We start from the raw sequence: 57,671 nt of genomic DNA, 5'->3' as shown, positions 1-57,671 counted from the left end.
ATGAGAAGCTGACCACGTGGTTCGCCCGCAGCGGTTGGTCCAAGGGCGAGTTGGCTCGCCAGGTCAACCGCAAGGCCCGGCAGATCGGCGCCCACCACGTGTCCACCGACACCTCCCGGGTGCGCCGCTGGCTCGACGGTGAACAGCCCCGCGAGCCGATCCCCAAGATCATGTCGGAACTCTTCTCCGAACGGTTCGGCTCGGTGGTCTCGATCGAGGACCTCGGCCTGCGTGCCGCGATCCCGGTCTCGACCGTGGGCGGCGGCGTCGACCTGCCGTGGAGCGGCCCGCAGACTGTCCAGCTGATCAGCGACTACTCCCGCAGCGACCTCATGCTCAACCGCCGGGGGTTCCTCGGCACCTCGCTGGCGCTGACCGCGGGCGCCGCGCTGATCGAGCCGATGCAGCGCTGGCTCACCCCCGGCCCGACCGGCGTCCCCACCCCGATCCTCACCGCGGCCAACGGCGGCGAGGCGTTCACCGGCCGGCTCTCCGAACCCGAGCTGGAACTGCTGGAGCAGACCACGGTCATGTTCCGGCAGTGGGACGCGCAGAACGGCGGCGGGCTGCGCCGCAAGGCCGTCGTCGGCCAGCTGCACGAGGTCACCGACCTGCTCCAGGAGACGTACAGCGAGGACACCACCAAGCGGCTGTTCCGGCTCACCGCCGAACTCGCCCACCTGGCCGGGTGGATGTCGTACGACGTCGGGATGCATCCGAGCGCGCAGAAGTACTACGTGCTCGCCCTGCACGCCGCCAAGGAGGCGGGAGACCGCCCGTTCGGCGCGCTGATCCTCACCGACATGAGCCGCCAGATGATCCACCTCAACCGGGGCGAGGACGCCCTGGAGCTGATCCACCTGGCCCAGTACGGCAGCCGGGACACCGCCACCGCGCGCCAGCAGTCCCTGCTCTACGCGATGGAGGCCCGCGCCTACGCCACCATCGGCGAGGTCAACCGCTGCGCCAGGGCGGTCCGGCTGTCCGAGGACACCTTCACCGACATCCGGGAGGGCGACGGCGATCCGGACTGGCTGAAGTTCTTCTCACCGGCCGAGCTGAACGCCGAGAACGCGCACTCCTTCCGCGACCTCGCGTACCACTCGGACAACGCCGAGCTCTACGCCTCGATGTCGGCGCCGGTGATGGAGCGCGCGGTCGACCTCTTCCGCCAGGACGGCGACCACGTGCGCTCGTACGCCTTCAACCTGATCGGCATGGCCAGCGTGCACCTGTTGCAGAAGGAGGCCGAGCAGGCGGCGGTGATGGCCGAGCAGGCGGTGGACATCGCCACCAAGGTGCGCTCCGAGCGGCTGAACTCCCGGGTGCGCAAGACCACGGAGGCCGCGGCGGCCCGCTTCAAGGGCGTGGACGCGGTGAGCCGGCTCAAGGAGCGGGTGGTCCAGGACATCCCGGAGTTCGTCTCGGTGGTCTGACGGGCCCCGCCTGACGGGTCCCGCCCTGGGGCTCCATCTGGGGGCGCCACCGGAAAAGCTCCACCGACCGTGACGGCCGCCGCCGTCACGGTCGGTGGTATGTCCGGCGCCGGTGCTGCCGCCGGCCGAGTGGCGGGGCCGCGGTTCACGCAGCCGTAACCCGCGCGTCGTACACGTCACTGCGGTGAAACAACCGGCCGCACCAGCCGAAACCAGCCTTCGGCACGCTCCTCTCCAACGCCGACACCCCGGGTGGCACCACGGGACGGGTCCCCGGGTGCGGATCGGCACTGGACACAGAGGAGACGCCGATGCCGGACGGCTTCAGCGCGGGCGACACCGCCTTCGTACTCATCAGTGCGGCCCTGGTCATGCTGATGACCCCAGGGCTGGCCTTCTTCTACGGGGGCATGGTCAGGGCCAAGAGCACGCTGAACATGCTGGCGATGAGCTTCCTCTCGCTGGGCATCGTCAGCGTGCTGTGGGTCCTCTACGGCTACTCGCTCAGCTTCGGGTCCGACTCCTTCGCCGGCCTGATCGGCAACCTGGACCACCTCGGGATGCGCGGGATCGGCCTCGACGAGCTGACCGGGTCCATCCCGGTGACCGCGTTCGCCCTCTTCCAGCTGATGTTCGCGGTCATCACCCCGGCGCTGATCAGCGGCGCCGTCGCGGACCGGGCGAGATTCGCCGCCTGGGGCCTGTTCATCGCGCTCTGGGTGACGATCGTCTACTTCCCGGTCGCGCACTGGGTGTTCTTCTTCGACGGCGGCGACGGCGGCTGGCTGGGCGACCGCAACGGCGTGATCGACTTCGCCGGCGGGACCGCCGTGCACATCAACGCGGGCGCCGCCGGCCTCGCGCTCTGCCTGGTCCTGGGCAAGCGGATCGGCTTCAAGCGGGACCCGATGCGCCCGCACAGCCTGCCGCTGGTGATGCTCGGCTCCGGACTGCTCTGGTTCGGCTGGTTCGGCTTCAACGCGGGCTCGGCACTGGCCGCCAACGGCGTCGCCGCGATGGCGATGGTCAACACCCAGGTCGCCACCGGCGCGGCGCTGGTCGGCTGGCTGGTCTGCGAGCGGTTCAGGCACGGCGCCTGCACCACGCTGGGCGCCGCCTCCGGCGCGGTGGCCGGGCTGGTCGCGATCACCCCGGCCTGCGGCTCGGTCAGCCCGCTCGGCGCGGTGGCGATCGGGCTGGTCGCGGGCGCGGTCTGCTGCGCCGCCGTGTCGCTGAAGTACCGCTGGGGCTTCGACGACTCGCTCGACGTGGTCGGCGTGCACGCGGTCGGCGGGGCGATGGGCTCGCTGCTGGTCGGCCTGTTCGCCACCGGCGGGGTCGGCCAGGGCGCCAGGGGCCTGTTCTACGGGGGCGGGATCGGGCAGCTGGGCAAGCAGGCGATGGGCGTGGCGGTGGTCGCGGTGTACTCCTTCGTGCTGTCCTGGCTGCTGGCCAGGGCGGTCGATCGGCTGGTCGGCTTCCGGGTCTCCGGGGAGGTCGAGATGGCCGGCATCGACCAGGCCGAACACGCCGAGTCCGCCTACGATTTCAGCGCCGTGGGGGCGGGCCTGGCCCGGGCCGCGTCCGGCCTGACCGGTGCCGCTGTCGGGACGGCCGCGGCCGAGCAGCCCGCCGCCGGGACGGCCGCAGCAGAGAAGCCCGCTGTGAAGCCTGTCGAGAAGCCCGCCGAGAAGACCGAGGTCGACGCCCGATGAAGCTCATCACCGCCGTGATCAAGCCCTTTCGCCTGGACGAGGTGAAGGCCGCCCTGCAGGCCTTCGGAGTCCACGGCCTGACCGTCACCGAGGCCAGCGGCTACGGCCGCCAGCGCGGCCACACCGAGGTCTACCGGGGCGCCGAGTACACCGTCGACCTCGTCCCGAAGGTCCGGATCGAGGTCCTGGTCGAGGACGACGACGCCGACGACCTGATCGAGGTCCTGGTCAAGGCAGCCCGGACCGGCAAGATCGGCGACGGCAAGGTGTGGAGCGTCCCGGTCGACACCGCAGTCCGGGTCCGCACCGGCGAACGCGGCCCGGACGCCCTGTAGACGCCGAAGCCCGGGCGGGCCCGTCACCCCTCCGGGGGAGCGGGCCCGCCGATGGCGTCTCCCCTCGCACGACGGACGGGACCCACGCGCATGACCACTCCCAGCAGTCCTGGCCCCCAAGCCCACCCTGGCCTCCCCGGCCTTCCCGACCTCCCAGACCCCCACGACCACCCCGCCGCCCGGGCCGCGCTGCTCGCCGCCCCCGGCCTCGTCGGTCGCCCCCGCCGCCGGGCGCTCGCCCGGCTCACCGACGACTGGCTGGCCGGACTGTTCGCGGCGGCCGGTGCCCCGTCCGGCGTCGCGCTGGTCGCGGTCGGCGGCTACGGGCGCGGCGAGCTCTCCCCGCGCAGCGACCTGGACGTCCTGCTGCTGCACGAAGGACGTGTCTCCGGGGAACTGCCCGAGCGGATCTGGTACCCGGTCTGGGATTCGGGCGCCAGGCTCGACCACGCGGTGCGCACCGTCGCCCAGGCCCGCGCGGTCGCCGCCGCCGACCTCAGGGCCCAGCTCGGCCTGCTGGACGCCCGCCACCTCGCCGGGGACCGGGCGCTCACCGACGCGCTGCGCTCCGGGGTGCTCACCGACTGGCGCGCGAGTGCCCCCGCGCGCCTGCCCGAGCTGCGCGAGCTGGCCCGCGCGCGGGCCGAACGGCAGGGTGAGCTGTCCTTCCTGCTGGAGCCCGACCTGAAGGAGGCGCGCGGCGGCCTGCGGGATGTCGTGGTGCTGGACGCGATCGCCGCCACCTGGCTGGCCGACGCACCCAGGGAGGGCCTGGACGCCGCCGCCGAGCGGCTGGCCGACGTGCGCGACGCCCTGCACCTGGTCACCGGCCGGGCCACCGAGCGGCTCGGCCTCCAGGACCAGGACCAGGTCGCCGAGCGGCTCGGGGTGCTGGACGCCGACACCCTGCTGCGCCGGGTCTACGAAGCCGCCCGCACCATCGCGTACGCGGGCGACGTCACCTGGCGGGCGGTGGACCGGGTGCTCGCGGCCCGCGGCGGCCGGGGTCGGCGGGTGCGCCGGCCGGGCATCCCGTTCACCGGCCTCGGGCGCGGCGCCGGCGCGGCGGCCCGGGGCCCGGCCGAGCGGCGCCCGCTCGCCGAGGGCGTGGTGGAGCAGGACGGCGAGGCGGTGCTCGCCCTGGGCGCCCGCCCGGCCACCGACCCGGTGCTGCCGCTGCGCGCCGCTGCCGCCGCCGCGCAGAACGGGCTGCCCGTCGGGTACGCCACGGTGCGCCGGCTGGCCGCCGAGTGCCGCCCGCTGCCGGTGCCCTGGCCGGACGAGGCGCGCGAGCAGCTGGTCACCCTGCTGGGCGCGGGGGAGACGGCCGTCCCGGTGTGGGAGGCGCTGGAGGCGGAGGGGCTGGTCGGCCGGCTGCTGCCGGACTGGGAGCGGGTGCGCTGCCGGCCCCAGCGCAACGCGGTGCACCGCTGGACGGTGGACCGGCACCTGGTGGAGACGGCGGTGCGGGCCGCCGCGATGACCCGCCGGGTGGCCAGGCCGGACCTGCTGCTGGTCGCCGCGCTGCTGCACGACATCGGCAAGGGCTGGCCGGGGGACCACAGCGAGTCCGGCGAGGTGATCGTCCGCGACCTCGCCGCCCGGATGGGCTTCGGCGCCGAGGACACCGGGACCCTGGCGGTGCTGGTCCGCCACCACCTGACCCTGGTGGACACCGCGACCCGGCGCGACCCGGACGACCCGGCCACCGTCGAGGCGATCACCAAGGTGGTCACCACCCTGCCGGAGCTGGAGCTGCTGCACGCGCTCACCGAGGCGGACGCGCTGGCCACGGGTCCGGCCGCGTGGAGCGACTGGCGGGCCTCGCTGGTGGACGGACTGGTGGCCAGGGTGGCGGACCGGCTGGCCGGGGCGGGCGCCGCGCCGGTGGAGGCGGCGCCGACCGCCGAGCAGGAGCGGCTCGCCGTCGAGGCCGCCAGGACCGGTGAGCCGGCGCTGTCGCTGCGGGCCGGGTCCGAGGGGTTCGCGGGGTGCGAGGGGTTCGAGGGGTTCGAGGGGTTCGAGGGGGCGGCTCCGGGCGCCGAGCCGATGGGCGCCGAGCTGAACCTGGCCGTCCCGGACCGTCCCGGGCTGCTCGGCACCGCCGCCGGGGTGCTCGCGCTGCACCGGCTGGCCGTCCGCTCGGCCGGGCTGCGCGAACTGGACCCGGTGGGCGCGGGACCGGTGCTGCTGCTGTCCTGGCGGGTGGCGGCCGAGTACGGCGGGCTGCCGGAGGCCGCCCGGCTGCGGGCCGATCTGCGCCGGGCGCTGGACGGCTCGCTGGACGTCACCCGCCGCCTCGCCGAGCGGGACGCCGCCGCCCCGCGCCGCCGGGGCATCCCCACTCCTCCGCCGCTGGTCGCGGTGGCGCCCGCGGTGGCCTCGGCGACCGCGACCGTGCTGGAGGTCCGCGCGCACGACGCCCCCGGGCTGCTGCACCGGATCGGCCGGGCGCTGGACGGGGCGGGCGTCCGGGTGCGCACCGCGCACGTCTCCACGCTGGGCGCGGAGGCCGTCGACTCGTTCTACCTGACCGACCCGCTGGGCCGTCCGCTGACCGCCCGCCGGGCGGGGGAGGTGGCGGCGGCGGTCCGGGCCGCGCTGGGCTGAGCGCCGGTTCCGGCTCGGGTCGCGTGCGGCCCGCGTGCGGCCCGCGTGCGGTCTGTGTCCGGCCCGCGTCGGGCCCGCGTCCGGTTCCGGGGAGGAGTTCCGACCGGGGGTGGAGACCGTACCCGGGGCGGCCGGATACCCTGGGGGACGACGACCGTACCGATACCGATGCCGTAGAGGACCCGCGACGACGTGTTCGACACCCTTTCCGATCGCCTCGCAGCGACGTTCAAGAACCTCCGGGGCAAGGGCCGCCTGAGCGAGGCGGACATCGACGCCACCGCCCGCGAGATCCGCATCGCGCTGCTGGAGGCGGACGTCGCGCTGCCGGTCGTCCGGGCCTTCATCAAGCAGGTCAAGGAGCGGGCGCTCGGTGTCGAGGTCTCCGGTGCGCTGAACCCGGCGCAGCAGATCATCAAGATCGTCAACGAGGAGCTCATCGCGATCCTCGGCGGCGAGACCCGCCGGGTGCGGTTCGCCAAGAGCGGTCCGACGGTGATCATGCTGGCCGGCCTCCAGGGCGCCGGCAAGACCACCCTCGCGGGCAAGCTCGGCCACTGGCTGAAGAGCCAGAAGCACACCCCGCTGCTGGTCGCCTGCGACCTCCAGCGCCCCAACGCGGTCAACCAGCTCCAGGTGGTCGCCGAGCGCGCCGGCGTGGCCTTCTACGGCCCGCAGCCGGGCAACGGCGTCGGCGACCCGGTGCAGGTGGCCAAGGACTCGATCGAGTACGCCAAGCAGAAGCAGTACGACGTCGTCGTCGTCGACACCGCCGGCCGCCTGGGCATCGACGCCGAGCTGATGCAGCAGGCCGCCGACATCCGCGCCGCGGTGAACCCGGACGAGGTCCTGTTCGTCGTCGACGCGATGATCGGCCAGGACGCGGTCACCACCGCCCAGGCCTTCCTCGACGGCGTCGACTTCACCGGTGTCGTGCTCTCCAAGCTCGACGGCGACGCCCGCGGCGGTGCCGCCCTGTCGGTCGCGCACGTCACCGGCCGCCAGATCATGTTCGCCTCCAACGGCGAGAAGGTCGACGACTTCGACGCCTTCCACCCGGACCGGATGGCCTCGCGCATCCTCGGCATGGGTGACGTCCTCTCGCTGATCGAGAAGGCCGAGCAGACCTTCTCGCAGGCCGAGGCGGAGAAGATCGCCGCCAAGCTGCGCGGCGGCCCGAAGCAGTTCACCCTGGACGACTTCCTGTCCCAGTTGGAGCAGGTCCAGAAGATGGGCTCGATCTCCAAGCTGCTCGGCATGCTGCCGGGCATGGGCCAGATCCGGGACCAGATCAACAACATCGACGACAAGGACGTCAACCGGGTCGGCGCGATCATCAAGTCGATGACCCCGGTCGAGCGTGCCGAGCCGGAGCTGATCAACGGCTCCCGCCGGGCCCGCATCGCCAAGGGCTCCGGCGTCCAGGTCGGCGAGGTGAAGAACCTGGTCGAGCGGTTCTTCGAGGCCCGCAAGATGATGTCCGCGATGGCCTCCGGCAAGGGCGTGCCCGGCATGCCGGGGATCCCCGGCATGGGCGGCGGCGCGAAGAAGTCCGGCAAGAAGGCCCCGCAGGCCAAGGGGAAGCGCAAGAGCGGCAACCCGCTGAAGCGCGCGCAGGAGGAGGCCGCGGCCGCCGAGCGCCGCGCGCTCGGCCCGGGCGCGGGCCAGTCCCCGGCGGACGGCGGCGCGTTCGGCCTCGGCGCGGGCAAGGGCCCCGCCGACTTCGAGCTGCCCAAGGAGTTCAAGGACCTGCTGTAGTCCTTGAGCGGCCCTGATCGCTCCCCGGTCGTTCCACGACAGACCGGGGCCGGTCCTGATCGGCTCCGATCGGCCCGTCGTCCGGTATTTCCGGGCGACGGGCCGATCGCGTGTCCGATGATGGGGGCATGCGAGTGATGATCAGGGCCCCGAGGGCCGAGGACGCGGTTGCGTACGCCGAAGCGGTCCGGCGGTCCGCCGAGCAGATCGGGAAGTGGAACCCGGTGGAGCCGGACGGGCTGCCCGACCTGCTGGAGCGCCAGGGGCCCGGGCTGCGCACCTTCCTGATCCTCGACCGGGAGACCGGTGGGCTGGTCGGCAAGGTGAACGTCGCCAACATCGTGATGAGCCGGTTCTGCAACGCCTCGCTGGGCTACGACTCGTACGTCCCGTTCAGCGGCACCGGGCGGATGACCGAGGGCATGCGACTGGTCCTGGACCGCTGCTTCGCGTCGCAGTCGGCCGACGGGCTGGGCCTGCACCGGCTGGAGATCAACGTGCAGCCGGAGAACGACCGCTCGATCGCGATGGCCAAGCGGCTGGGCTTCCGGCACGAGGGTTTCACTCCGAGGATGCTGTTCCTCCAGGGAGACTGGCGCGACCACGAGCGGTTCGCGCTGACCGCCGAGGAGTGGCCGGGAGCGGCGGCATAGCCGCTGGTGGGAGGGGTCGGAGCGGCCGTACGGCGGTCCGGGCGCGGCGTTGCGATTGGCTCGCCCGAGCACCTGTCCGTATTGTCCGATGGGTGACCGAACCCGTGCCGCCGCGTCAGACCCCCGACCAGCCCTGGCGCTCGGAGGGCGCCCCGCCCCCGCCCCCGCCCAAGCGCCGGATGCCCGGCGGCTGGGTGGGCCTCGCCCTCACCGCCCTCGTGGTGTTCCTGATCTCGGACCTGCTGCTGTCCCTCTTCGGCCCCGCCGGGGCCACCACGATCTCGTACACCGAGTTCAACAACCAGCTGAACAAGGGCAACATCACCAAGATCTACGCCAAGGGCGACTCGATCGAGGGCAAGCTCAAGACCGCCCAGTCCAAACCGGACGGCGGCAAGGGCGACTACACCGAGTTCGACACCCAGCGGCCCTCCTTCGCGGGCGACAACCTCTGGAGCACCTTGCAGCAGCAGGGCGTGGAGGTCACCGCCACCTCGCCGGTCCAGCAGCGCAGTTTCCTCACCAACCTGCTGCTCTCGCTCGCCCCGATGCTGCTGCTGGTCTTCATCTGGGTGCTGCTCGCCCGCCGGATGGCCGGCGGGCTCGGCGGCGGGCCGCTCGGCCGCAAGGCCCCGCCCAAGCCGGTGACCGCCGAGGAGGGCAAGCGCACCACCTTCGCCGACGTGGCCGGCATCGACGAGGTCGAGGCCGAACTCACCGAGGTGGTCGACTACTTGAAGAACCCCGATCGGTACCGCAAGCTCGGCGCCAAGATGCCGCGCGGCGTGCTGCTGAGCGGTCCGCCCGGAACCGGCAAGACCCTGCTGGCCCGGGCCGTCGCCGGCGAGGCGGACGTGCCGTTCTTCTCCGCCTCCGCCTCCGAGTTCATCGAGATGATCGTCGGCGTCGGCGCCAGCCGGGTCCGCGAGCTGTTCGCCGAGGCCCGCAAGGTCGCCCCGGCGATCATCTTCATCGACGAGATCGACACCATCGGACGCCAGCGCGGCGCGGGCGGCGGCATGGGCGGGCACGACGAGCGCGAGCAGACCCTCAACCAGATCCTCACCGAGATGGACGGTTTCAGCGGCTCCGAGGGCGTCATCGTGATCGCCGCGACCAACCGGGCGGACGTGCTCGACCCGGCGCTGCTGCGCCCCGGCCGCTTCGACCGCAGGATCACCGTCAGCCCGCCCGACCGGGAGGGCCGCGCGGCGATCCTGCGCATCCACAGCCGCAGCGTTCCGCTGGCCGGCGACGCCGACCTCACCCAGCTGGCCAAGGTCACGCCGGGGATGACCGGCGCCGAACTCGCCAACCTGGTCAACGAGGCGGCACTGCTGGCGGTCAAGCGCCGGCAGGACGCGGTCAACGAGCGGGACCTCTCGGACGCCCTGGAGAAGGTCCAACTCGGCGCGGTCCGGCCGCTGGTGATGCCGCAGGAGGAGCGCGAGCGGACGGCGTACCACGAGAGCGGGCACGCCCTGCTGGGCATGCTCCAGCCCGGCGCGGACCCGGTCCGCAAGATCACCATCGTGCCGCGCGGCCGGGCGCTCGGCGTCACCCTCTCCACCCCGGAGAACGACCGCTACTCGTACACCGAGCCCTACCTGCGCGGGCGGATCATCGGCGCGCTCGGCGGCATGGCGGCCGAGCAGGTGGTCTACGGGGTGATCACCACCGGCGCGGAGAGCGACCTGGAGCAGGTCACCAACATCGCCCGCGGGATGGCGGGGCGCTGGGGGATGAGCGAGCGGGTCGGCCGGCTCACCGCGGTGCCCTCCGACCCGCAGGGCGCGTACGGGCTCTCCGCCGCCCCGACCACCCTGGACGCGGTGGACGAGGAGGCCCGGCGGATCGTCTCCGAGTGCTACGACGACGCGGTGCGGATCCTGACCGAGCAGCGGCACCGGCTGGACGCGCTGTCGGCGGCGCTGCTGGAGGCGGAGACGCTGGACGAGGCGGCGGCGTACCGGGCGGCGGGGGTGCCGCGGGAGGCATCCTCCGAGGACTCAGCGGAGCCTGCGGGGGCTGCGGGGTCCACGGGGTCTGCGGGGGCTGCTGGACCCGAGGAGTCCGGTGCGGCCGGGGAGCCCGGCGGGGCCGGCGGGAAGTCGATCGACCAGGCGTGAAGCCGGAAGCCGGGGGCGCTCGCCGTGGTGGCGGGCGCCCCCGGTTTCGTGCTTCCTAGCGCGGCCGCTCGGCGATCAGGTACCGGAACAGGTTCTCCATCCGGACCGAGCCGTCCGCCCGCAGGTACGGCTGGAGCGTCTCCTCCAGCTCCTTGGCCACCAGCGAGGCGCCGGAGAACTCCTCGGCCGGCTCGAACAGCCCGGTGGAGAGCAGGCCGCGCACCGCGCTGTCGAGGTCGGCGTAGGCGAACGGGCAGCTCACCCGGCCGCTGCCGGCCGGACGCAGGCCGGCCGGGGCGAGCAGGTCCTCCAGCGCGCCGGGCGCGCTCAGCTCGAACGGGTCGCGCGCGGTGGTCCGGCCCGCCATCCGCCGGGCCACGTCCAGCACCGGGGCGCTCTCGCAGCGCTCCGGCGGGCCCCAGGCGGCCAGCACCACGTGCCCGCCCGGGAGGACGAGCCGGGCGGCCTCGGCGACCACCGGGCCGGCCTCGGCGGCGCCGGGCGGCTGCTCGAAAACCGTCACCAGCGAATGGGCCGGGCGGGGGACGGCCGCGGCCGTCCGGGCCCCGGCGCACACCCGCAGCCGACGGCCGTGAGCCAGCTCGCGCAGCTCGTCCCGCGGTTCCCGCCCGGCGACCTGGGCACCCCGGCCGGCCGCGAGCAGCAGGGCCAGTCCGGACCGGCAGCCCAGGCCCAGCACGCTGCTCGCCGGGCCGACCTCCATCCGGTCGTGGACCGCCTCGTAGAGCGGTACCAGCATGCGTTCCTGGATCTCCGCCCAGTCGCGCGCCCGTGCGGGCCGGGCGGTCCCGGGCTGCGGGTGGTGCGGGCGTGCGCCCGTCGGTCGTGCGGTGGTGCCGGTCGTCCGAGCTGAAGCCATCGCGGCCTCCCATCCGGTCCTTCGGTGTGCTGCTACGGCTCCCCCAAAGTCCCGCCCCACACCAGCGAACAGCGGGTCGGGCCCGGCGTCCAGAGGGGTGCAGGGTGGTGCGCGCGTGTCGCGGTGGTGCGCCCCCTGCGGACGCCCCCCGGGCGGCGTCCGGGGCGTCGGCGGAGGGCCCCGGGCGTGATACCGATTCGAAGTCGGGGGGTCGCTCCCCGTACCATTCGCCCCATGGCTAAGGCACCCGTTCTCACCCCTCAGGCGGAAGACTTCCCGCGCTGGTACCAGGACCTCATCAACAAGGCCGAGCTGGCCGACAACGGTCCGGTGCGCGGCACCATGGTCATCCGACCGTACGGCTACGGCCTGTGGGAGCGGATGCAGCAGGAGATGGACGCGCGGATCAAGAAGGCCGGCGCGCAGAACGCCTACTTCCCGATGTTCATCCCGCAGTCCTACCTGACCAAGGAGGCCGAGCACGTCGAGGGCTTCGCCCCCGAGCTCGCGGTGGTCACCCACGGCGGCGGCAAGCAGCTGGACGAGCCGATCGTCGTCCGGCCGACCTCCGAGACGATCATCAACGAGTACTTCTCGAAGTGGGTGCAGAGCCACCGCGACCTGCCCCTGCTGATCAACCAGTGGGCCAACGTGGTCCGTTGGGAGCTGCGCCCGCGCGTCTTCCTGCGTACCACCGAGTTCCTCTGGCAGGAGGGCCACACCGCCCACGCCACCTACGAGGACGCCCGCGACTACGCGTCGATGATCCACACCCAGGTCTACGGCGACTTCATGACCAACGTGCTCGGCATCGACGTCGTGCTCGGCCGCAAGACCGCCAAGGAGCGCTTCGCCGGCGCCATCAACACCCTCACCCTCGAGGGCATGATGTGCGACGGCAAGGCGCTCCAGATGGGCACCAGCCACGAGCTGGGCCAGAACTTCGCCAAGGCGTTCAACACCACCTACCAGCTCCAGGGCGCCGAGCGCGAGTACGTCTGGCAGACCTCCTGGGGCGTCTCGACCCGCATGGTCGGCGGCCTGATCATGTCCCACGGCGACGACAGCGGCCTGCGGGTGCCCCCGCGCCTGGCCGCCGTCCAGGCCGTCGTGCTCGCGATCAAGGGTGACGACGCGGTCATCGCCAAGGTCCGCGAGATCGGCGCCCAGCTGGAGGCCGCCGGCATCCGGGTCGTGGTCGACGACCGCACCGACACCCCGTTCGGCCGCCGCGCCGTCGACTGGGAGCTCAAGGGCGTCCCGCTGCGGATCGAGGTCGGCCCGCGCGACCTCGAGAACGGCACCGCGATGCTGGCCCGCCGCATTCCGGGCGGCAAGGAGCCGGTCTCCATCGACGCCTTGGCCGCGCTGCTCCCGGGTGTCCTGGAGGAGGACCAGGCGCTGCTGCTGCGCCAGTCCCGCGAGCGCCGCGAGTCCCGCACGGTCGACGTCAAGACCATCGACGAGGCCGTCGAGGCCGCCGCGACCGGCTGGGGCCGGATCTCCTGGGTCGACCTCGGCGCGGAGGGCGAGGCCAAGCTGGCCGAGCAGGGCGTCTCGGTGCGCTGCATCGTCGCGGCGGACGGTTCGGTGCCGCAGACGGACGACCAGGAAGGCAATGTCGCGCTCGTCGCCCGGGCGTACTGACATCCGTCCGGTGTTCGGTGGATGTCCCGCGGATGTCCACCGGACGTCGGTCATCCGCGGGTAATGACCGTAGGCGGCGACATTTGCCCGGAATGCGGATGAGTAGGAATCCGGTAACGGTTCCGGCGGGGCCCCGGCGGCAACATCCCTACTGGCCGGTCAACTCCCGGTATTAACGGAATAGCGGTACGGTGTACGGCCCGTGGCCCTGTCAATCCGGCAGGCTCACGGGCCGTACGTCCTGGGTGGCGACAGCCCGCCCCCCGGACGGAATTCATCAGGCCCACGGCGTCGCTACGGGCCGAAACCGGCAGGGGGTTGGTCTTGCGTCAGATCCGGAACGCGCAATTCGCGCGCGGCCTCGCATTCCTGGGAGTTCCCTGTGAATTCCCCGGGAACGAGAACATGCGGAACATCGGCTCGCACTCCATCGTTGGTCTAGCGTGAGCACGACACAGCCCCTCGTTCTCGCGGCCGAACTGGCCGCCGCCTGGAGCGACATCCAGGCCTTCCATCAGGACCTTCCCGACCTCGCCTCGCCCGAGGCGCTGATCGGTGAGTCCTCCTCAGCCTGCGGGACCCGCCTCGGTTTCGAGCGGCTCCTCCACGAGGCTGCCCACGGTCTGGCCGCGGCCCGGGACATCCGGGACACCTCGCGGGCGGGCCGCTACCACAACCGGCGCTTCCTGATGCTCGCTTCCGAGCTCGGCCTGGCGCACCCGGTCGAGCCGCACGCGAGCAGCGGCTTCTCCCAGGTGACCATGCTCAAGGAGACGCAGGAGCGGTACACCGAGACCATCGAACGCCTGGACCGTGCCCTCGGGGCGCACCAGGAGGCGGTGGCCGGCGACGGTGCTACGCGCGCCTTCCGCGGCCCGGCCGCCCGGCACGGCTCCTCCGGGGGCGGTGTGCGGGTCAAGGCGGTCTGCGGGTGCGGACGCAACGTCCGGGTCGTTCCCTCGGTGCTCGCGCAGGCGTCCATCGTCTGCGGCGCGTGCCAGCAGCCGTTCAAGATCGCTTAGTCGGTCGACGTCCAGGCGGGGCTGCTGTGCGGGCAGTGGTCCGGTCGGAGTGAACGGGAGTGAGCCGGGGCGGGCCGGAGCGAAGCGGCCCGGCCGGACCACGAGGTACGGCAGGTGCACGAGGCAGGTACGCGGGTACACGAGCGGTGCGCGCCGCGCGGCGGGACGGCCGTGCGGCAGGACGCGTACCGCGGAACGGCGGTGAGTCTTTGGGTCGGACCGGGAGCGGGGGCTCCCGGTCGGCCCTCGACGGAACCGCCGGCGTCCACGGGGTTCGGCTTCCGGGGTCAGGGAAGCCGCGTGACCGTGTGGTCAGCCGGCCGGCCGGTCGCGTGGCCGGCCACCCGGTCGGTCGCTTGGCGGGCCGCCTGGTCAAGGGCTCGCGTGCAGGCGGTTCCCGGCCATGTGGCAGAATGGACAGCCGAGTACTCGGCAGCCGAGCAGGACCCCTCTCTCCTACGGCTGGCGTGTCCCTTGAGTGGTCAGCCCCGCAACCCCACGCGGTGGCCAGCCCGCTCACCCACGTCAACACCAGGAGAATCCACTCCCGTGGCAGTCAAGATCAAGCTCAAGCGTCTCGGCAAGATTCGCGCCCCGCACTACCGCATCGTCGTCGCCGACGCCCGCACCAAGCGTGACGGTCGCGCGATCGAGGAGATCGGCATCTACCAGCCGACCTACAACCCCTCGAAGATCGAGGTCGACGGCGACCGCGCCCAGTACTGGCTGTCCGTCGGCGCCCAGCCGACCGAGCCGGTGCTCGCCATCCTCAAGCTGACCGGCGACTGGCAGAAGTTCAAGGGCCTGCCGGCCCCGGAGCCGCTGAAGGTCGCGGAGCCCAAGGTCGAGGACTTCTCGCACCTGTTCGCGAAGGCCGTCGCCGGCTTCGAGGACGCCACCACCGGCGTCGCCATCACCCCGAAGGCCAAGAAGTCGGACAAGGCCGAGGCTGAGGCCGACGCCGCCGCCGAGGCCTGATCGTGATCGAGGACGCCCTCGACCACCTGGTGAAGGGCATCGTCGAGCACCCCGACGACGTGCAGGTGCGCTCGCGCAACCTGCGTCGGGGTAACACCATCGAGGTGCGAGTGCACCCCGATGACCTCGGCAAGGTGATCGGCCGGGGTGGCCGTACGGCGCGCGCTCTGCGCACCGTGGTCGGCGCCCTCGGCGGTCGCAACGTCCGGGTCGACCTGGTCGACGTGGACAACATTCGCTGACGCTGCTGCTCGTTCAGCCGTCAGGGCTTGTGAGGCCGACCGGGACGCATGTCGTCCCGGTCGGCCTTTTCGCATTTCCATCCGTATTTCCGTCGCATCATCGCTTCGCAGCCCGTCGCTTTTCGTTTCGGCTCAGGAACTCCAGGAGAACGATCACCGTGCAGCTCGTCGTCGGCAGGATCGGCCGTGCCCACGGCATCAGGGGGGACGTCAGTGTCGAGGTCCGCACCGACGAGCCGGAACTCCGGCTCGGCCCGGGTGCCGTCGTGCTCACCGACCCCGCGTCGGCAGGGCCGTTGACCGTCGAGTCCGGCCGGGTGCACAGCGGCCGGCTGCTGCTGCGCTTCGCCGGTGTCAAGGACCGCAACGCGGCCGAGGCCCTCCGGGGCACCGTGCTCATCTCCGAGGTCGACCCGGAGGAGAGCCCCGAGGATCCGGAGGAGTACTACGACCACCAGCTGATCGGCCTGGACGTGGTGCTGCTCGACGGCACCCCGGTCGGCGAGCTGACCGAGGTCGTCCACCTGCCCTACCAGGACCTGCTCACGGTCAGGACGGCCGACGGGACGGACGTGCTGGTGCCCTTCGTCACCCAGATCGTGCCGACCATCGACCTGGAGAACCAGCGCGCCGTGATCACCCCGCCGCCCGGGCTGATCGACCTGGAGCAGGCCGAGGTCGCCGGGACGTCCTCGGCCGAGGGCGCCGATGGTTCGGAGGAGTCGGAGTGACCGCCGAGGTGGCTGTCGGAGCGGGCGTCGAGGCGAGTGCCGGTGGGCCCGTCGAGGCGGGTGCCGGTGGGTCCGTCGAGGTGACTGCCGAGGAGAGCGTCGAGGTGGCCGCCGAGGCGGTCGGTGACGCTGTGCCGCGTGGCGTGCAGATCGGCATGCGGATCGACGTCGTCACGATCTTCCCCGAGTACCTGGAGCCGCTGGACATCTCGCTGGTCGGCAAGGCCCGCGCCCGCGGCCAGCTGGACGTGCACGTCCACGACCTGCGCGGGTGGACCCACGACGTGCACCGCACCGTGGACGACAGCCCGTACGGCGGCGGCCCCGGCATGGTGATGAAGCCCGAGCCGTGGGGCGAGGCGCTGGACGCGGTGGTCGCCGGCGGGCCCGAGGGCGAGGTGCCCACCCTGGTCGTGCCGACCCCGAGCGGGCGCCCGTTCACCCAGGAACTCGCCCAGGAGCTGGCCGGACGCCCCTGGCTGGCCTTCACCCCCGCGCGGTACGAGGGCATCGACCGGCGGGTGATCGAGGAGGCGGCCACCCGGATGCCGGTGGTCGAGGTCTCGATCGGCGACTACGTGCTGGCCGGCGGCGAGGTCGCCGTGCTGGTGATGGTCGAGGCGATCGCCCGGCTGCTGCCCGGGGTGCTCGGCAACGCCGAGTCCCACCGCGACGACTCCTTCGCACCGGGAGCCATGGCCGACCTGTTGGAGGGCCCGGTCTACACCAAGCCCGCCGAGTGGCGCGGCCGGGTGGTGCCGGACGTGCTGCTCAGCGGCAACCACGGCAAGATCGCCCGCTGGCGGCGGGAGCAGGCCTTCGCCCGGACCCTGGCGAACCGGCCCGACCTGGTCGAACGCTGGCAGTACGGCGCCTTCGACAAGAAGGAGCGGGAGGCGCTGAGCATCCTCGGCCTGGCCTGGGACGAGCAGCTCGGCCGATTTCGGTCCGTGGCCGGTGGTGTGGAAGAATAGGCCGCTGTTGTCTGTCGCTGGTTCCCTTCCGTAGGGGGCACGTGGACCGGCGCCCTCGCCACGGGGGGATCGTCGTCAGCCGATGCGGCCCGCAACAGACCCCATCGTGACTATTTTCCGTGGGCGGCCCGTGGCGCCTGCGATGGAGAGCAACATGAGCAACAAGCTCGCTGCTGTCGACGCGGCCTCGCTGCGTAGCGACATTCCGGCCTTCCGCGCCGGTGACACCCTGAAGGTTCACGTCCGGGTCATCGAGGGCAACCGCTCCCGTGTCCAGGTCTTCCAGGGCGTCGTCATCCGCCGCCACGGCGCCGGCGTCGGTGAGACCTTCACCGTTCGCAAGGTCAGCTTCAACGTCGGCGTGGAGCGCACCTTCCCGGTGCACACCCCGGTCGTCGAGAAGATCGAGGTCGTGACCCGCGGTGCGGTTCGCCGCGCCAAGCTGTACTACCTGCGTGACCTCCGCGGCAAGGCCGCGAAGATCAAGGAGAAGCGCGACCGCTGATCCACCGGCTCCCGGCCTCGCCGGGGGATCGGAACGCTCTGAGGGGGCCGAACGGCCGCAAGGTATGCTCACCCCCCGATGAGCACGCACGAACCACCCGCGGACCGCGACGGCAGTCCCGCACCCACCGGTGCGGACTCGCTGTCGCGGTCCGCGGTCGTTTCCGGGGGCGGGTCCGGTGTTGTCTCCCGGGCCGGTGCCGGTGAGGCCGTCGGAGACACCGCGGCGGGGGCCGCCGGCTCGGACCGCGACGGCGTGGACCGTCGTGATGGCGGCGATACCGGTGACGGTGACGATCGCGGTGACGGTGACGGCGATGGCGGTGACGACCGGGACGACCGGGACGGGGCCGAGGACCAGCACGGGGATCAGGACGAGCGGGAGGCTCAGGAGGAGCAGGACGAGGAGCCAGGGCCCTCGCGCTCTCGGGACCTGCTGCTGTTGGTCGGAATCTGCCTGACGGCCCTGCTGCTGGTGAACGCCTTCGTCGCGCGCCCGTTCGCGGTGCCCTCCGGGTCGATGGAGGAGACCCTGCGTCCGGGCGACCGGCTGATCGCGAACCAGCTCGCCTACGCCTTCGGCGGCCACCCCCAGCGGGGTGACGTCGTGGTCTTCGACGGGACGGGCTCCTTCCTCCCGGAGCCGGCGAAGCCGTCGAGCTTCCTGGACGGTCTGCGCTCGTTCGCCCAGGATCTCGGACTGGCCCCGGCAGGGGACACCGTCTACGTCAAGCGGGTGATCGGCGTCGGCGGGGACCGGGTGACCAGCACCGGACCGGGCGCGCCGATCACCGTCAACGGTGTGCCGATCGACGAGACCTCCTACCTGGCCCCGGGCGACGACCCGTCGAGCGTGGCCTTCGACGTGGTCGTGCCGACCGGCGAGCTGTGGGTGATGGGCGATCACCGCGGAGCCTCCCGGGACTCCCGCGACCACCTCGGTGAGCCCGGCGGCGGCTTCGTGCCGGAGAAGAAGGTGATCGGCCGGGCGGACTGGGTGGTCTACCCGTTCTCGCGCTGGACCGGCCTGGACCGGCCCGCGGCCTTCGCCGGGACCGCGAGGACGGGTGGGCATGGGGACCAGGGGTAGGGGACGGCTCGCCGACCGGCCGAGCGCGGACCGGCCGACGGCGGACCGCCCGGATGCGGATCGGCCGGATGGGGGCCGTCCGGCCGCCGACGGATCTGTTGCCGACGGACCTTTTGCCAGTGGACTGGCCGGCGGCGGACCGGCTGCCGACGGACCGGCCGGGGGCCCGCCGGTGCGCGGCCGGGCCGAGCGCCGGCGCAGTGCCCGCAGGGCGGCCCGTCGGCGCAAGCGCTCGCTGGTGCGCGAGGTACCGATGATCATCCTGGTGGCCCTGCTGGTGGCGCTGGTGATGAAGACCTTCCTGCTCCAGGTGTTCGTGATCCCCTCGGGCTCGATGGAGCAGACCATCCGGATCGGGGACCGGGTACTGGTGGACAAACTGACCCCCTGGTTCGGCAGTGAGCCGCAGCGCGGCGATGTCGTGGTGTTCAAGGATCCGGGCGGCTGGCTGGAGCACGATCGCAAGCCCTCCGACGACGGCCCGGTGCTGGGCGCGGCCAAGCAGGTGCTGACCTTCGTCGGGATGCTGCCCTCCGACGACGAACAGGACCTGATCAAGCGGGTGGTCGGCGTCGGCGGGGACACCGTCGAGTGCTGCGACGCGCAGGGGCGCCTCAGCGTCAACGGCCGTCCGGTGGACGAGTCCTACGTGGCGCCCGGCAACCCGCCGTCCCGGCAGACCTTCAAGGTGGAGGTGCCGCAGGGGCGGCTGTGGGTCATGGGGGACCACCGGGACGTCTCCGCCGACTCCCGTTTCCACATGGGCAACCCGGGAGAGGGGACGATCCCGCTGAGCGGCGTGGTCGGTCGCGCGTTCGTGATCGTCTGGCCGCTGGACCGGTTCCATCAACTCGATGCGCCGAGTTCACTCTCCTCTCTCGCCCGGACGCCGCAGGCCGGCGGAACTGCCGCGGGATCGGTGGGCGTTGGGCCGGTTCCTGTGGAACCTCCGCTCGTTATGGGTGTGTTGGGCATCCTTCCGCTCGTCGTTCGCCGGTCGGGGCGGCCTCCGGAGTGAGCCTCGCAGGCCGCCGACCGGCCTGGCCTCGCGTGTGAGACCGCGAGCCGGATGTCTTGGAGTGATAGAGAAGTGCAGGTGCGGCCTGGAGCGGTTCCGGCCGCGGGCCGAGGCTGTGCTGGTGTCAGGAGCGTCCGCGATGGGCAGCCCTGAGGCGTTCATGGTCGTGGTGAGCGTGGTGCCCGCTGTGCGGCACTCTGAACGCGGGCGCGCGGGCGTCCGCACAGCAGGGAGGAGACGTTGTGGGGGATTTGGTGATCGGCGCCCGTTCGGGCGCCGGGGAGCCCGAGGGCTCAGGCCATCGGGCGGACCGGTCCGCCGAGTCCGCATCGCCCTCGGCCTCGGCCGAGGAGACGGCGGCCCAGAGCACTGACGGGCAGGGCGGCACCGGACCGGAGGACTCCCCGGACTCCCCGCACGCGGAGGCCGAGCCCGCGGACGGGGCGGAATCGGAGGCCTCTCCCAAGCCGCGCAAGCAGCGCTCGTTCTGGAAGGAACTGCCGATCCTGGTCGGCATCGCGCTGATCCTCGCCCTGGTGATCAAGACCTTCTTCGTCCAGGCGTTCTCCATTCCGTCGGAGTCGATGCAGAACACGTTGCAGGTCGGCGACCGCGTCCTGGTGGACAAGCTGACCCCGTGGTTCGGGGCCGAGCCCGAGCGCGGCGAGGTCGTGGTGTTCCACGACCCGGGCGGCTGGCTGAACGACGAGCCGACCCAGCAGAGCAGCAACGCCTTCGTCCGCGGCGTGCAGGACGTGCTCAGCTTCGTCGGTCTGATGCCCTCCGCCAACGAGAAGGACCTGATCAAGCGGGTCATCGCGGTCGGCGGGGACACCGTCGAGTGCGAGGGCGACGGCCCGGTCAAGGTCAATGGCGTCGCGCTCAACGAGCCGTACGTCTACCAGGGCAACACCCCCTGCGGTGACCACCCCTTCGGACCGGTCAAGGTGCCCAAGGACCGGATCTGGGTGATGGGCGACCACCGAGCCAACTCGCTGGACTCCCGCTTCCACATGGACCAGCCCGGCGGCGGCACCGTCCCGGTGGACAACGTGATCGGGCGCGCCTTCGTGGTGGCCTGGCCGATCGGCAACTGGTCGACGCTGCCGGTGCCGGACACCTTCGACCAGAAGGGCCTGGCGGCGGCCGCGCCGATGGCGCCGCCCGTGGCCGGTGCGGTGGGGGCCGTCGCCCTGCTTCCACTGGTGCGCCGGGTGCGGGTCCGGGTGGAGCGCCGGAAGGAGTCCTGAGTTCCACCGGACAGGGTTCCACCGGGTTGGCTCCGGCTCTTGCGCGGGCCGTGGTACCGACGAGTAATCTGCTCGGACGTGCCACGGCCCGTCGGCTTCTCCGCCCGTGCCTCCGGCGTGCCAGTGGTGTTCTCCGGTCGGCCAGAGGTGGACGGTGTCGATGAGCAGTGTCGTGGAACAGACGGCCGACCACCCGAGCGTGCCCGCCCCGGCGGGCCGCCGGCCCGCCGCGGTGGTGCAGGGCGTCGCGCTGGCGCTCGGGCTGGTGCTGATGATCGGCGGCTTCGCCCTCATCGCCATCGACTACCGGCCGTACAAGATCCCCACCGCCTCGATGCACCCGACGCTGCGCACCGGGGACACCGTGCTCGCCCGCAAGGCCGGCGGCGGCGACATCGGGCGGGGTGACGTGGTCGTCTTCCGGGACCAGGCCTGGGGCGGTGAGCTGATGGTCAAGCGGGTGGTCGCGGTCGGCGGGGACACCGTCGCCACCACCACGGGGAACGAGCACCGGCTGACGGTCAACGGGCAGCCGGTGGACGAGCCCTACCTCGCGACGCGGGGCCGCCAGGGCGAGTCGTTCAGCGTGACGGTGCCGCAGGGCCGGCTGTTCCTGCTGGGTGACAACCGGGTGGGCTCGCTCGACTCCCGCACCCACCTGGAGGTCGACGGCGGGACCGTCCCGGCCGACGCCGTCGAGGCCAGGGTCGAGGCCACCCTGCTGCCCCTCGGCCGGACGGGCCTGCTCGACCGGGTCACGGACTTCGACGGCTTCGCGGGCCCGAAGGCCTCGCGGCCCGGTCCGCTGGAGCCGGCCGCCTACGCCACCGTGGCGGGCGCGGCGTTGATCGTGGTGACCTCGGCGGCGGGCGGGGTGGCGGGCCTGGCCCGCCGGCTCCGGGGGCGCAGCTCCTGAGCGGGACCGCCGCCGGGAGGGCCGCTCTGCCGAACATCGCCCCGGGCGACCACGTCGGGTGGCAGGATCGGTAGCGCCACCGATGCGAACGGAAGGAGCGTGGAGCGCCGCCATGACAGCACGGCGTCGCAGGGCGGCGCGGATCCTGCTGCTGGACGGGCTGGACCGCATCCTCCTCTTCTTGGGGGCCGACCCGGCCACCCCGGGGGAGACGTGGTGGTTCACGCCAGGGGGCGGCTTGGAGGCGGGGGAGGGTGTGCGCGAGGCCGCGGAGCGGGAACTCGCCGAGGAGACCGGCTTGCGGGGAGTGGACCTGGGGCCCTTGGTGGCGTACGGCACGGTGTCGTTCTCCTTCCAGGGACAGCGCTACGAGCAGGAGCAGTGGTTCCACCTGGCCCGGACCACGGAGACGGGGCTGGACCACTGGGGAACGGGCGCGGACGAGCACGCCCAGCTGCTCGCGGCGCGCTGGTGGACGGTCGAGGAACTGAGGGGGACGGCCGAGACGGTCTACCCGGCCGGTTTGGCGGACTTCCTGGAACGGCTGCTGGTCGAGGGCCCGCCGGTGCATCCGGTGCGGCTCTGACCGTGGGTGCGGTGGTCCACAATGGGTGGACTGACAAATTGAGGGGACGCCTGGATGAGTGCCGAAGATCTCGAGAAGTACGAGACCGAGATGGAGCTCAAGCTCTACCGGGAGTACCGGGACGTCGTCGGCCTGTTCAAGTACGTGATCGAGACCGAACGACGGTTCTACCTCACCAACGACTACGAGTTGCAGGTGCACTCGGTCCAGGGCGAGGTGTTCTTCGAGGTGTCGATGGCGGATGCGTGGGTCTGGGACATGTACCGGCCGGCCCGGTTCGTCCGCAAGGTCCGGGTGCTGACCTTCAAGGACGTGAACATCGAGGAACTCGCGAAGAGCGACCTGGAGCTGCCCTCGGACGAGTCCGGCTTCGGGAGCTGACGTTGGACGATGTTGTCCCGCGTTGTCCAGCCGAATTTCGCGGGACGGGGGCTTCTCACTCCTGCGGGTGACAAAAGTTATCCACAGGTCCGAGTTATCCACAGGGGATGAGAATTCCCGGGCCTCCTCGTGCGTGTTGGTGCAGCCTCCTCGGCGGAGGTGGTCACCATGCAGCACACCATCGTGCAGGACCAGGCCGTACCGGACACGGTCGACGCAGGCAAGGCTCCGCGGGCGGTCGCGGAGCGCAGCACCAGGAACGGCCTCGGCCGCTACGGGGAGCGGGTCGCCGCCCGCCGTCTCGCGGAGGCCGGGCTCCGCATCCTGGACCGCAACTGGCGCTGCGTCGAGGGCGAGCTGGACATCGTCGCCCTCGACGGCGACACCGTGGCGGTCTGCGAGGTGAAGACCCGCTCCGAGCGGGGGTTCCAGCAGCCCACCGAGGCCATCGACCGGGCCAAGGCCGCCAGGCTGCAACGCCTCGCCGAGCGCTGGATGGCCGAGCGCTGGCCCGGTCACTTCGCCGAGTTGGCCGGGCCGGACTACGACCCCGGGCCCACCGATCCGCACTGGCCTCCCGCCCCACCGGGCGGGGTCCGAATCGACCTGGTCGCGGTGGTCAACCGGGCGCGGGGTGCGGCCCTGGTCGACCACCTGCGGGGGGTGGTCTGAGATGGCCTTCGCCCGTACCTGTTCCGTCGCGCTGGTCGGCGTGGACGGAGTGATCGTCGAGGTCCAGGCCGATCTGGAGCCCGGAGTGGCCGCGTTCACCCTGGTCGGCCTGCCCGACAAGGCGCTCACCGAAGCCCGTGACCGGGTCCGTGCCGCGGTCGTCAACAGCGGCGAGGCCTGGCCGCAGCGCAAGCTGACGGTCGGCCTCAGCCCCGCCTCGGTGCCCAAGAGCGGCAGTGGCTTCGACCTCGCGGTGGCCTGCGCCGTGCTGGCCGCCGCCGAGCGGCTCGACCCCTCCGCCATCGCCGACCTGCTGATCATCGGCGAGCTGGGGCTGGACGGCCGGGTGCGGCCGGTCCGAGGGGTGCTGCCGTCGGTGCTGGCCGCCGCCGACGCCGGGTACGAGCGGGTCGTGGTCGCCGAGCAGACGGCGCCCGAGGCCTCGCTCGTTCCCGGGACGACGGTGATCGGTGTCCGCAGCCTGCGCCAACTCGTCGCCATCCTGACCGGGGCGACGGCACCGGAGGAGCCGCCCGATCCGATCGCGGGCCGGCCCGATCCGCTGATGGCCGGGCTGATGCTGCCCAGCGCTAGCGTGCGGGGCCTGTCCGACGACAAGGCGGGTCGACTGGACATGGCCGACGTGGCCGGCCAGTACGAGGCCCGGCGAGCCCTGGAGATCGCCGCCGCCGGCGGACACCACCTCTATCTGAAGGGGCCTCCGGGCGCGGGCAAGACGATGCTGGCGGAGCGCCTGCCCTCGCTGCTCCCGCCGCTGACCCAGCAGGAGGCGCTGGAGGTCACCGCCGTCCACTCGGTGGCGGGCCTGCTCCCGGTCGGGCGTCCGCTGATCGACACCGCGCCCTACTGCGCCCCGCACCACTCTACGACGATGCCCGCGATCGTCGGCGGCGGCAGCGGTCTGCCGAGACCGGGGGCGGTCTCGCTGGCCCACCGGGGCGTGCTGTTCCTGGACGAGGCGCCCGAGTTCCCCGTCCGGGTGCTCGACGCACTGCGCCAGCCGTTGGAGTCGGGTGAGGTGGTGATCGCCCGCTCGGCCGGATCGATGCGACTCCCGGCCCGCTTCCTGCTCTGCCTGGCGGCCAATCCCTGTCCGTGCGGCCGGTACTCGCGGCGGGGCGAGGGCTGCGAGTGCACCCCGGCCATGGTCAGCCGCTACCAGGGGCGGCTGTCCGGGCCGTTGCTGGACCGGGTCGACCTCCAGGTCCAGGTGGCTCCGGTGACCAGGGCCGAGCTCATGGAGCGGGACGCCTCGGCGGAGACCACCGAGACCGTCGCGGCCCGGGTGCTGGCCGCACGGGAACGGGCGGCGGCCCGCCTGGCGAGCACTCCGTGGCGGACCAACGCGGAGGTGCCGGGCCACGAACTGCGCACCCGCTGGCACCTCGCGTCCGGCGCACTCAACGACGCCGCACGGCAGTTGGAGCGAGGGCTGCTGACCGCCCGCGGCCTGGACCGGGTGCTCCGGGTCGCCTGGACGGTCGCCGACCTCGCCGGACGCGACCGGCCGGACCAGCGGGACGTGCGTACCGCCCTGGTCCTGCGCACGGGTGTGGAGCACGGACTGCCGCTGGCCGAACGGGTCTTCGGCCGGCTCGGCGGAATCCCGGCGCAGCGCGGCAGTCCGGGCGGTGGTCGGTCCGGGAAGCGCGAGCCGCGTGAGGAGCATCCGGAGAACAAGGAGGGTGAGGCATGAACCAGCTGCTGAGGCACGCTCGAATTTCCGGCCCGGCCGAGGCCGTCCCCGGTTCCGGAGTCGGAGCCGGAGCCGGGCCCGATCCCGAGCGCCTCGCCCGGGTGCTGCTCGGCAGGCTCAGCGAACCGGGGGACGCGGTGGTCGGCCGGTGGCTCGGCCAACTCCCCGCCGTCGACGTGGTCCAGGCGATCCGGGACGGAACCGTGCCCGACCACCCCGGACTGGACGCCATGCGACTGGCCGGGTACCAGGCGCGGCTCCCGGGGCTGGACCCGCAGATGGACCTGAAACGGGTACAGGACGTCGGTGGACGGTTCATCATTCCGGGGGACACGGAGTGGCCCAGCCAACTCGACGACCTGGGCGACGGACGTCCGATCGGGCTCTGGGTGACGGGCACCGGATCGCTGCGGCTGCTCGCGCTCCGCTCGGTCGCGATGGTGGGCTCCCGTGCCTGCACTGCCTACGGCGCCCACGTCGCCGGCGAACTGGCGGCCCAGCTGGCCGAGCGCGGTTGGGTGGTGATCTCCGGTGCCGCCTACGGGATCGACGCGGCCGCGCACCGTGGAGCACTCGCCGTCGGCGGGATGACCGCGGCCGTGCTCGCCTGCGGGGTCGACGTGGCCTATCCCAAGGGCAACGCCGAACTGATCCGCCGGATCGGCGTCCAGGGCCTGCTGATCAGTGAACTCCCGCCGGGGGAGCACCCGAACCGCTTCCGCTTCGTGCTCCGCAACCGGGTCATCGCGGCGCTCACCCGGGGCACGGTGGTGGTCGAGGCGGCGGTGCGCAGCGGCGCCCTGAGCACGGCCAGACGCGCGCGGGACCTCAATCGCCACACCATGGGAGTCGCGGGCCCGGTGACCTCGGCACTCTCCGCCGGAGTGCACGCCCTGATCCGCAGCGGCGGCGCCGTCCTGGTCACCGACGCGGCCGAGATCACCGAGCTGATCGGGGCCATCGGGGACGATCTGGCGCCTCAGCGCAGCGGTCCGGTACTCCCGCGCGACCTGCTGGAGCCGGCAGTGGCCCGGGTGCTGGAGGCCGTACCGGCGACGGCGGAGGGTGCCCCGGTCGAACGGTTGGCCCGCCAGTCCGGTCTCCCGCCGGACGAGGTCCTGCAACGGCTCTACGAGCTGGGTTCGCTCGGCTACGTGGAGCGGCACGGTGCGCACTGGCGCATGGTGCGGAGGAGGTGAGCGCCGGACCGGAGGACACCTTCGCGCCGAGGGAGCGTATGCCGGAGCCGCCCGGCCGACCTGCCGGTCCGGCTCCCCTGTTCGCTCCTCGATCCGATGTACGAACGCCACCGGATCGAGGGACGACCGGGTGGCGGTAGCGCTTTGCAGTGAGTCGGTCACGCTACGCTCCACATGCCTTCCCTATCAGCACATGACTCGGCAGAACGGCGCAGACCAACGCATGCCCACACACATTCCCGGACACAGAGTGACCGGTGGCGCTCGGTCCTCGGGAGGGCCGCGGACAGAGCGGCGCTCCGCGCCCGACGTCCCGTCCAAGTCGGCGGGGACGATGGGAGGCCTGTCTCGCCAGGGCGGCCGGCCGACGGTGGTGCCAGGCCAGCCCGCGGATGCGGTCCGAGGCGGTGAGCCGGTTGGCGGTGCCGGCACGGCAGGTGCCGCCGGCCCGCCCGCCGGCGCATCCCCCGGCGTGGTGGCCGCCGGCGCGCCCCGGCAGCCAGGCAGCGCGCAGGCCCGGAGCGCCGCCTCCCCGCCTTTCGCCTCGCCGCTGTCCCCGCCCCGCCGGCAGGGGGTGGCGGGCGGCGATCGGCGACAGGACACCCGGGATGCCGCGACACAGGGGCGAACGGCGCTCGAAGACCTCTGGCGCTCCTACAAGGAGAGCGGGGACCAGCGGCTGCGGGAGCAGCTGATCCTGCACTACTCACCGCTCGTCAAGTACGTGGCGGGGCGGGTCGGGGTCGGCCTGCCCTCCAACGTCGAACAGGCGGACTTCGTCTCCTCCGGGGTCTTCGGGCTGATCGACGCGATCGAGAAGTTCGACATCGACCGCGCCATCAAGTTCGAGACCTACGCGATCAGCCGCATCCGCGGCGCGATCATCGACGAGCTGCGCGCCCTGGACTGGATCCCGCGCTCGGTGCGGCAGAAGGCCAAGGCGGTCGAACGGACGTACGCGACCCTGGAGGCCCGGCTGCGCCGGACTCCGCACGAGCCCGAGGTCGCGGCCGAGATGGGCATCGCGATCGAGGACCTGCACGCCATCTTCAGCCAGTTGTCGCTCGCCAACGTGGTGGCCCTGGACGAGCTGCTCCACCCGGTGGGGGAGGGCGGCGACCGGCTGAGCCTGATGGACACCCTGGAGGACCACGGCGCGGACAATCCGGTCGAGGTGGCCGAGGACCGTGAGCTGCGCAGACTGCTGGCCCAGGCGGTCAACACCCTCCCCGAGCGGGAGAAGACGGTGGTGACGCTCTACTACTACGAGGGGCTCACCCTCGCCGAGATCGGACAGGTGCTGGGGGTGACGGAGAGTCGGGTGAGTCAGATCCACACCAAGTCCGTCCTCCAGCTGCGCGCCAAGCTGTCGGACATCCGATAGGGCGTCGGGTTCCGACGTCGGAACCGGGCCGTCGTAGGCCGGGCCGTCGTAGGCCGGGCCGTTGGAAACCGGGCTGTCGGGCGTCGGCCGCGGGCCCGCACCGCCTCCCGGTGCGCGGCGCCGTATCGGTCCAAGGTAGGGCTCCGTACAGTGGGAGCGTGCCGAAGATCCGAGCGGCCACGGTGGCCGAGCATCGCCAGCTCCAGCGAGCAGCCCTCCTCGACGCTGCCCGCACCCTGCTCACCGAGGGCGGTATGGAGGCCCTGACCTTCCCCGCACTCGCGGCGCGCACCGGGCTGGCGCGCTCCTCGGTCTACGAGTACTTCCGCTCCCGTGCCGCCGTGGTCGAGGCGCTCTGCGAGGTGGACTTCCCGCTCTGGGCGGCTGAGATCGAGGCCGGGATGGCGAGCTGCGACACCGCTGTCGAGCGGATCGAGGCCTACGTCCGGGGCCAGCTGGCGCTGGCCGCCGACCCCCGGCACCGCGCGGTCGTGGCGATCTCGGCGCTGGAACTCGACGAGGCCGCGCGCGAGCGGATCAGGGCGGCGCACGGCAGGCTGGCCGGCCTGGTCGGCCGAACGCTGGAGGACCTCGGCCACGAGCAGCCCCGGCTCGCCGCGACCCTGGTCCAGGGAATCGTGGAGGCGGCGACCCGCCGGGCCGAGCAGGCGCAGGCCGGCGGCCGCGGCGGTTGCGCGGCCGAGACCCCCGAGGAGATCGCCGACGCCGCCGTCGCGCTGGTGTTGCACGGGCTCGTCCGCTCCTGATCGGCCTCCGCCGGGAGCCCGGAGGGTGTGTGAAGGCGGGCGGGTGCGTGGAGTGCGCGCAGGCGTGCGCTACCCGCCCGTGCCGTCCAACGGCAGCAGTCGCGCGGTGCCCGCGCCGAACAAGGCCAGTGGGTCCAGGTAGCGGGCTCCGCGCAGCAGGCCCCAGTGCAGGCAGTCGCGTCCGGCGCAGTGCCGTCCGTCCGGGGCGAGCCGCCCGATCACCTGCCCGGCCGCCACCGAGGCGCCGACCGGGACGGTGCCGTTGACGGGCAGGTAGGTGGTCCGGAGCGGGGGAGAGCCCGAGCCCGGGTGGGAGACGGTCACCACGGGCCGTCCCGCCACCAGTCCGGAGAAGGTGACCACCCCGGGAGCGGCCGCCCGTACCTCCACTCCGGGCGCGGCGGCGAGATCCACGCCCCGGTGCCCGGCGGACCAGGCCTTCGCCGGCGGATCGAACCGCTCCAGCAACCCGGCGGGCCCGCCCACCGGCCAGGCCCGTCCACCACCCCGCCCGGTCCCGTCGTCAGGGCCCGAGGCGCCAGCCGCGCCGTCACCACCGGAAGCCCCCGAGGTACCCGAGGCACCCGAAGCCCCCGACAGCACGAGCGGCGCCGCCACCACCACGGCCAGCACCCCGCGCCTCCACCGCCCGCCCCGCACCACCCCGACCGCCCCGGCGGCCCTGCCCACCACCCTGCCCACCCTGCCCACCTCGCCCACCCCGTCCACTTCGCCCACTCCACCGAACCGTCCGCGACCAGCCATGCCCGCAGGCTCGCCGCCCCACCGCCCGCGCGCCACCCAGATCCGGATTCCTGTGGACAAAACCGCCTCCACCCCGAACGCCGTCCCCCCGACGGGTGTACGAGCGCCGCCATCCGGGGTAGAGGCGGCATGCCGGCCACCGGCCCCGGGCAGGCACCCGGCAGCCCGCGCCCGCCCCCGGCAACCCCTCCGCGCAGCCCGTTCCAGACCCGCGCCCCCGCCGCGCACCCCACCCCCGTCCGAGCCCCGCGCCGCGAGCCCCCGACTCCGCCGCAGCCCCGCCGGAACCCGCCCGTCCAGGCCGTTTCCCAGGCTCTTCCCAGTTCCCCGGCGGGGCCCCGGTCGTCCGTGGAGTCGCCCGCCCCTCGGCGCTTCCCGTACACTTCACACGCGACCCGGTCTGCCGGGTCGACTTCGCACGCCCCGCCACCGGCGGTCGGACGCGGTTCGTCCGCGGCCCCGCCAGGTGCGAGTGCCGCTCGGTCCGCCGAGCCCGACCGGCCCCAGGCCGGGCGGGCGCAAGCGGCTCGGCACGTTCGGGGCGTCAGGCGTGGCTGTCACCTGGCCGCCACGGACAAACCGAGCCTGACCCGGCTGTGGGCTATCGCTGCGACGCAGTGCCGCTGCCGGGCCGCAACACCAAGGAGTACGGCAATGGCCGTCGTCACGATGCGGGAGCTGCTGGAGAGCGGCGTCCACTTCGGTCACCAGACCCGCCGCTGGAACCCGAAGATGAAGCGCTTCATCATCACGGAGCGCAACGGCATCTACATCATCGACCTCCTGCAGTCGCTGAACTACATCGACCGCGCCTTCGAGTTCATCAAGGAGACCGTTGCCCACGGCGGCAGCGTCCTCTTCGTCGGCACGAAGAAGCAGGCCCAGGAGGCCATCGCCGAGCAGGCCACCCGCGTGGGCATGCCCTACGTGAACCAGCGCTGGCTCGGCGGCATGCTGACCAACTTCTCGACCGTCTACAAGCGCCTTCAGCGTCTGAAGGAGCTCGGCGAGCTGGACTTCTCGGACGTGGCCGGTTCCGGCCTCACCAAGAAGGAGCTCCTGGTCCTCCAGCGCGAGCACGACAAGCTGGAGAAGACCCTCGGCGGTATCCGTGACATGCAGCGCGTCCCCAGCGCCGTGTGGATCGTGGACACCAAGAAGGAGCACATCGCGGTCGGCGAGGCCCGGAAGCTCAACATCCCGGTCGTCGCCATCCTGGACACCAACTGTGACCCGGACGAGGTCGACTACAAGATCCCGGGCAACGACGACGCGATCCGCTCCGTCACCCTGCTGACCCGCGTGATCGCCGACGCCGTGGCCGAGGGCCTGAAGTCCCGCGCCGGTGTCGCCAAGGGCGACGTCAAGGCCGAGCCGGGTGCCGACCAGCCGCTGGCCGACTGGGAGAAGGACATCCTCGAGGGCGAGAAGAAGGCCGAGGAAGCCCCCGCCGCCGACGCCGCCGTTGAGGCCCCCGCCGCCGAGTCCGCTGTCGAGGCCCCCGCCGCCGAGGCTGCCGCCACCGAGGCTCCGGCCGTCGAGGCCCCCGCCGCCGAGGCTCCGGCCGAGCAGGCCTGACGTACCAAGGGTGAGGGGCACCCGCCGGTACGAAACCGGCGGGTGCCCCTCTCTCCCGCGCCGGGACCGAACCACCGGTCCCGGCGCCACTCCACGCAGACACGCGAGACGCGAGAAGAGATTCACACCATGGCGAACTTCACCGCCGCGGACGTCAAGAAGCTCCGTGAGCTCACCGGCGCCGGCATGATGGACTGCAAGAAGGCCCTGGACGAGGCCGAGGGCAACGTCGAGAAGGCCGTCGAGCTCCTGCGCATCAAGGGCCAGAAGGGCGTTGCCAAGCGTGAGGGCCGCGACGCCTCCAACGGTGCCGTCGCCGCGCTGATCGCCGAGGACAAGAAGTCCGGTGTCCTGGTCGAGCTGAACTGCGAGACCGACTTCGTCGCCAAGGGCGAGAAGTTCGTCGAGGTCGCCGACACGATCGCCGCCCACGTCGCCAAGTCGGCCCCGGCCGACCTGGACGCCGCCCTGGCTTCCGAGATCGAGGCCGGCAAGACCGTCCAGCAGTTCGTCGACGAGGCCAACGCTTCGCTGGGCGAGAAGATCGTCCTCCGTCGCTTCGCCCAGTTCGACGGTGACGGCTTCGTCGCGGTCTACCTGCACAAGACCAGCCCCGACCTGCCGCCGGCCGTCGGCGTCCTGGTCGAGCTGGACAAGGAGAACGCCGAGGTCGCCAAGGACGTCGCGCAGCACATCGCCGCCTTCGCGCCGAAGTACCTGTCCCGCGAGGAGATCCCGGCCGAGGAGCTCGAGAACGAGCGCCGCGTCGCCGAGGCCACCGCCCGCGAGGAGGGCAAGCCGGAGGCCGCCCTGCCGAAGATCGTCGAGGGTCGCGTCACGGGCTTCGTGAAGGAGAACTCCGTCCTGGAGCAGGCCTTCGCGAAGGACAACAAGAAGACCGTCGCCAAGGTCCTCGCGGAGAACGGCGTCGCCCTCAAGCGCTTCGCCCGCTTCCGCGTCGGCGCCTGAGCCACGTTCCACCTGGTCCCCGGCCCCCTTACGCTGGGAACCGCCCCCGCCCGCTGACCGGGGCGGGAGGAACGCCGAACGGGCTCACCCCACGCCTACCGCCGACGGGCGGGCTCGCGTCGGCACCATGAACGACGAGGAGGCCATTGCCGTGCAGGACACCGAACCGGTTCCCGCGGCAGTGGCCTCCTCGCGTGTACACGCAGGCGGGGCATCCGCACACCCGCGCCTGTGACCAGTAGGTGCAAAAAGGAGAAGTCCATGCAGGAGACGCAGGAGACCGCGCAGGACCCCAAGGCGGGCTCGCGCCGCCGGGTGCTGCTCAAGCTGTCCGGTGAAGCCTTCGCCGGTGGTGGCGGGCTCGGCGTCGACCCGGACGTCGTGCACGCGATCGCCCGGGAGATCGCCACCGTCGTCCGTGCCGGTACCGAGGTCGCGGTGGTCATCGGCGGCGGGAACTTCTTCCGGGGCGCCGAGCTCCAGGTCCGCGGCATGGACCGGGCCCGTTCCGACTACATGGGCATGCTCGGCACCGTCATGAACTGCCTGGCGCTGCAGGACTTCCTGGTCAAGGAGGGCATCGAGACCCGGGTCCAGACCGCCATCACCATGGGCCAGGTCGCCGAGCCGTACCTCCCGCTGCGGGCCGTCCGGCACCTGGAGAAGGGCCGCGTGGTGATCTTCGGCGCCGGGATGGGCATGCCGTACTTCTCCACCGACACCACGGCCGTCCAGCGCGCCCTGGAGATCCACGCGGACGTCCTGCTGATGGGCAAGAACGGCGTGGACGGCGTCTACGACTCCGACCCCCGGACCAACCCGGACGCGGTCAAGTTCGACGCGCTGGAGTACTCCGAGGTCATCGCGCGCGACCTCAAGGTCGCCGACCTCACCGCGATCACGCTGTGCAAGGACAACAACCTGCCGATGCTGGTCTTCGAGCTGCTGGCCGAGGGCAATATCGCGCGCGCGGTGAAGAGTGAGAAGATCGGCACACTCATCAGCCAGGATTCTGTCCGGGCCTGAGCAGCAACCAGCCGTACCGGGCGGCGCCGGCGCCGCTACCGGCCGCCGCGCCGACACCGGTCGGGACAACAGCAGATGAACCGGACAGGGAGACCACAGTGATCGAAGAGACCCTCCTCGAGGCCGAGGAGAAGATGGAGAAGGCCGTCCTCCACGCCAAGGACGACTTCGCGGCCATCCGCACCGGCCGCGCGCACCCGGCGATGTTCGCCAAGATCGTCGCCGAGTACTACGGCGCCAAGACCCCGATCAACCAGCTGGCCTCCTTCTCGGTGCCGGAGCCGCGGATGGCGGTCGTCTCGCCGTTCGACAAGACCGCGCTGAAGGCCATCGAGCAGGCGATCCGCGACTCCGACCTGGGCGTCAACCCGTCCAACGACGGCTCGATCATCCGCGTGGTGCTGCCGGAGCTGACCGAGGAGCGCCGCCGGGAGTTCATCAAGGTCGCCCGTACCAAGGGCGAGGACGCCAAGGTCTCGATCCGCGCCGTGCGCCGCAAGGCCAAGGACGCCATCGACAAGCTGGTGAAGGACGGCGAGATCGGCGAGGACGACGGCCGCCGTTCCGAGAAGGAGCTCGACGACACCACGGCCAAGTACGTGGCCCAGATCGACGAGCTGTTGAAGCACAAGGAAGCCGAGCTGCTCGAGGTCTGATGAACGACGCCCCTGACGCCCCCGGCTACTGGGGCACGTCCGACCAGCAGTTCCAGCCCTACCGTCCGGCGCCGCACCCGCAGGCGGTCCGTACTCCGGCCCACCAGGCGCCGGGGTACGGAGAGCAGCCGGCACCGGTCCAGGGACACCCCGGCCACCCGGGCGGCCACGTCGTGCCCCCGGGCGCGCCGGGCCCCGTTCCGGGGGCACCGGGCCTCCGTTCGGATCAGTCGCAGCAGCCTCCGGTGTACTGGGGCGGCGACGCGGAGGAGACTCAGGTCATGCCTCCCGTACCGGCCGACCCCGGCCCGCCGCCCGGCGCGCCCGACCCCGGTCGGTCGGCCGCCCACGGCCGGCCCGCGGCTGACGGTCGGCCCGGATCCCACGGCGGGCCCGCGTCCCACGGCCGGCCCGGATCCCACGGTTGGCCCGCGGCCGACGGCCGATCCGCCCACGGCGGCCCGGCCGACCCCGAGGAGGGGCAGGCCCGCGAGGCCGGCCGGCTGAGCGGCCCGCTGTTCCGGGACGAGCAGCCCGACCCGGCGCCGCCGGGCGTGACGGAGACGGTCGTGCTGCGCGCGATATCCGACGACACGACCCCCGCCCCCGGTCACGGCACCCAGCCGCACCCGGGGGCACCGGTGCATCCCGCGCCGCCGGCGAACCACCCGGCGGCCGGGCAGCCCCGCTTCGTGCCGACGTCCCACCCAGGGCAGGAGACACCAGTGGCCGCCCAGCCCGCCCCGCAGCCGCAGCCGCGCAAGCAGCGCGGCGGCCGTAACCTCCAGGCCGCCATAGGCGTGGGCGTCGGCCTCGGCGCGGTGATCGTCGCCTCGCTGTTCGTGGTGAAGGCGATGTTCCTGGTCGTCGTGATGGCCGCGGTCGCGGTCGGCGTCTGGGAGCTGACCAGTCGGCTCTCCGAGCGCAAGCAGATCAAGGCGCCGCTGGTCCCGCTGGTCGTGGGCGGCATCGCCATGGTGGCCACCGGCTACTGGTCCGGCATCCAGTGGGCCGCCGCCTCGCTCGCGCTGACCGGGCTCGCGGTGATGGTCTGGCGGATGGCGGAGCCGCCGGAGGACTACCTGCGGGACATAACGGCAGGTGTGTTCACGGCCTTCTACGTGCCGTTTCTGGCCACCTTCGTGGCGATGATGCTGGCGGCCGACGACGGTCCCCAGCGGATCGTGCTCTTCCTGATCGTCACGATCTGCAGCGACACCGGCGCCTACGCGGTGGGCTACAAGTTCGGCAAGACCAAGCTGGCCCCGACGATCAGCCCCGGCAAGACCCGGGAGGGCCTGGCCGGCGGCATCGGCCTGTCGATGCTGGCGGGCGCGCTGCTGATGCAGCTGATGATCGACGGCGGCAGCTGGTGGCAGGGCCTGATCCTGGGCGGCTGCGCGGCGGTCACCGCGACCCTGGGCGACCTGGGCGAGTCGATGATCAAGCGCGACCTCGGGATCAAGGACATGGGCACGCTGCTGCCCGGCCACGGCGGCATCATGGACCGGCTGGACTCGCTCCTGCCGACCGCCCCGGTGGTCTGGCTGCTGCTGGCGGCCTTCGTCGGCAGCTGACCCGCGGGTACGACGGGCCCCGGACGCCTGGCGTCCGGGGCCCCCGCGCGTCTGCGACACTTGAGGGACCATGCCTAAGCCCGGAGAACTCACCTTTGTCGCGCCGCGCGGCGCAAAGCCCCCGCGACACCTCGCCGACCTGAGCCCCGCCGAGCGCAAGGAGGCCGTCGCCGAGCTGGGCGAGCAGCCGTTCCGCGCCAAGCAGCTCTCCAACCACTACTTCGGCCGGATGTCGAACGACCCGGAGAGCTGGACGGACATCCCCGCCGCCAGCCGGGAGAAGCTCACCGGGAGCCTGCTGCCCGAGCTGATGTCGGTGGTCCGGCACGTCTCCTGCGACGACGACGCCACCCGCAAGACGCTCTGGAAGCTCTTCGACGGCACGCTCGTGGAGTCGGTGCTGATGCGCTACCCGGACCGGGTCACCATGTGCATCAGCTCCCAGGCCGGCTGCGGCATGAACTGTCCGTTCTGCGCCACCGGCCAGGCCGGGCTGACCCGCAACCTCTCCACCGGCGAGATCGTGGAGCAGATCGCCGCCGGGATGCGCTCGCTCAAGGCGGGGGAGTTCGGGGCGCGCGGGGGGTCGGTTCCTGGAGACGGCGGCAGTCCGGGTGGCGAGGCGCGGCTGTCGAACGTGGTCTTCATGGGCATGGGCGAGCCGCTGGCCAACTACAACCGGGTGCTGGCCTCGATCCGCCGGCTGACCGACCCGGCGCCGGACGGCTTCGGCCTGTCCCAGCGCGGCATCACGGTCTCCACCGTCGGCCTCGTCCCGGCGATGCACCGGTTCGCCGACGAGGGCCTCAGCTGCCGCCTCGCGCTGTCGCTGCACGCCCCGGACGACGAGCTGCGCGACGAGCTGGTGCCGGTGAACACCCGCTGGAAGGTCGCCGAGGTGCTGGACGCGGCCTGGAACTACGCGGAGAAGTCCGGCCGCCGGATCTCCATCGAGTACGCCCTGATCAAGGACATCAACGACCAGGCCTGGCGGGCCGACCTGCTCGGCCGGCTGATCAAGAACCGCCGGGTGCACGTCAACCTGATCCCGCTGAACCCGACGCCCGGTTCGAAGTGGACGGCCTCCCGGCCCGAGGACGAGCGCGAGTTCGTCCGCCGGCTCCAGTCGCACGGTGTGCCGACGACCGTCCGTGACACCCGCGGCCAGGAGATCGACGGCGCCTGCGGCCAGCTCGCCGCGGCGGGCTGAGCCCCACCGCGGGAGCCCTGGGCAGGAGGCCGGCCGGGGGAAGTCCGGGTCAGCGCAGTCCGGCGGCCGCCAGCGCGGCGGTCGCCCCGCCGGTCAGCAGCAGCGTGCTGCCCACCGCGAGGGTGCGCAGCGCGACCGCGCCGAACAGCATCCGGGGTGAGGTGCCGAGGCGCAGCAGCGCGTCGGTGACCTCGCGGCGGTCGGTGCGGACCTCGGCGAGCCGGGCGATCACCGCGGCGGCCGCGCAGCCGAGCACCAGCCCGGCCTCGACGGCGGGCAGCGCGTCGGCGCTGTCCGGCGCCCCGATCCAGTACCGGACGGTGGTGAGCACCAGCGCGACGGCGAGGGTGAGCACGGCCAGTGGGGCACCGAGCCGCCGGGCCTGGGCGGTGAGTCCGCGCCCGGCGAGCAGCCGCAGCGGGGTGGGCCGGCCGACGGCGAGCAGCCGCCCGGTCCAGGCCAGCAGCGGTCCGGTGAGCAGGGCGAGGCCGAGCGCACTGGCGGCCCAGCCGCCGAGGGCGGCGGTGCTGGTGGTGCCGAGTCCGGCGGGCAGGTGGATCGGCCGGCCGTCGGCGGCGGCGCCGGGCCGCAGCGCGATGAGTTCGAGCGCGGCGCCGATCACTCCCAGGCCCGTGGCCAGGGCGATCCGCCAGACGCCGAAGCCGGTCGGGGCGTGGACGCGGCCACCGGGCAGGCCCTCGGGGGAGGGCACCGCGCAGGCGGCGGCGGTGCCGGCGGTGAGCGGGACGAGCGTGAGCAGGGCGATCGGCGCGGCCGCGGGCAGCGGGACGCCCATGCCGAGGTCGGGGGCGAGGGCGGGCCCGGCGATGTCGTTGCGCAGCACCAGGAAGAGCAGCAGGGCGAGCAGGCTGCCGAGGGTGGAGGCGAGCGTGACCTCGCCGGCGATCAGCGTCCGGATCCGGCGGGAGCCGGCCCCGGCGGCGGTGAGGCCGGCGATCCGTTCGGGCCGCCGGGCGGGCACCGCGCGGGCGGTGACGGCCGCGAACCAGGCGACGGCGGCGAGCGGGGGCAGGCACCAGAGCAGCCGGGCCAGCGGGTCGGCGCCGCCGGTCGGGTCGCTCATCGCCCGGCCGAGGGAGCGCAGCAGGAAGGCGGCGACCACGGCGGCGGCCAGGGTGGTGAGCAGCCAGCGGCCGAGGTCGGGCACCCGGTAGCCCCGGGCCAGACGGAGATAGAACACGTCGACTCTTTCGCGGCTCGGCGTGGTCAGCGGTGGTTGGCCGTGACGGCGGCCGCTGCGGTCCCGCGGACGGCGGGGCCGCGGGGGACGGGGGCGGCGGGGGCGGTGAGCCGTCCGTCGACGAGGGCGACGGCGCGGTCCGCGAACCGGACGAGCTCGGGGTCGTGGGTGGCCAGGACGAGGGTGAGCTGGTGGGATCGGGCCGCGCTGGTCAGTATCCGCATGACCTGGTCGGAGGCCTCGCGGTGCAGCGGGGCGGTGGGGTCGTCGGCGAAGACGACCGGCGGCAGCGGGGCCAGGGCGCGGGCGACGGCGACCCGCTGGCGCTGGCTCTGGAGCAGCCGCTCGGGGCGCTGCCGGGCGCAGTCGCCGACGTCGAGGCGCTCCAGCCACTCGGCGGCGGCGGTGTAGGCGGCCTTGTTGCCGGCCCCGGCGAGCAGCAGCGGCAGGGCGACGTTCTCCCGGGCGGTCAGTTCGGGCACCAGGTGCGGCTCGGAGCCGACGAAGCCGAAGCGGTCGCGGCGCAGCCGTTCGCGGCCGGCCCGGGAGAGGGTGTGCACGGGGGCGCTGTTGAACCAGACCTCGCCCTCGTCGACCGGGAGCTGTGCGGAGAGACAGCCGAGCAGGGTGCTCTTGCCGCAGCCGCGCGGGCCGGTGACGGCGAGCACCTCGCCCTCGCGGACGCCGATCGAGATGCCGCGCACGGCGGGGGTGCCGTCATGGGACTTGACGATCCCTCGGGCCCACAGCACGTCGTTGTCAGGCGGTGCCGCTGACATGAGGATCCATCCTGGGTGGCCGCAGGGATATGACAGTCGTCAGATTAGAACGACGGGGCCTGGTGGCGGATGCGGCGCACTGGTCCATCACGGGCAAATCACCCGCATTCAGGCATGTTTGGTCGTACGACTGTGATGTTGCGGCCGGGAAAAGCGGGCCCGGAGACGCCGAAGGGCGGCCCCGCGGGGAGCGGGACCGCCCTTCGGCGGAGGGTGGGGAAGAAGGATCAGGGGGTCAGATCTTCGCCCACGCGTCGGTCAGGCTGGTCCGCAGGATCTGCTCGATCTCGTCGAAGGTCGACTGGTCGGAGATCAGCGGCGGGGCCAGCTGGATGACCGGGTCGCCACGGTCGTCGGCGCGGCAGTACAGGCCGTTGTCGAAGAGCGCCTTCGACAGGAAGCCGTAGAGCACGCGCTCGACCTCGTCGTCGTTGAACGACTCCTTGGTGACCTTGTCCTTCACGAGCTCGATGCCGTAGAAGTACCCGTTGCCGCGGACGTCGCCGACGATCGGCAGGTCACGCAGCTTGTTCAGGGTGCCCAGGAAGGCGGACTCGTTGTCGAGGACCTTCTGGTTCAGGCCCTCGCGCTCGAAGATGTCGAGGTTGGCCAGCGCCACCGCGGAGGAGACCGGGTGGCCACCGAAGGTGTAGCCGTGCAGGAAGGTGTTGTCACCCTTGTAGAACGGCTCGGCCAGGCGGTCCGAGATGATCGTGGCGCCGATCGGGGAGTAACCCGAGGTCATGCCCTTGGCGCAGGTGATCATGTCGGGCTGGTAGCCGAACTTGTCGGCGCCGAACATGGTGCCGAGGCGGCCGAAGGCGCAGATGACCTCGTCCGAGACCAGCAGCACGTCGTGGCGGTCGCAGATCTCGCGCAGGCGCTGGAAGTACCCGGGCGGCGGCGGGAAGCAGCCACCGGCGTTCTGTACCGGCTCGACGAAGACGGCGGCGACGGTCTCGGCGCCCTCGTTGAGGATGGCCACCTCGATCTCGTCGGCGCACCAGCGGCCGTAGGCCTCGGGGTCGACCGTGCCGTCCGGGCCCTCGAGGAAGGCCGGGGCGCGGTAGATGTTGGTGTTCGGGGCCTTGTGGGTGCCCGGCACCAGCGGCTCGAACGGGGCCTTCAGGCCCGGCAGGCCGGTGATCGACAGCGCGCCCTGCGGGGTGCCGTGGTAGGCGACGGCGCGCGAGATGACCTTGTACTTGGTCGGCTTGCCGGTCAGCTTGAAGTACTGCTTGGCGAGCTTCCAGGCGGTCTCGACGGCCTCGCCGCCGCCGGTGGAGAAGAAGACCTTGTTCAGGTCGCCCGGGGCGTAGTTGGCCAGACGCTCGGCCAGCTCGACGGCCTTCGGGTGGGCGTAGCTCCACACCGGGAAGAAGGCGAGCTCCTTGGCCTGCTTGGCGGCGGCCTCGGCGAGCTCCTCGCGGCCGTGGCCGGCCTGCACGACGAACAGGCCGGCGAGGCCGTCGAGGTACTTGCGCCCCTTGTCGTCCCAGACGTAGGTGCCCTCGCCCTTGACGATCGTCGGCACGGGGGAGTTCTCGTACGACGACATGCGGGTGAAGTGCATCCACAGGTGGTCGTAGGCGGTCTTGGAAAGGTCCTTCTGCGCCGGGTCGGCTGTCATCGGGTGCCCCAGGTGTAGGTCTGTTTCCGGAGCTTCAGGTAAACGAAGCTCTCGGTGCTCCGCACGCCGGGAAGGGCGCGGATGCGCTTGTTGATCAGTTCGAGCAGGTGCTCGTCGTCCTCGCAGACCAGTTCGGCCAGGAGGTCGAACGAGCCTGCGGTGCAGACGACGTAGTCGACCTCGTCGAGGGCGGCCAGCGCGTCGGCGACGGGCTCGATGTCACCCTCGACCCGGATGCCGACCATCGCCTGGCGGGTGAAGCCGACGGTGAGCGGGTCCGTGACGGCGACGATCTGCATCACGCCCTGGTCGAGCAGCTTCTGGACGCGCTGCCGCACGGCCGCCTCGGACAGGCCGACGGCCTTGCCGATGGCGGCGTACGGGCGGCGCCCGTCCTCCTGGAGCTGCTCGATGATCGCCTTGGAGGCGGCGTCGAGGGGAACGCTGGCGTTCCGGTCGCGGTTGGCCACGCGGCCACTGTGCCTGATCGCTCTCGTGTTCGCAAGCGAGGAAGCTGCTGATTTCGTTGTGATCTTGGAAAACACATGCGGATTTCATCGCCCAAGCGCACTCGGTCTGTCGATACCAGCAGTCGTGCGGCTACCCTGACACGGTACGCGCGCGACCCCGAGGGGCGGCGCACATACCGCCACCAGTGGACCGCGTCGCTCCGGACGCGGCCACTCGGCGGCACCCTTCGTATGCCGTATCCGCCGACGTACCATGGCGCCGGAATCTGCAACGCCGCAGGCCCAGACCGAGGAGAGACCCGTGAGCGACCTTCGCACGCTGCGCAACTACATCAACGGTGAGTTCGTCGACGCGGCCGACGGCCGCACGCTCGACATCGTCGACCCGACCACCGGCGAGGCGTACGCGACGTCGCCGCTGTCCGGCGCCGCCGATGTCGACGCGGCCATGGCCTCCGCCGCGGCTGCGTTCCCGATCTGGCGCGACTCCACCCCGAGCACCCGGCAGAAGCTGCTGCTGAAGATCGCCGACGCGGTCGAGGCCCGGGCCGACGAGATCGTCGACACCGAGGTGCGCAACACCGGCAAGCCCCGCGCGATGACCCTCTCCGAGGAGATCGGTCCGATGGTGGACCAGATCCGCTTCTTCGCCGGTGCCGCCCGCCTGCTGGAGGGCAAGGCCGCCGGCGAGTACATGGACGGGATGACCTCGATCATCCGCCGCGAGCCGGTCGGCGTCTGTGCCCAGGTCGCGCCGTGGAACTACCCGATGATGATGGCCGTCTGGAAGTTCGCCCCGGCCATCGCCGCGGGCAACGCCGTCGTGCTGAAGCCGTCGGACACCACCCCGGCCTCCACCGTGCTGCTGGCCGAGATCATCGGCGGCGTCCTCAAGGACCTGGAGCTGCCGGCCGGCGTCTTCAACGTCATCTGCGGCGACCGCGAGACCGGCAAGCTGATGGTCGAGCACAAGACTCCGGCGATGGCCTCCATCACCGGCTCGGTGCGCGCCGGCATCTCGGTCGCCGAGTCGGCCTCCAAGGACGTCAAGCGCGTCCACCTGGAGCTGGGCGGCAAGGCCCCGGTCGTGGTCTTCGAGGACGCCGACATCGCCGAGGCCGTCGAGGGCATCTCGGTGGCGGGCTACTTCAACGCCGGCCAGGACTGCACCGCCGCCACCCGCGTGCTGGTGCACGAGTCGATCCACGACGCCTTCGTCGAGGCGCTGGCCAAGGCCGCGGCCGAGACCAAGACCGGCGGCGTGGACGACGAGGACGTGCTGTACGGCCCGCTGAACAACGCCAACCAGCTGAAGCAGGTCTCCGGCTTCATCGAGCGGCTGCCCGCCCACGCCAAGGTCGAGGCCGGTGGCCACCGGGTCGGCGACAAGGGCTACTTCTACGCCCCGACCGTCGTCTCCGGCCTGAACCAGGACGACGAGATCATCCAGAACGAGGTCTTCGGCCCGGTCATCACCGTGCAGAAGTTCACCGACGAGGACCAGGCCGTCGAGTACGCCAACGGCGTCGAGTTCGCGCTGGCCTCCTCGGTGTGGACCAAGGACCACGCCCGCGCCATGCGGATGTCGCGCCGCCTGGACTTCGGCTGCGTCTGGATCAACACCCACATCCCGCTGGTCGCCGAGATGCCGCACGGCGGCTTCAAGAAGTCCGGCTACGGCAAGGACCTGTCGGCGTACGGCTTCGAGGACTACACCCGGGTGAAGCACGTCATGACCGCGATCTAGCGAGTCATGGCCATTGAGCGCAGGATGACCGCGATCTAGCGGGTCATGGCCATGGGGCGCAGGATGACCGCGATCTGATGGTCGGCTGATGCGACAGTGGGCCCGGGTCTTGTCGACCCGGGCCCTGTCCCTTTGCACCCTGTCGACGGTTGGCGCGACCGGCTGACACGATGGAACTGCCCTTCGGGGACGGGCCGTCCTAGCCTTACCGGCATGAGCATCCCCACCGCTGACCCCGCCGCCGGCCAGGCGGTCAAGGCCGCCGACCGTGCGCACGTCTTCCACTCGTGGTCCGCCCAGGCGCTGATCGACCCCCTCGCGGTGGCCGGCGCCGAGGGCTCGTACTTCTGGGACTACGACGGCAACCGCTACCTCGACTTCTCCTCGCAGCTGGTCAACACCAACATCGGGCACCAGCACCCGAGGGTGGTCGCCGCGATCCAGGAGCAGGCGGCGAAGCTCTGCACCATCGCGCCCGGCTTCGCGGTCGAGTCGCGCAGCGAGGCCGCCCGGCTGATCGCCGAGCGCACCCCCGGCGACCTGGACAAGATCTTCTTCACCAACGGCGGCGCCGAGGCCAACGAGAACGCCATCCGGATGGCCCGGCTGCACACCGGCCGGCAGAAGGTGCTGTCCACCTACCGCTCGTACCACGGCGCCACCGCGAACGCGATCGCCCTCACCGGCGACCCGCGGCGCTGGCCCAACGAGACCGGCGTCTCCGGGGTGGTGCACTTCTGGGGGCCGTACCCCTACCGCTCCAACTTCCACGCCGAGAACGAGGCGCAGGAGTGCGAGCGCGCGCTGGAGCACCTGGAGCAGGTGATCGCGTTCGAGGGGCCTGCCACCGTCGCGGCGATCATCCTGGAGACCGTGGTGGGCACCGCGGGCGTCCTGGTCCCGCCGGCCGGCTACCTGGCCGGGGTGCGGGAGATCTGCGACCGCCACGGGATCGTGTTCATCCTGGACGAGGTGATGGCGGGCTTCGGCCGCACCGGAGAGTGGTTCGCCGCCGACAACTGGGGCGTCACCCCGGACCTGCTCACCTTCGCCAAGGGCGTCAACTCGGGCTACGTGCCGCTGGGCGGCGTGGCGATCAGCGGCGAGATCGCGGCCACCTTCGCCGAGCGGGCCTTCCCCGGCGGGCTCACCTACTCCGGCCACCCGCTGGCCTGCGCCTCCGCGGTGGCGACCATCACCACCATGGCGGAGGAGGGCATCGTCGAGAACGCCAAGCACATCGGCGAGACCGTGCTCGGCCCCGGCCTGCGCGAGCTGGCCGAGCGGCACCCGTCGATCGGCGAGGTCCGCGGCCTCGGGGTGTTCTGGGCGCTCGACCTGGTGAGGGACCGGGAGACCCGCGAGCCGATGGTCCCGTACAACGCGGCCGGTGCCGACAACGCGCCGATGGGCGAGCTGGCCGCCGCCTGCAAGCAGCGCGGGCTCTGGCCGTTCGTCAACATGAACCGCTTCCACGTCGTCCCGCCGTGCACCGTCACCGAGGAGGAGGCCAAGGCCGGCCTCGCGGTGCTGGACGAGGTGCTGACGCTCACCGACGCCCACACCGTCTGACGTACCGACCAGGACGACGTACCTCCCAGGACGGCCCCGGACACCCGCGCGTGTGTGTGTCCGGGGCCGTCCCACGCTCCGGAAGGCCCCCGCCATGCCCAGCAGCTCCACCCTGACCCGCCGTCCGTCCGACTCCCCGGCAGTGCGCCGGCGTTCCGTGCTCGGCGGGGCCGCGCTGCTCGGCGCGGGCACGCTCACCGGCTGCGGCATCCCGTCCGCGTACGTGGCCGAGGACCGCCGCTCGGCGCCGGACCGCTCGGAGAGCGACAGGCGGCTCGCCTTCTCCAACTGGACGCAGTACATCGACACCGACGACGAGGGCGGGCGCCCGACCCTGGACGCCTTCAGGGAGAAGACCGGGATCGCGGTCACCTACACCGAGGACATCAACGACAACGACGAGTTCTTCGGCAAGATCAGCCCGGTGCTCACCCAGGGTGCCGCCCCCGGCCGGGACCTGATGGTGATCAGCGACTGGATGGCCGGGCGGTACGTCTCGCTGGGCTGGGTGCAGGCGATGGACCGGGCCAACCTGCCCAACGTGACGGCCAACCTGGACCCGCAGCTCACCGACCCGTCCTTCGACCCCGGTCGCCGGCGCAGCGTGCCGTGGCAGTCCGGGATCACCGGCATCGCCTACAACCGCAAGGCGCTCGGCCGGGAGATCAGGTCCACCGAGGACCTGTGGGCCCCCGACCTCAAGGGCCGGGTCACGCTGTTCGCCGGGCTCGACGAGGCGCTCGGGCTGCTGATGCTCTCCCAGGGCGCGGACATCGCGGAGTTCAGCGACGACGACGCCCACAAGGCGATGGACCTGGTGCAGAAGGTCGTCGACAGCGGCCACGTCCGGCGCTTCACCGGCAACGACTACACCAGCGACCTCGCCTCCGGCGCGGCGATCGCCTGCCAGGCCTACTCCGGCGACGCCGTCCAGCTCACCGCCGAGAACCCGGACATCGAGTTCGTGGTGCCGGAGGAGGGCGGCGAGCTGTGGGCGGAGAGCCTGATGATCCCCAACCGGGCCGCCCACAAGCGCAACGCCGAGCTGCTGATCGACCACTACTACCAGCCCGAGGTGGCCGCCGAACTCGCCGCGTTCGTCCAGTACATCTGCCCGGTGCCGGCCGCCCGCGAGGTGCTGGCGGCCAGCGGCGACAAGGAGAAGGCCGAACTCGCCGAGAACCCGCTGGTCTTCCCGACCGAGGAGATGCGCGCCCGGCTGCGCACCATGCGCGACGTCACCTCGGCGGAGCGGCCCGAGCTGCACAAGGTCTGGGGGCGCATCACCGGGGTGTGAAAGCTGCTGGGGTGCGAGGCGCGGGCCTCAGCGCCGTACGGCGTCCAGGGCGAGCAGCGCCACGTGCAGGGAGAGGCAGGACTCCACCTGGTCGAGGTCGACCCCGAGGATCCGCTCGACCTTGTGCAGCCGGTCGTAGAAGGACGGCCGGGACAGGTGCGCGGCGTCCGCCGCGGCCGACTTGTTCCGGCCCTGCTCCAGGTAGATCCGCAGCATCTGCACCAACTGGCCGTTGTGCTCGGCGTCGTGGGCCAGCAGCGGGCCCAACTCCCGTTCCACGTAGGTCTGCAGCCGGGCGTCGTCGCGCAGCAGGTGGAGCAGGCCGCGCAGCCGGACGTCCGGCAGCCGGTAGTAGGAGGAGCTGCGGCCGCCGGGCGCGTCGTGCAGGGCGGCGTCGGCGACCTGGGTGGCCTCCAGCAGGGTCCGCCGGGCGTCGCGCACCGAGCCGACCGAGGAGCCGACCGCGACCACCGGGCCGGCCGGGTCGGCGCCCTCCCGTCCGGACTCGGCCGACATCCGGCGCAGCGCGGCCGAGAGGGCGTCCAGCGCGGCGTGCTCGTCCTGCTGGGTGCCGAGCGTGACCAGCAGGCCGACGGCCTCGTCGTCCAGCGCGCCGACCAGGGCGGACAGCCGGCAGGCCCGGGCCGCGCCGGCGGCCAGCTCGGTGAAGTCCCGCAGCCTGGCCTGCGCCTCCAGCGCGGCCGGGATCGGCCCGCGCCGCTGGCGCAGCACCACGCCGACCAGCCGGCGGCCCTCCAGCGGGACGCCGAGGGCCTGGGCGCGCAGCGCCGCCTCGGAGACGGTCAGCGCGTGGGTGAGGATGCCGGAGAGCAGGGTGCGGTGGGTCTGCCGCTCCAGGCTCTCCCGGTCGCGGACCACCAGCCGGTTGAGCGCCAGCGCGGAGGCGCCGCGCTCCAGCAGCATGGTGTGCGGGTGGGCCTCACCCTCGGGCAGTGGTCCCGGCTCCTGCACCAGCACCAGCCGGCCCCAGTCCTGGCCGCGGGCACCGACGGTGGTGACCAGCCAGCCGCTGCGCGGGTCGTGGCCGGTGCGGCCGGCCGGCCGGACCCCGCGCGAGCGGCGCTCCCAGTCCTCCAGCACCTCGGCCTCCGGGCGTCCGGCGGTGTCGTGGGCGAGCACCTGGTGGGCCAGGTTCTCCAGGATGACGGGGCCGCCGGCCATCCGGGCCACCTGGCGGATCACCTCGGGCGGTTCGGCGCCCTCCACGACCAGCTCGTTGAAGACCTGGTGGACGGATTCGGAGGCCCGCAGCTGTTCCAGCTGGGCGTTGACCACCAGGGCGTGCACGGCCTCGGTGACGGCGACGAAGCGCAGCTCGCGGCGGAGCGTGATCAGCGGCAGTCCGCGCTGCTCGGCGGCGTTGACCAGGGCGCGGGGGAGCGAGTCGAAGTAGCGCCGCCCGAACTCGACGACCAGGCCGGCCACCCCGACGTCGTCCAGCTCGCGGACGTAGCGGGCGAGGCCCTCGCGGTCCTCGGGCAGCGCGATGCCGGTGGTCAGCACCAGCTCGCCGCCGCGGAGCATCCCGGCGACGTCCGGCAGCTCGCTGACGTGGACCCAGCGGACCGGCCGCTCCAGGTGGTCGGCGCCGGCCACCACCTGGGGCAGGCCGCGCCGCATCACGTCCAGGTCGAGGACTCGGGCGACGGTGGGGAGCATCGCGGGCCTCCGGGGGCGGTGGGAAACCGGAACGGGAGGCTCCGGGGGATCAGGGTGTCAGGTAAATCATCCATCCCCCCGACGACCTGTTGCCCTGCGCGCACCCTTGCACCCTGTAAGGCCCTTCGTGCCGAGACTGTCGGAGTGACCCTTGTCACCCCGGCCCCGCAGCAGGCAAGGTCAGCGGGACCGCAGACCCCCACCGCGGACGCGTGACCCCGCAGCGGTCGAACCACGGCACTTGGAGGAATCAGATGGACCTGACCGACTTCGGCCCGGGCGCGCAGTACATCGCGGGCCGCCAGACCCGGGGGAGCGGCGAACCCTTCCAGGTCGTCAACCCCGCCGACGGCAGTGTGGTCGAGCAGGTCGCGCTGGCCACCACCGAGGACGTGGACACCGCCGTCGCCGCCGCGAAGGCCGCCCTGCCCGGCTGGTCCTCGGCCACCCCCGGCGCGCGCTCCGAGGCGCTGACCAGGCTGGCCGCCGTCCTGGCCGACGCCGCCGACGACCTGGCCCGGGTGGAGACGGCACAGACCGGCAAGCCGGTCAGGCTGGCCACCGAGTTCGACGTGCCGGGCACCGTCGACAACGCCGCCTTCTTCGCCGGCGCGGCCCGCAACCTGGAGGGCAAGGCGGCCGGCGAGTACTCCGGCGACCACACCTCGTACGTGCGGCGCGAGGCGGTGGGCGTGGTCGGCTCGATCTCGCCGTGGAACTACCCGCTGCAGATGGCCGCCTGGAAGATCCTCCCGGCGATCGCCGCGGGCAACACCATCGTGCTCAAGCCGGCCGAACTGACCCCGCTCACCTCGCTGATGTTCGCCCGGGCCTGCACCGCCGCGGGCATCCCGGACGGCGTGGTCAACGTGGTCACCGGCGCCGGGCGCACCGCGGGCGAGCACCTGGTCGGGCACCCGGACGTCGCGATGGTCTCCTTCACCGGCTCCACCGGCGTCGGCAGGCGGGTCGCCGAGATCGCCACCGCGAGCGTCAAGCGCACCCACCTGGAACTCGGCGGCAAGGCCCCGTTCGTGGTCTTCGACGACGCGGACCTGGACGCCGCGGTGCACGGCGCGGTCGCCGCCTCGCTGATCAACGGCGGACAGGACTGCACCGCCGCCACCCGCGCCTACGTCCAGCGCCCGCTCTACGACGCCTTCGTGGCCGGGGTGGCCGAGCTGTACGCGGCGATCCGGACCGGCGACCCGCTGAACCCGCACACCGACCTCGGCCCGCTGGTCTCCTACGCCCACCGGGACCGGGTGGCCGGCTTCGTGGAGCGCGCCCGCTCGTACGCCACCGTGGTCACCGGCGGCCGGGTCCCGGAGACGGGCCACGACGGCACCGACCTCACCCGGGGCGCGTACTTCCCGCCCACCCTGATCACCGGCGCGGCCCAGGACAGCGAGGTCGTGCAGGGCGAGATCTTCGGCCCGGTGCTCGCCGTGCTGCCCTTCGACGGCGACGACGAGGGCCTGCGGCTGGCCAACGACACCCCGTACGGCCTGGCCGCCTCCGCCTGGACGAGCAACGTGCACCGCTCGCTGCGCGCGACCAGGGAGATCGCGGCCGGCTGCGTCTGGGTCAACGACCACATCCCGATCATCAGCGAGATGCCGCACGGCGGCTACAAGGCGTCCGGCTACGGCAAGGACATGTCCCAGTACTCGCTGGACGAGTACACCCAGGTCAAGCACGTCATGTTCGACACCACGGCGGTGGCCCGCAAGGACTGGCACCGCACCGTCTTCGGAGACAGATAACCCCCGGCCCCAGCGGGTGCCCCCACACCCCCTCTCCTCCAGGAGGCCCGTTCCATGGCGTTCAACGAGCTCACCGACGGTCTGCCCGAACCGGTCCGAAGGGCCTGGGAACGCAGTCTGACCAGCGGTCGGGCCGCGCTCGGCCGCCGCACCCTGCTGCGCGCCGCCGGGCTGGCCGCGGGAGCGGGCACCCTGGCCGCCTGCGGCATCCCGGCGGCCCCCCGGGTGAGCGGCGACTCGACCGCGAACGCCGCCGAGGACCGTTCGGAGACGCAGAAGGAGGTCGCCTTCTCCAACTGGCCGCTGTACGTGGACGCGGACGAGAAGGACAAGGAGAAGCACGGCACCCTGGAGGCCTTCACCGAGGCCACCGGGATCAAGGTCAGGTACACCGAGGACGTCAACGACAACGTCGAGTTCTTCGGCAAGATCAAGCCGCAGCTCGCCTCCGGCCAGGACACCGGCCGCGACCTGGTGGTGCTCACCGACTGGATGGCCGCCCGGCTGATCCGGCTCGGCTGGGCGCAGAAGCTCAGCCCGGCGAACGTCACCACCGCGATCACCACCATCGAGTCGCGCTTCCGCGCCCCCGACTGGGACCCGGGCCGGCTCTACACCTACCCGTGGGCCGGCATCCAGACCGTCGTCGCGTACAACCGGAAGGCGACCAGGGGCAAGGAGGTCACCAGCGTCTCCCAGCTGCTGGACGACCCCGACCTCAAGGGCCGGGTCACCTTCCTCTCCGAGATGCGCGACTCCGTCGGGATGGTCCTGCTGGACCAGGGCAAGGACGTCACCAGGTTCACCGCCGACGACTACGACGGCGCGGTCGCCCGCCTCCAGAAGGCCGTCGACAGCAAGCAGATCCGCCGCTTCACCGGCAACGACTACGGCCAGGAGCTCTCCGCGGGCGACATCGCGGCCTGCGTCGCCTGGGGCGGTGACCTGATCCAGCTGCGCGCCGACAACCCGGACATCGAGTTCGTGATCCCGGAGAAGGGCTACATCGCCTCGACCGACAACATGCTGGTCCCGGCCAAGGCGCGGCACAAGACGAACGCGGAGAAGCTGATCGACTTCTACTACCAGCCGAAGATCGCGGCGCAGCTGGTCGCGGGCATCGGCTTCGTCTCCGCCGTCACCGGGATGAAGGACGAGCTCGTCGGCATCGCTCCGGACACCGCGGCCAACCCGCTGGTCGTACCCACCCCCGAGATGGCGGTCAAGGCGCACGTGTTCCGCACGCTCTCCGAGAGCGAGGAGAGCGACTTCGAGCAGAAGTTCTCCAAGCTCATCGGCGCCTGACCCCCACTCCCGGCAGAGAAACCCAGGAAGACACCACGCCATGACAGACCAGCAGCGTGACACGGCCGTCGGCGGCGACGTCCGGCTCACCGGCATCGGCAAGACCTACGGCTCCTTCACCGCCGTCCACCCGCTCGACCTGACCGTCCCGCAGGGATCGTTCTTCGCCCTGCTCGGCGCCTCCGGCTGCGGCAAGACCACCACCCTGCGCGTGATCGCCGGCCTGGAGGAGCCCACCAGCGGCACCGTCCTGATCGGCGGCCAGGACGTCACCGCCCTGCCCCCGTACAAGCGGCCGGTGAACACCGTCTTCCAGAGCTACGCGCTCTTCCCGCACCTGGACATCTTCGAGAACGTCGCCTTCGGCCTGCGCCGGCGCGGCAGGAAGGACGTCAGGAAGCAGGTCGACGACATGCTGGAGCTGGTCGAACTCGGCCAGTACGCCCGGCGCAAGCCGCACCAGCTCTCCGGCGGCCAGCAGCAGCGCGTCGCGGTCGCCCGCGCACTGATCAACCACCCGCAGGTGCTGCTCCTGGACGAGCCGCTCGGTGCGCTCGACCTCAAGCTCCGCCGCCAGATGCAGCTGGAGCTCAAGCGGATCCAGACCGAGGTCGGCATCACCTTCGTGCACGTCACCCACGACCAGGAGGAGGCCATGACCATGGCCGACACCATCGCGGTGATGAACGGCGGCCGGGTCGAGCAGCTGGGCGCGCCCGCCGAGCTGTACGAGAACCCCGCCACCACCTTCGTGGCCAACTTCCTCGGCCAGTCCAACCTGCTGCCCGCCGAGGTCACCGGCACCGAGGGCGGCGACCTGCTGCTCAGCGCGGCCGGCGCCCGGCTCGCGGTGCCGAAGGCGCGCTGCGCCACCGACGCCAAGCGCGTCCACCTGGGCGTGCGCCCGGAGAAGATCACCATCAGCCACGCCTCCGAGCAGGTCGCCGACGGCCGCAACCGGCTGGCCGGCACGGTGCTCGACTCCAGCTTCATCGGCGTCTCCACCCAGTACGTGGTGCGCACCGACGGCGGCCAGGAGGTCACCGTCTTCGAGCAGAACATGGAGCGCGACGCCCGGGTCGTCCCCGGCGCCCCCGTCCTGCTGCACTGGAACCCCGCGCACTCCTTCGCCCTGGACGCCGCGCAGGCGATCGACGCGGGCACCGCGGAGGAGGCCGCATGACCGCCACCACCGCGGCCGCGCCGCCGCAGCCGGTACCCCCCGACGGCGGCCCCCTGGCGGAACCCGCGTCGCCGAAGCCGAGGCGCAGGCTCACCCCGTACTGGCTGCTGCTGCCCGGCATCGCCTGGCTGGTCGTCTTCTTCGCCGTCCCGATGCTCTACCAGGGGTCGACGTCGCTGCAGACCGGCTCGCTCGAAGAGGGCTTCAAGGTCACCTGGCACTTCTCGACCTACTGGGACGCCCTGGTCGAGTACAGGTGGCACTTCCTGCGCTCGTTCTCGTACGCGGCCGTCGCCACCGTGCTCTGCCTGGCCGTCGGCTACCCGCTCGCGTACACGATCGCCTTCAAGGCGAGCAAGCGTTGGCGCAACGTCATCCTGATCCTGGTCATCGCGCCGTTCTTCACCAGCTTCCTGATCCGCACGCTGGCCTGGAAGACCATCCTGTCCGACGGCGGCCCGGTGGTCGGCGCGCTGGACGCGCTGCACGTCCTGGACGTCACCAACCTGCTCGGCCTCACCTCGGGCGACCGGGTGCTGGCCACGCCGCTCGCGGTGGTCTGCGGTCTGACGTACAACTTCCTGCCGTTCATGATCCTGCCGCTGTACACCTCGCTGGAGCGGATCGACCCGCGCCTGCACGAGGCGGCCGGCGACCTCTACGCCCGGCCGTTCACCACCTTCCGCAAGGTCACCTTCCCGATCTCGCTGCCGGGCGTGGTCGCGGGCACCCTGCTGACCTTCATCCCCGCCTCCGGCGACTACATCAACGCCCAGCTGCTGGGCTCGCCGAGCGAGCAGATGGTCGGCAACGGCATCCAGAAGCAGTTCCTGAACGTGCTCGACTACCCCACGGCGGCCGCGCTGAGCTTCATCCTGATGGCCCTCATCCTGGGCATGGTGACGGTCTACATGCGCAAGGCCGGGACGGAGGATCTGGTCTGATGTCCCGGATGTTCAAGTGGATCCGCGCCCACCTGGTGGTGCTGGCCGGCCTGCTGGCCCTCGCCTACCTGGTGCTGCCCAACCTGGTCGTGCTCGCCTTCTCGTTCAACAAGCCGGTGGGCAAGTTCAACTACGAGTGGAACGAGTTCTCCACCGACGCCTGGACGAACCCCTGCGGCGTGGCCGACATGTGCCAGTCGCTCTCGCTCAGCCTGCGGATCGCGGTGCTCGCCACCATCGGCGCCACCGTGCTCGGCACCATGGTCGCCTTCGCGCTGGCCCGCCACCGCTTCCGCGGCCGCTCGGCCACCACCGCGATGATCTTCCTGCCGATGGCCATGCCCGAGGTGGTCATGGCCGCCTCGCTCGGGACGCTCTTCCTCAACATGCGCATCCCGTTCGGCTTCACCACCATCCTCATCGCGCACATCATGTTCTGCCTCAGCTTCGTGGTGACGGCGGTCAAGGCGCGCGTGATGAGCATGGACCCGAGGCTCGAACAGGCCGCCCAGGACCTCTACGCGACCCCCACCCAGACCTTCCTGAGGGTCACCCTGCCGCTGGCGGCGCCCGGGATCGCGGCGGGCGCGCTGCTCAGCTTCGCGCTCTCCTTCGACGACTTCATCATCACCCAGTTCAACTCGGGCCCGACCACGGTCACCTTCCCGATGTTCGTCTGGGGCGCCTCGCAGCGCGGCATCCCGGTGCAGGTGAACGTCATCGGCACGGCGATGTTCCTCGCCGCCGTCCTGCTGACCGTCGGGGGCCAGTGGCTGGGCAACCGCCGGAAGGCCGCCGCCTGACGTACGGTCGGCAGCGGTGACACGCGAAACCGTCATCTATTCCTAGAAAGTGGCTGATAATGCATGGACTCCGCCCGCGCGCTCAGTGACGCCAGGCCCACCCCCTTCTGGCTGGAGGATCCCGGCCGGCCGGCGGCGCTGCCCGCCCTGGTCGGCGACACCACCTGCGACCTGCTGGTCGTCGGCGGCGGCTACTCCGGCCTGTGGACCGCCCTCATCGCCAAGGAGCGCGACCCCTCGCTGGACGTCGTGCTGGTCGAGGGCAACGAGGTCGGGTGGGCCGCGTCCGGGCGCAACGGCGGGTTCTGTGCGGCCAGCCTCACCCACGGCTTCGGCAACGGCCTGGACCGCTGGCCGTCCGAGCTGGCCCAGCTGGAGCGGCTCGGTGCAGCCAACCTCGACGGCATCGAGGCCACCCTCAAGCGCTACGGCATCGACGCCGAGTGGGAGCGCACCGGCGAGATCGACGTCGCCACCCAGCCCCACCAGGTCGAGGAACTCCACGAGATCGCCGAGGCGGTCGCCCGGTACGGCTTCGACATCACCGTCCTGGACGCCGACCAGCTGCGCGCCGAGGTGGACTCGCCGACCTTCCTCGGCGGCCTCTGGGACAAGGAGGGCGTGGCGATGGTCCACCCCGCCAAGCTCGCCTGGGGCCTCAAGGACGCCTGCCTGGGCCAGGGCGTGCGGATCTTCGAGCACACCAGGGCCACCGACCTGCGGGAGCACGGCAGCGGCATGGCCGTCCGCACCCCGTACGGCCGGGTCCTCGCCCGCAAGGTCGCGCTCGGCACCAACGTGTTCCCGTCCCTGCTCAAGCGGGTCCGCCCGTACATCGTCCCGGTGTACGACTACGCGCTGATGACCGAGCCGCTCAGCGACGAGCAGCTCGCCTCGATCGGCTGGCGCGGACGGCAGGGCCTCGGCGACAGCGCCAACAAGTTCCACTACTTCCGGCTCTCCGCCGACAACCGGATCCTCTGGGGCGGCTACGACGCGGTCTACCACTTCGGCGGCCACGTCCGGCACGAGTACGACCAGCGGCCGGAGACCTTCCGCACCCTGGCCAACCACTTCTTCCGTTGCTTCCCGCAGCTGGAGGGCCTGCGCTTCAGCCACGCCTGGGGCGGCGCGATCGACACCTGCAGCCGGTTCTCCGCCTTCTTCGACACCGGCTACCGGGGCAAGGTCGCGTACGCGGTCGGCTACACCGGGCTCGGCGTCGGCGCGACCCGCTTCGGCGCCGAGGTGATGCTCGACCTGCTCGCCGGGGAGCGCACCGAGCGCACCTCGCTGGACATGGTGCGCAGCAAGCCGCTGCCGTTCCCGCCCGAGCCGGTGCGCTGGGCCGGGATCGAACTCACCACCCGGTCCCTGGAACGGGCGGACCGCACCGGCGGCCACCGCAACCTCTGGCTGCGCACCCTCGACCGGCTGGGGCTGGGCTTCGACAGCTGACGCGTGAAAGTCCCCCGGTCGGGTGCTCCGTAGTCGTGTAATCGGGACCCGCCGTCCGCCTCTCCTTGGTGACGGCGGGTCTCGGTCTTCCCGCCGTCTCCGAACAGGACGAACGGCAAGAAGCGGGGACACGACTATGGAGACCACCGGACTGCACTGGCTCGCCCAGGTGGCACCGGACCCGGAGTCCTTCCGGGAGCAGTGGGAGCGCACCGGGCTGGGCCTGATGCTGCTGCCGGCCGGCCGGCGCTGGGACGTCCTCTCCGTCCCCGGACGGCTCGGGCGCCCGGCCCTGGAGGTCCTGGACCCGCGCACCCGCGGGCCGGTCCTCACCGACTTCGGGGGCGAGCACGTCAACTTCCTGGTGCCCGTCGGCACCGCCTCCCGCTGGATCGGCACCGGAGTGCGCAGTTCGGGGGAGGGCACCTGGATCGTCGTCCCGCACCCCGAGCGCAGCAGCCGGGGCGTGCGCTGGCTGGTCCCGCCCGACGGGTCCGGGCGGCTCACCGACCCGATGCTGCTGGAACTCGCCCTGCACGAGGCGGCCGCGAGGCTCAGCGGCTGGTGAGGTCCGGTGAAGCCCGGTGAGGCCGGGTGAGCCCGGGCGGGCGGGAGCCGGCGGGCGACGGTGGCGTTCGGTGAGGGCGGGCGACGACGGCGCGCGGGCCGGGCGGTCGCGTCAGACTGGAGGCGTGACCACCGCCCCGCACGCCGTCGACGCGTCCCTTCGCCCGGGACCGGCCCAGCTGCGCCTGGCCGCGCTCGCCGCACCGGTCTGTGACCGGTACGGCCTCGCCCTGGCCGGTGGGCACGCGCTGCGCGCCCACGGCGTCGCGGCCTGCCCGCAGGACGGGCTCACCCTGGTGACCGGCGCCGCCGATCTGCCGGAGGTGGCCGCCGCGCTGGGTGAGGCGTACCGGGCGGCGGGCGGCGGGGCCGTCGAGCGGCCGGGCACCCCGCGGCTGGAGCAGCTCACCGTCCGGCTGGCACTGGGCGGCCGGTCGCACTCGGTCGAGCTGCGCAAGGAGCCGCTGGGCCACCGTCCGGTCCGCCTCGACCTCGGCGCGCCCGGACCGGACGAGCCGCCGGTGGTGCTGCCGGTCGTCGCCCTGGAGGACGCGGGCGCGCTGACCACCGTGCTGCTCGTGGACCGGGGCATGCCGCGCGACCTGATCGACGTGCACGCCCTCACCCGGTGCTACCGGGAGGGCGAACTGCTCGCACTGGCCGGGGAGTTGGATCCGGAGTTCCAGCCTGCCGCGCTCGCCGAGCGGCTGGAGACGCTCGCCGAGGCGGCGGACGGGCGGTTCCGCGCCCGGGGCGTTCCGGCCGGAGAGGTGGACGAGCGGAAGCGGTGGGCGCTGGCCTGGGCGCAGGACCTGAGGCTGGACCTGCTGGAGACCCAGGAGGCGGCGGACGGGCTGCACGATCCGTACCTGGAGGAGCCGGAGGCCGGGGAGGAGGCCTGAGAGCGCTCTCCTCCCGGGGCGGCCCGGCGGACTGGGGTCGCCCCACCGCTGGGTGCGGCCGTCCGAGTGAGCCACCGGACGACCTGTAAGGCTGAATCCACGATCCCCGTCAGCCTGTTCGTTGAGCCTGGCCGAAGCGGCCACCAGACTGGGAGACGAGCGCGGTAGCCCCGTGAATTTCCGTCGCCCGGCCCACCCGCGGGCGGCGCCAGGCCGGACCGGTGGCAGCACGCCGCCCGGGACTTCGGAGGCAGACGGACCTTGAGCAAGCACATCATTCACTGGATCGGCGGCAAGCCGGTCGCCACCGCCGGTGCGGCCCCCCGTCGCGGCGACATCTTCGACCCGGCCACCGGCCAGGTCGCCGGCCAGGTCGACTTCGCCGGGATCGCCGAGGTCGACCAGGCGGTGGCCGCCGCCGCCTCGGCCTTCACCGGGTGGCGCACCGCGTCGATCGCCAAGCGGACGACGGTGCTCTTCGCCTTCCGCGAGCTGCTGAACGCCCGCCGCGACGAGCTGGCCTCGATCATCGTGGCGGAGCACGGCAAGGTGCACTCCGACGCGCTGGGCGAGATCGCCCGCGGCCTGGAGGTCGTGGAGTACGCCTGCGGCATCCCGCAGCTGGTCAAGGGCGGCTTCACCGAGCAGGCCTCCACGGGCGTCGACGTCTACTCGATCCGCCAGCCGCTCGGCCCGGTCGCGATCATCTCGCCGTTCAACTTCCCGGCCATGGTGCCGATGTGGTTCTTCCCGATCGCCATCGCGGCCGGCAACACCGTGGTGGTGAAGCCCTCGGAGAAGGACCCGTCCGCCGCCAACTTCCTCGCCGAGCTGTGGAAGGAGGCCGGCCTCCCGGACGGCGTGTTCAACGTCGTGCACGGCGACAAGGCGGCCGTCGACCGCCTGCTGGAGCACCCGGACATCAAGTCGGTCAGCTTCGTCGGCTCCACCCCGATCGCCCGCTACGTCTACGAGACCGGCACCCGCTACGGCAAGCGCGTGCAGGCCCTGGGCGGCGCCAAGAACCACATGCTGGTCCTGCCCGACGCCGACCTCGACCTCGCCGCCGACGCCGCCGTCAACGCCGGCTTCGGCGCGGCCGGCGAGCGCTGCATGGCGGTGTCCGTGCTGGTCGCGGTCGACCCGATCGGTGACGAGCTGGTCGAGAAGATCAAGCAGCGGGTCGCCGGCCTGAAGGTCGGCCCGGGCTGCAACGGCGACTCCGAGATGGGCCCGCTGGTCACCGGCCAGCACCGCGACAAGGTCACCTCCTACGTCGAGTCCGGTGTCGCCGACGGCGCTGAGCTCGCGGTGGACGGCCGCAAGCACCCGGTCACCGCCGAGGACGAGAACGGCTCCCCGACGGCCGACGGCTTCTGGCTCGGCCCGACGCTCTTCGACCACGTGAAGCCCGGCATGTCCGTCTACAACGACGAGATCTTCGGTCCGATCCTCTCGGTCGTGCGCGTCGCCTCCTATGAGGAGGGCCTGGCGCTGATCAACGCCAACCCGTACGGCAACGGCACCGCCCTCTTCACCAACGACGGCGGCGCGGCCCGGCGCTTCCAGTTCGAGGTCGAGGTCGGCATGGTCGGCATCAACGTGCCGATCCCGGTCCCGGTCGCCTACTACTCCTTCGGCGGCTGGAAGGCCTCGCTGTTCGGCGACGCCCACGCGTACGGATCCGACGGCGTGCAGTTCTTCACCCGGGGCAAGGCCGTGACCCAGCGCTGGCTGGACCCGTCGCACGGCGGCATCAACCTGGGCTTCCCCACCAACAGCTGAGCTGCCACGGTTCCACCGGCCGGACCCCTCTCCCCGGGGTCCGGCCGGCCGTCTCTGCACGACGTTTGCATCCGGCCGCAGAAGCGCGTAAGGTTCTTCGAGCTGCCTGGCTGGGAGCACCGGACACGCGTTTGCGCGGACGGTCCCGGGGCGGCCAATCCTTTGAATCACCACTTCCGGTTCGTGCCGGTCGTTTCGCTTTTCCGC

General features: G+C 72.3%; 50 protein-coding genes (1 of these 50 running past the window's edge). 43 read left to right on the top strand and 7 right to left on the bottom strand.

Going from position 1 to position 57,671, the window contains the following annotated elements; all coding sequences use genetic code 11:
* The 7 genes from nsdA to ftsH form a co-directional block, all read left to right on the top strand.
* A protein-coding gene (nsdA, locus tag ACZ7C5_RS34710; RefSeq protein WP_188295351.1) for a transcriptional repressor NsdA crosses the window boundary here: on the top strand, window positions 1–1,436 show its 3' portion. 19 nt of this gene lie to the left of the window's left edge; the window shows 1,436 of its 1,455 coding nt (coding positions 20–1,455); its start codon lies beyond the left edge, outside the window; its stop codon occupies window positions 1,434–1,436.
* 311 nt (window positions 1,437–1,747) lie between these two features.
* Window positions 1,748–3,151, top strand: a complete 1,404-nt coding sequence (locus ACZ7C5_RS34705; protein WP_401092150.1) for an ammonium transporter — start codon at window positions 1,748–1,750, stop codon at window positions 3,149–3,151.
* Window positions 3,148–3,486 carry a P-II family nitrogen regulator gene (locus ACZ7C5_RS34700; RefSeq protein WP_401092151.1) on the top strand — a complete coding sequence of 113 codons (339 nt, stop codon included), beginning with the start codon at window positions 3,148–3,150 and terminating at the stop codon, window positions 3,484–3,486. Before ACZ7C5_RS34705 ends, ACZ7C5_RS34700 begins: the two co-directional genes overlap by 4 nt.
* A gap of 90 nt (window positions 3,487–3,576) precedes the next feature.
* Window positions 3,577–6,096 (top strand): [protein-PII] uridylyltransferase, encoded by a 2,520-nt coding sequence (locus ACZ7C5_RS34695; protein ID WP_470324212.1) that lies wholly within the window; start codon window positions 3,577–3,579, stop codon window positions 6,094–6,096.
* Window positions 6,097–6,288: 192 nt separating this feature from the next.
* On the top strand, window positions 6,289–7,854 hold the full coding sequence (ffh, locus tag ACZ7C5_RS34690) for a signal recognition particle protein (protein WP_401092154.1): 1,566 nt from the start codon (window positions 6,289–6,291) through the stop codon (window positions 7,852–7,854).
* A 128-nt stretch (window positions 7,855–7,982) separates the two neighbouring features.
* Window positions 7,983–8,507, top strand: coding sequence for a GNAT family N-acetyltransferase (locus ACZ7C5_RS34685; protein WP_188301727.1), 525 nt, complete (start codon window positions 7,983–7,985; stop codon window positions 8,505–8,507).
* Window positions 8,508–8,599: 92 nt separating this feature from the next.
* Window positions 8,600–10,636, top strand: a complete 2,037-nt coding sequence (gene ftsH, locus ACZ7C5_RS34680; RefSeq protein ID WP_470324211.1) for an ATP-dependent zinc metalloprotease FtsH — start codon at window positions 8,600–8,602, stop codon at window positions 10,634–10,636.
* A gap of 55 nt (window positions 10,637–10,691) precedes the next feature.
* Here the strand turns inward: ftsH and ACZ7C5_RS34675 are convergent, their stop codons facing one another.
* Window positions 10,692–11,516, bottom strand: a complete 825-nt coding sequence (locus ACZ7C5_RS34675; protein WP_401092156.1) for a class I SAM-dependent methyltransferase — start codon at window positions 11,514–11,516, stop codon at window positions 10,692–10,694.
* A gap of 234 nt (window positions 11,517–11,750) precedes the next feature.
* Between ACZ7C5_RS34675 and proS the strand changes: the two genes are divergently transcribed.
* The 18 genes from proS (at window position 11,751) to ACZ7C5_RS34585 (ending at window position 28,594) form a co-directional block, all read left to right on the top strand.
* Entirely contained in the window at window positions 11,751–13,163 is a 1,413-nt protein-coding gene (proS, locus tag ACZ7C5_RS34670) for a proline--tRNA ligase (RefSeq protein WP_470324210.1), read from the top strand.
* 443 nt (window positions 13,164–13,606) lie between these two features.
* Window positions 13,607–14,185 (top strand): hypothetical protein, encoded by a 579-nt coding sequence (locus ACZ7C5_RS34665; RefSeq protein WP_188301730.1) that lies wholly within the window; start codon window positions 13,607–13,609, stop codon window positions 14,183–14,185.
* A 549-nt stretch (window positions 14,186–14,734) separates the two neighbouring features.
* Window positions 14,735–15,163 carry a 30S ribosomal protein S16 gene (gene rpsP, locus ACZ7C5_RS34660; RefSeq protein ID WP_188301731.1) on the top strand — a complete coding sequence of 143 codons (429 nt, stop codon included), beginning with the start codon at window positions 14,735–14,737 and terminating at the stop codon, window positions 15,161–15,163.
* 2 nt (window positions 15,164–15,165) lie between these two features.
* The gene (locus ACZ7C5_RS34655) at window positions 15,166–15,405 is read left to right on the top strand and encodes an RNA-binding protein (RefSeq protein ID WP_188301732.1); all 240 of its coding nucleotides are present in this window, start codon (window positions 15,166–15,168) and stop codon (window positions 15,403–15,405) included.
* A 158-nt stretch (window positions 15,406–15,563) separates the two neighbouring features.
* A complete protein-coding gene (gene rimM / locus ACZ7C5_RS34650; RefSeq protein ID WP_401092158.1) occupies window positions 15,564–16,136 on the top strand; it encodes a ribosome maturation factor RimM in 573 nt (190 codons plus the stop codon).
* Window positions 16,137–16,291: 155 nt separating this feature from the next.
* Entirely contained in the window at window positions 16,292–17,110 is an 819-nt protein-coding gene (gene trmD / locus ACZ7C5_RS34645) for a tRNA (guanosine(37)-N1)-methyltransferase TrmD (RefSeq protein ID WP_401092205.1), read from the top strand.
* A 154-nt stretch (window positions 17,111–17,264) separates the two neighbouring features.
* Complete coding sequence (gene rplS / locus ACZ7C5_RS34640; protein ID WP_063347674.1) at window positions 17,265–17,615, top strand: 50S ribosomal protein L19; 351 nt, start codon at window positions 17,265–17,267, stop codon at window positions 17,613–17,615.
* A gap of 255 nt (window positions 17,616–17,870) precedes the next feature.
* Window positions 17,871–18,704: a signal peptidase I gene (lepB, locus tag ACZ7C5_RS34635; protein ID WP_470324209.1), complete on the top strand. Its 834-nt coding sequence runs from the start codon at window positions 17,871–17,873 to the stop codon at window positions 18,702–18,704.
* 253 nt (window positions 18,705–18,957) lie between these two features.
* Window positions 18,958–19,722, top strand: coding sequence for a signal peptidase I (gene lepB, locus ACZ7C5_RS34630; RefSeq protein ID WP_470324208.1), 765 nt, complete (start codon window positions 18,958–18,960; stop codon window positions 19,720–19,722).
* 242 nt (window positions 19,723–19,964) lie between these two features.
* On the top strand, window positions 19,965–20,972 hold the full coding sequence (gene lepB / locus ACZ7C5_RS34625) for a signal peptidase I (RefSeq protein ID WP_188301736.1): 1,008 nt from the start codon (window positions 19,965–19,967) through the stop codon (window positions 20,970–20,972).
* Window positions 20,973–21,132: 160 nt separating this feature from the next.
* Window positions 21,133–21,888, top strand: a complete 756-nt coding sequence (gene lepB, locus ACZ7C5_RS34620; RefSeq protein WP_401092161.1) for a signal peptidase I — start codon at window positions 21,133–21,135, stop codon at window positions 21,886–21,888.
* A gap of 112 nt (window positions 21,889–22,000) precedes the next feature.
* Window positions 22,001–22,474 (top strand): NUDIX domain-containing protein, encoded by a 474-nt coding sequence (locus tag ACZ7C5_RS34615; RefSeq protein WP_401092162.1) that lies wholly within the window; start codon window positions 22,001–22,003, stop codon window positions 22,472–22,474.
* 54 nt (window positions 22,475–22,528) lie between these two features.
* Window positions 22,529–22,855 carry a DUF2469 domain-containing protein gene (locus tag ACZ7C5_RS34610; protein ID WP_188301739.1) on the top strand — a complete coding sequence of 109 codons (327 nt, stop codon included), beginning with the start codon at window positions 22,529–22,531 and terminating at the stop codon, window positions 22,853–22,855.
* A gap of 168 nt (window positions 22,856–23,023) precedes the next feature.
* Window positions 23,024–23,527, top strand: coding sequence for a YraN family protein (locus ACZ7C5_RS34605; protein ID WP_401092163.1), 504 nt, complete (start codon window positions 23,024–23,026; stop codon window positions 23,525–23,527).
* 1 nt (window position 23,528) lies between these two features.
* Window positions 23,529–25,244, top strand: a complete 1,716-nt coding sequence (locus ACZ7C5_RS34600; protein ID WP_470324207.1) for a YifB family Mg chelatase-like AAA ATPase — start codon at window positions 23,529–23,531, stop codon at window positions 25,242–25,244.
* Window positions 25,241–26,443, top strand: coding sequence for a DNA-processing protein DprA (dprA, locus tag ACZ7C5_RS34595; RefSeq protein WP_470324206.1), 1,203 nt, complete (start codon window positions 25,241–25,243; stop codon window positions 26,441–26,443). Before ACZ7C5_RS34600 ends, dprA begins: the two co-directional genes overlap by 4 nt.
* A 574-nt stretch (window positions 26,444–27,017) precedes the next feature.
* Complete coding sequence (gene whiG, locus ACZ7C5_RS34590) at window positions 27,018–27,827, top strand: RNA polymerase sigma factor WhiG (RefSeq protein ID WP_188301743.1); 810 nt, start codon at window positions 27,018–27,020, stop codon at window positions 27,825–27,827.
* A gap of 182 nt (window positions 27,828–28,009) precedes the next feature.
* Complete coding sequence (locus ACZ7C5_RS34585; protein WP_401092206.1) at window positions 28,010–28,594, top strand: TetR/AcrR family transcriptional regulator; 585 nt, start codon at window positions 28,010–28,012, stop codon at window positions 28,592–28,594.
* 69 nt (window positions 28,595–28,663) lie between these two features.
* On the opposite strand, the gene ACZ7C5_RS34580 is transcribed toward ACZ7C5_RS34585, so the two are convergent.
* Complete coding sequence (locus ACZ7C5_RS34580; protein WP_401092186.1) at window positions 28,664–29,080, bottom strand: M23 family metallopeptidase; 417 nt, start codon at window positions 29,078–29,080, stop codon at window positions 28,664–28,666.
* A 933-nt stretch (window positions 29,081–30,013) separates the two neighbouring features.
* On the opposite strand from ACZ7C5_RS34580, the gene rpsB reads away from it, so the two are divergent.
* From rpsB to rlmN, 6 genes are all read left to right on the top strand, one after another.
* Window positions 30,014–30,937, top strand: a complete 924-nt coding sequence (rpsB, locus tag ACZ7C5_RS34575) for a 30S ribosomal protein S2 (protein ID WP_401092187.1) — start codon at window positions 30,014–30,016, stop codon at window positions 30,935–30,937.
* Window positions 30,938–31,066: 129 nt separating this feature from the next.
* Window positions 31,067–31,906, top strand: coding sequence for a translation elongation factor Ts (tsf, locus tag ACZ7C5_RS34570; protein ID WP_401092188.1), 840 nt, complete (start codon window positions 31,067–31,069; stop codon window positions 31,904–31,906).
* Between the two features lie 261 nt (window positions 31,907–32,167).
* Window positions 32,168–32,932: a UMP kinase gene (gene pyrH, locus ACZ7C5_RS34565; protein WP_030056790.1), complete on the top strand. Its 765-nt coding sequence runs from the start codon at window positions 32,168–32,170 to the stop codon at window positions 32,930–32,932.
* 98 nt (window positions 32,933–33,030) lie between these two features.
* Window positions 33,031–33,588 (top strand): ribosome recycling factor, encoded by a 558-nt coding sequence (frr, locus tag ACZ7C5_RS34560; protein ID WP_188301746.1) that lies wholly within the window; start codon window positions 33,031–33,033, stop codon window positions 33,586–33,588.
* A 281-nt stretch (window positions 33,589–33,869) separates the two neighbouring features.
* On the top strand, window positions 33,870–35,165 hold the full coding sequence (locus tag ACZ7C5_RS34555; RefSeq protein ID WP_470324205.1) for a phosphatidate cytidylyltransferase: 1,296 nt from the start codon (window positions 33,870–33,872) through the stop codon (window positions 35,163–35,165).
* 70 nt (window positions 35,166–35,235) lie between these two features.
* Window positions 35,236–36,375, top strand: a complete 1,140-nt coding sequence (rlmN, locus tag ACZ7C5_RS34550) for a dual-specificity RNA methyltransferase RlmN (protein ID WP_401092190.1) — start codon at window positions 35,236–35,238, stop codon at window positions 36,373–36,375.
* A 49-nt stretch (window positions 36,376–36,424) separates the two neighbouring features.
* On the opposite strand, the gene ACZ7C5_RS34545 is transcribed toward rlmN, so the two are convergent.
* From ACZ7C5_RS34545 to ACZ7C5_RS34530, 4 genes are all read right to left on the bottom strand, one after another.
* Window positions 36,425–37,576, bottom strand: coding sequence for a hypothetical protein (locus ACZ7C5_RS34545; protein WP_401092191.1), 1,152 nt, complete (start codon window positions 37,574–37,576; stop codon window positions 36,425–36,427).
* A 26-nt stretch (window positions 37,577–37,602) separates the two neighbouring features.
* A complete protein-coding gene (locus ACZ7C5_RS34540; RefSeq protein ID WP_401092192.1) occupies window positions 37,603–38,355 on the bottom strand; it encodes an ABC transporter ATP-binding protein in 753 nt (250 codons plus the stop codon).
* Between the two features lie 235 nt (window positions 38,356–38,590).
* Entirely contained in the window at window positions 38,591–39,985 is a 1,395-nt protein-coding gene (locus ACZ7C5_RS34535; RefSeq protein WP_188297086.1) for an aspartate aminotransferase family protein, read from the bottom strand.
* Window positions 39,982–40,455, bottom strand: a complete 474-nt coding sequence (locus ACZ7C5_RS34530; RefSeq protein WP_030243538.1) for an Lrp/AsnC family transcriptional regulator — start codon at window positions 40,453–40,455, stop codon at window positions 39,982–39,984. The genes ACZ7C5_RS34535 and ACZ7C5_RS34530 overlap by 4 nt, the downstream gene beginning before the upstream one ends.
* Window positions 40,456–40,708: 253 nt before the next feature.
* On the opposite strand from ACZ7C5_RS34530, the gene ACZ7C5_RS34525 reads away from it, so the two are divergent.
* The 3 genes from ACZ7C5_RS34525 to ACZ7C5_RS34515 all read left to right on the top strand — a co-directional run bounded on the left by ACZ7C5_RS34525 (window position 40,709) and on the right by ACZ7C5_RS34515 (window position 45,071).
* Complete coding sequence (locus tag ACZ7C5_RS34525; protein WP_401092193.1) at window positions 40,709–42,202, top strand: gamma-aminobutyraldehyde dehydrogenase; 1,494 nt, start codon at window positions 40,709–40,711, stop codon at window positions 42,200–42,202.
* A gap of 213 nt (window positions 42,203–42,415) precedes the next feature.
* Entirely contained in the window at window positions 42,416–43,774 is a 1,359-nt protein-coding gene (locus tag ACZ7C5_RS34520) for an aspartate aminotransferase family protein (RefSeq protein WP_401092194.1), read from the top strand.
* Between the two features lie 94 nt (window positions 43,775–43,868).
* The gene (locus tag ACZ7C5_RS34515; RefSeq protein WP_401092195.1) at window positions 43,869–45,071 is read left to right on the top strand and encodes a polyamine ABC transporter substrate-binding protein; all 1,203 of its coding nucleotides are present in this window, start codon (window positions 43,869–43,871) and stop codon (window positions 45,069–45,071) included.
* A gap of 27 nt (window positions 45,072–45,098) precedes the next feature.
* On the opposite strand, the gene ACZ7C5_RS34510 is transcribed toward ACZ7C5_RS34515, so the two are convergent.
* Window positions 45,099–46,751, bottom strand: coding sequence for a PucR family transcriptional regulator (locus ACZ7C5_RS34510; protein ID WP_188297090.1), 1,653 nt, complete (start codon window positions 46,749–46,751; stop codon window positions 45,099–45,101).
* 254 nt (window positions 46,752–47,005) lie between these two features.
* On the opposite strand from ACZ7C5_RS34510, the gene ACZ7C5_RS34505 reads away from it, so the two are divergent.
* From ACZ7C5_RS34505 to ACZ7C5_RS34465, 9 genes are all read left to right on the top strand, one after another.
* A complete protein-coding gene (locus tag ACZ7C5_RS34505; RefSeq protein ID WP_401092196.1) occupies window positions 47,006–48,517 on the top strand; it encodes a gamma-aminobutyraldehyde dehydrogenase in 1,512 nt (503 codons plus the stop codon).
* A gap of 54 nt (window positions 48,518–48,571) precedes the next feature.
* Complete coding sequence (locus ACZ7C5_RS34500) at window positions 48,572–49,822, top strand: polyamine ABC transporter substrate-binding protein (RefSeq protein WP_401092197.1); 1,251 nt, start codon at window positions 48,572–48,574, stop codon at window positions 49,820–49,822.
* 40 nt (window positions 49,823–49,862) lie between these two features.
* Window positions 49,863–51,005: an ABC transporter ATP-binding protein gene (locus ACZ7C5_RS34495; RefSeq protein WP_401092198.1), complete on the top strand. Its 1,143-nt coding sequence runs from the start codon at window positions 49,863–49,865 to the stop codon at window positions 51,003–51,005.
* The gene (locus ACZ7C5_RS34490; protein ID WP_470324204.1) at window positions 51,002–51,949 is read left to right on the top strand and encodes an ABC transporter permease; all 948 of its coding nucleotides are present in this window, start codon (window positions 51,002–51,004) and stop codon (window positions 51,947–51,949) included. The genes ACZ7C5_RS34495 and ACZ7C5_RS34490 overlap by 4 nt, the downstream gene beginning before the upstream one ends.
* The gene (locus ACZ7C5_RS34485) at window positions 51,949–52,752 is read left to right on the top strand and encodes an ABC transporter permease (protein WP_401092200.1); all 804 of its coding nucleotides are present in this window, start codon (window positions 51,949–51,951) and stop codon (window positions 52,750–52,752) included. Before ACZ7C5_RS34490 ends, ACZ7C5_RS34485 begins: the two co-directional genes overlap by 1 nt.
* Before the next feature lie 63 nt (window positions 52,753–52,815).
* Entirely contained in the window at window positions 52,816–54,210 is a 1,395-nt protein-coding gene (locus ACZ7C5_RS34480) for an NAD(P)/FAD-dependent oxidoreductase (protein ID WP_401092201.1), read from the top strand.
* Window positions 54,211–54,346: 136 nt separating this feature from the next.
* Window positions 54,347–54,778 carry a bifunctional DNA primase/polymerase gene (locus tag ACZ7C5_RS34475; protein WP_401092202.1) on the top strand — a complete coding sequence of 144 codons (432 nt, stop codon included), beginning with the start codon at window positions 54,347–54,349 and terminating at the stop codon, window positions 54,776–54,778.
* A gap of 124 nt (window positions 54,779–54,902) precedes the next feature.
* Window positions 54,903–55,679: a nucleotidyl transferase AbiEii/AbiGii toxin family protein gene (locus tag ACZ7C5_RS34470; RefSeq protein ID WP_401092203.1), complete on the top strand. Its 777-nt coding sequence runs from the start codon at window positions 54,903–54,905 to the stop codon at window positions 55,677–55,679.
* A gap of 261 nt (window positions 55,680–55,940) precedes the next feature.
* Window positions 55,941–57,464 carry a CoA-acylating methylmalonate-semialdehyde dehydrogenase gene (locus tag ACZ7C5_RS34465; protein WP_401092204.1) on the top strand — a complete coding sequence of 508 codons (1,524 nt, stop codon included), beginning with the start codon at window positions 55,941–55,943 and terminating at the stop codon, window positions 57,462–57,464.
* The last annotated feature ends 207 nt before the right edge of the window (window positions 57,465–57,671 follow it).

The organism is Kitasatospora sp. NPDC036993 (assembly GCF_055607525.1).
Note: the sequence above shows the minus strand (reverse complement) of the source record. Positions and strands in the feature narration are given on the sequence as shown.

Bases quoted from the DNA above. Each gene is read 5' to 3' on its own strand.
- ACZ7C5_RS34520 (WP_401092194.1), top strand. From the start codon at position 42,416: ATGAGCATCCCCACCGCTGACCCCGCCGCCGGCCAGGCGGTCAAGGCC.
- ACZ7C5_RS34480 (WP_401092201.1), top strand. From the start codon at position 52,816: ATGGACTCCGCCCGCGCGCTCAGTGACGCCAGGCCCACCCCCTTCTGG.
- ACZ7C5_RS34525 (WP_401092193.1), top strand. From the start codon at position 40,709: ATGGCGCCGGAATCTGCAACGCCGCAGGCCCAGACCGAGGAGAGACCC.
- ACZ7C5_RS34610 (WP_188301739.1), top strand. From the start codon at position 22,529: ATGAGTGCCGAAGATCTCGAGAAGTACGAGACCGAGATGGAGCTCAAG.
- ACZ7C5_RS34500 (WP_401092197.1), top strand. From the start codon at position 48,572: ATGGCGTTCAACGAGCTCACCGACGGTCTGCCCGAACCGGTCCGAAGG.
- rlmN (WP_401092190.1), top strand. From the start codon at position 35,236: ATGCCTAAGCCCGGAGAACTCACCTTTGTCGCGCCGCGCGGCGCAAAG.
- pyrH (WP_030056790.1), top strand. From the start codon at position 32,168: ATGCAGGAGACGCAGGAGACCGCGCAGGACCCCAAGGCGGGCTCGCGC.
- ACZ7C5_RS34600 (WP_470324207.1), top strand. From the start codon at position 23,529: ATGGCCTTCGCCCGTACCTGTTCCGTCGCGCTGGTCGGCGTGGACGGA.
- lepB (WP_401092161.1), top strand. From the start codon at position 21,133: ATGAGCAGTGTCGTGGAACAGACGGCCGACCACCCGAGCGTGCCCGCC.
- ACZ7C5_RS34475 (WP_401092202.1), top strand. From the start codon at position 54,347: ATGGAGACCACCGGACTGCACTGGCTCGCCCAGGTGGCACCGGACCCG.
- dprA (WP_470324206.1), top strand. From the start codon at position 25,241: ATGAACCAGCTGCTGAGGCACGCTCGAATTTCCGGCCCGGCCGAGGCC.
- ACZ7C5_RS34485 (WP_401092200.1), top strand. From the start codon at position 51,949: ATGTCCCGGATGTTCAAGTGGATCCGCGCCCACCTGGTGGTGCTGGCC.
- ACZ7C5_RS34495 (WP_401092198.1), top strand. From the start codon at position 49,863: ATGACAGACCAGCAGCGTGACACGGCCGTCGGCGGCGACGTCCGGCTC.
- ACZ7C5_RS34705 (WP_401092150.1), top strand. From the start codon at position 1,748: ATGCCGGACGGCTTCAGCGCGGGCGACACCGCCTTCGTACTCATCAGT.
- ACZ7C5_RS34700 (WP_401092151.1), top strand. From the start codon at position 3,148: ATGAAGCTCATCACCGCCGTGATCAAGCCCTTTCGCCTGGACGAGGTG.
- ACZ7C5_RS34540 (WP_401092192.1), bottom strand. From the start codon at position 38,355: ATGTCAGCGGCACCGCCTGACAACGACGTGCTGTGGGCCCGAGGGATC.
- proS (WP_470324210.1), top strand. From the start codon at position 11,751: ATGGCTAAGGCACCCGTTCTCACCCCTCAGGCGGAAGACTTCCCGCGC.
- ACZ7C5_RS34605 (WP_401092163.1), top strand. From the start codon at position 23,024: ATGCAGCACACCATCGTGCAGGACCAGGCCGTACCGGACACGGTCGAC.
- ACZ7C5_RS34555 (WP_470324205.1), top strand. From the start codon at position 33,870: ATGCCTCCCGTACCGGCCGACCCCGGCCCGCCGCCCGGCGCGCCCGAC.
- ACZ7C5_RS34490 (WP_470324204.1), top strand. From the start codon at position 51,002: ATGACCGCCACCACCGCGGCCGCGCCGCCGCAGCCGGTACCCCCCGAC.
- rpsB (WP_401092187.1), top strand. From the start codon at position 30,014: ATGGCCGTCGTCACGATGCGGGAGCTGCTGGAGAGCGGCGTCCACTTC.
- ACZ7C5_RS34505 (WP_401092196.1), top strand. From the start codon at position 47,006: ATGGACCTGACCGACTTCGGCCCGGGCGCGCAGTACATCGCGGGCCGC.
- tsf (WP_401092188.1), top strand. From the start codon at position 31,067: ATGGCGAACTTCACCGCCGCGGACGTCAAGAAGCTCCGTGAGCTCACC.
- ACZ7C5_RS34675 (WP_401092156.1), bottom strand. From the start codon at position 11,516: ATGGCTTCAGCTCGGACGACCGGCACCACCGCACGACCGACGGGCGCA.
- rplS (WP_063347674.1), top strand. From the start codon at position 17,265: ATGAGCAACAAGCTCGCTGCTGTCGACGCGGCCTCGCTGCGTAGCGAC.
- ACZ7C5_RS34515 (WP_401092195.1), top strand. From the start codon at position 43,869: ATGCCCAGCAGCTCCACCCTGACCCGCCGTCCGTCCGACTCCCCGGCA.
- ACZ7C5_RS34685 (WP_188301727.1), top strand. From the start codon at position 7,983: ATGCGAGTGATGATCAGGGCCCCGAGGGCCGAGGACGCGGTTGCGTAC.
- ACZ7C5_RS34510 (WP_188297090.1), bottom strand. From the start codon at position 46,751: ATGCTCCCCACCGTCGCCCGAGTCCTCGACCTGGACGTGATGCGGCGC.
- ACZ7C5_RS34535 (WP_188297086.1), bottom strand. From the start codon at position 39,985: ATGACAGCCGACCCGGCGCAGAAGGACCTTTCCAAGACCGCCTACGAC.
- lepB (WP_470324208.1), top strand. From the start codon at position 18,958: ATGATCATCCTGGTGGCCCTGCTGGTGGCGCTGGTGATGAAGACCTTC.
- trmD (WP_401092205.1), top strand. From the start codon at position 16,292: ATGCGGATCGACGTCGTCACGATCTTCCCCGAGTACCTGGAGCCGCTG.
- ACZ7C5_RS34615 (WP_401092162.1), top strand. From the start codon at position 22,001: ATGACAGCACGGCGTCGCAGGGCGGCGCGGATCCTGCTGCTGGACGGG.
- ACZ7C5_RS34695 (WP_470324212.1), top strand. From the start codon at position 3,577: ATGACCACTCCCAGCAGTCCTGGCCCCCAAGCCCACCCTGGCCTCCCC.